The sequence below is a fragment of the Micromonospora sp. CP22 genome (genome assembly GCF_009712475.1).
Taxonomy (GTDB): Bacteria; Actinomycetota; Actinomycetes; order Mycobacteriales; family Micromonosporaceae; genus Micromonospora.
Genome location: NZ_VCJO01000008.1, coordinates 114,640 through 172,310, shown reverse-complemented (window position 1 = coordinate 172,310; position 57,671 = coordinate 114,640). Strand labels below are relative to the sequence as shown.

Here is a 57,671-nt window from a genome sequence, read left to right as displayed (position 1 = left end):
AGGGCAAGCCCGTCGAGGCGCACAACGGTGACTGGGCCGAGGGCGTCACCGACCCGAAGGTGGCGAAGGTCGAGGCCAAGACGGGCGACGCGGTGGCGGTGCTGCGCGAGCGGGCAGGACGGTTGCTGCGCCGATGACCGACTCCCCCACTCCCGGCGACCTGTCCGCCGCCAACCGCCGTCAGCTGCTCTACTGGCGACTGCTGGGCCGCATCTTCGACCCGGACGAGCAGCCCACCCTGGAATCGGCGAGCATGGCCGTGGTCGACGACCTGGGCCTGCCCGCCATCCTGCTGGACCCGACGGTGTCGGTGGACACCGTGATCCAGCGTTTCCCGCAGCTCGCCGACGAGCTACGCGGCCTGCTCGCCGACACCGAGGCCGCCACCGCCGACGAGGGTGGCGGGCCACACCAGCCCGGCGAGGCCGAGGTACGCCGGGCGGCGCTGGTGTCGAAGCTGCTGCTCAACGTCTTCGCCACCGGTTCGGGGTCGGTCAGCGCCGGCCAGTTGGCCCGGTGGCAGTCCGACGCGGGCTGGTTGGAGCAGGCGCTCGGGCACGCACCCGGCGAGCTGCGCCGGTCGGGCACCGGCCTGGGCCCCACCCTCGCCGGCATCGAGGGTGACCTGGTCAACCGGATGCACCTGCGGGAGGTGCTGGCGGATCCGGCGCTGGCCCGGCAGCTCACCCCCAGCATGTCGCTGATCGAGCAACTGCTGCGGGACAAGGCCAACCTGTCCGGGGTGGCGCTGGCCAACGCCAAGTCCCTGATCCGGCGCTTCGTCGACGAGGTCGCGGAGGTGCTGCGTACGCAGGTGGAGCAGACCACGGTCGGCGCTGTCGACCGGTCCGTGCCGCCGAAGCGGGTCTTCCGCAACCTCGACCTGGACCGCACCATCTGGCAGAACCTGACCAACTGGAGCCCGGAGGACGAACGGCTCTACGTCGACCGGCTCTACTACCGGCAGACGGCCCGTAAGACCACCCCGTCTCGGCTGATCGTGGTGGTGGACCAGTCCGGGTCGATGGTCGACTCCATGGTCAACTGCACCATCCTGGCGTCGATCTTCGCCGGCCTGCCCAAGGTCGACGTGCACCTGATCGCCTACGACACCCGGGCGCTGGACCTGACCCCGTGGGTGCACGACCCGTTCGAGGTGCTGCTGCGTACCAACCTCGGTGGCGGCAACGACGGGCCGCTGGCGATGGCGATGGCCCGCCCGAAGATCGTCGAACCGAGGAACACCGTGCTGGTGTGGATCTCGGACTTCTACGAGTTCGACAGGTCACAGCCGCTCTTCGACGGCATCGAGGCGGTGCACCGGTCGGGGGTGCGGTTCATCCCGGTCGGCTCGGTCAGCAGCTCCGGCCGGCAGAGCGTCAACCCCTGGTTCCGGCAACGTCTCAAGGATCTGGGCACCCCGGTCATCTCCGGCCACATCCGCAAACTCGTCTTCGAACTCAAGAGCTTCCTCACCTAGGAGAGACACCCCTCATGTCCGACATGCTGCGTGCCCCCGCAGAGGTCAAGTACGCCGACGAACTCGACTACCTGGAGTCGGTCGACACCGGCGCCAAGCCGTACTCGTGGCGGCTGAGCCCGCGGATGGTGCGGTTGTTCGTCCTGGGTTCGGAACGTGCCGACGGCCTCGACCGGGACATCCCGCAGAAGTGGTTCGGTGATCGCAGCTTCGTCGAGCGGAGCATCGTCACGCTGGCCTCGGATCGGGGTCTGCTGCTCATCGGTGACCCGGGCACCGGCAAGAGCTGGCTCGCCGAGCTGCTGTCCGCGGCGATCTGCCGCAACTCCACCCTCGTCGTGCAGGGCACCGCCGGGACCACCGAGGACCACATCAAGTACTCCTGGAACGTCTCCATGGTCATCGCCAAGGGGCAGTCCCGCGAGTCGATGATCCCCTCGCCGATCATGACGGCGATGGAGCAGGGTGTGCTCGGGCGCTTCGAGGAGTTGACCCGCTCCACCAGCGACGTGCAGGACGCCCTGATCTCCATCCTGTCGGAGAAGTACGTCTCCATCCCCGAACTCAACGACGACAACATCGTCTTCGCCAAGCCCGGATTCTCCATCATCGCCACCGCGAACAGCCGGGACCGGGGCGTCAACGACCTGTCCTCGGCGCTGAAGCGGCGGTTCAACTTCGTCCGGATCCCGGTGGTCACCAACAAGCGCAGCGAGGCGGAGATCGTCCGGTTCCGTACCGAGGAACTGCTCCGCCGCCACCACGTCGAGCTGGACGTGCCGCCGACCCTGCTGGACATCCTGTTGCAGAGCTTCGCCGACCTGCGGGCCGCCGCCGCCTCCGCCACCAGCGACGACGAGAAGTTGGAGTCGGCGCTGTCCACCGCCGAGCAGATCGGTGTGCTGGAGGACGCCATCCTGCACAGCCAGTTCTTCGGCGACCGCACCCTGCGGGCCTCGACGCTGGCCGGCTCGCTGGTGGGCTCGCTGGCCCGGCGCAGCCCGGAGGACCTGGCGATCCTCAACAAGTACCTGCACGCGGTGGTGGAGCCCCGGGCCAAGGAGGACGGCGGCGAGTGGAACGACTTCCTCGACGGTGGCCGCCAGACGATCGCCGCCCTGTCGTGACCGCGCCCGCCACCATCGGCGCCTTCGGCGCGCTGCGTGAGCAGCTCACCGAGGCCGCCGCCGCGTTCGCCGACGGGCCCGACGCGCTCGCCGACATCCTCACCGGTCTGGTCGACGACGTCGACCGGGCACTCGGCGAACGGCTGGAGATCTTCCCGGTGTGCCACCACTCACCGGCCTCCGCGCTGGCCATGGTGCGCCGGCTACGCGAGAAGCAGCCCCGGGTGATCTACCTGGAACTCTGCGAGGATCTCCAACCGGTCCTGACGGAGCTGCGCAACTGCCGGCTCCCGGTGGCGGTGCAGGCGTTCGCCTCGGAACTCGACGGCTTCCCCGCCGCGTGGGCTCCGCTGAGCGTGATCGCCCCGGTCACCGAGGCGTCGGCGGAATACCAGGCCATCGCGTACGCGCTGGAGACGCCGGGTGTGGAGCTGGTGCTGGTGGACCGCTCCACCGACCATGTCTTCCAGTGGACGCCGCGCGACGAGACTCCAGCGGCCGACGAGTCCACGCCCGAGCCGACCGGCGACGACTCGGAGGGCCAGGCCGCGCTGCACGGTGACGCGGTCGGTGTGGAGATCGGTGCGCTCCGGCCGGGCTTCGCCGAGCTGGAGGCGTACCTGCTGCACCACGGCAAGGTGCGGCACTGGTCGGAGTGGTGGGCCAGCTACGTCGAACGTCCGCTCGCCACCGCCGATCACGACACCTACCGCCAGGTGATGGTGCTCATCGGGAGTCTGTTCCGGCGGCTGCGTCCCTCCGCCGCGCAGCGCAACGACCGCGACGAGGACCGCGAGCGCTACATGTGGACCAGGATCCGGCAGCACCTGGCGGCCACCGGCGTGGACCCGGAGGAGTGTCTCTACGTCTGCGGGGCCTTCCACGCCGCCAGCCGGGTCGAACAGTTCGGCCTCGACTCCTGCGCCCCCGACTTCGACATCACCCCCCGCACCGCGACGAAGTGGCAGTACGGACTCATCCCGTCCAGCCACTCGGCGATCGAGGCCCAGTTCGGCCTCGCGCCCGGGTCGGTGTCGATCGCCGCCGCCACCTGGAACAAGGCGGTGAGCGCCTCCGGTGTAAAGCCGTACCGGCTGGGCGGTCAGCGGGGCTCGACCATCCGACGCGGACGTGTCAAGGCGGTCACCACGTCGGCCGGGCCGGTCGCCGATCGGCTCTCCGGCTTCCTCGCCACGGCGCCCACCCCCGACGGGCTCGACGAGGCGGAGCTGCGTGGCTGGTGCGTGGACATCGTCCGGTTGGCCCGTCGTAACGGGTACCTCGCCAGCACCGCCGACGCGATCGCGGTGTTCGAGACGTCGCTCCTGTTGGCCGGGCTGCGCAACCGGGCCCGCCCGACCCCGTACGATTTCGCCGACGCGGCGGTGACCTGCATCGAGAAGGACGTCGTACCGGGTCGGCGGGACGTACGGCGGCTCTGCGAGATCCTGCTCGGCGGAGACCGGGTCGGCCAGGTCGGCTACGACAGCCTGCCACCGCTTGCCCGTGACGTCCTCCACCGGCTCCAGCCGCTCGGCCTGGACCTGGAGAAGCGCACCGTGCAGCGGGCGCTGCTCGATCTGCACCGCGACCCGGAGCTGACCGGCTGCTCGGATCTGCTCTGGATGTTGCGACACCTGCTGCCACCGGGCGCGGTCCGGCCGATCATGGGTGAGCGTCGTCTCGGCCACCGGTCCGTCCAGGAGAGCTGGGACCTGGCGTTGGGCCGCCACCAACGCGCGCTGATCGAACTCGGCTACGAGGGCGTGACCATCGAGCAGGTGCTGGAACAGCGCCTGCGCCGAGCGGCGCACGGTCCCGACGCGACCGCCGTCAGCGCCCTCACGGCGGTCGAGGACGCCATCACGTTGCTGAACAGTCCCCGGTTGGTCGACGAGTTGGGCTCCCGGGCGGTGGAACTGCTCGCCGCCGAACGCACCGTCGACGACGCTCCCGAGGTGCTGCGCCGCATCCGCCGGCTGCTCGCCCACCACCAGGCCACGGCGTCGCGGCTGCCGGCCTGGTGCGCAGCGTTCGTGACCACCGGGTACGCCCACTACTGCACGCTGCTGCCGACCGCGGTCGTCGACGAGGACACCGGCGTACGGCAGGTCGGGGCGATGCTCGGCTTCCTGTTCAGCATGGAGAGCCTGGCGCTGTCGTTGGGTTGCGACCGGTCCCAACTCGAACTCGCGTTGGCCCAGTCCCATCCGCAGGCACCGCCCAAGGTGGCCCTGCTCTGGGCGGCCCACCACCAGCTCGGGTTGCTGTCCCTGGCCGAGTTGCGGACCCGCTGCCGGGAGCTGCTGACCAACCCGCTGGTGGTGCCCGCCTTCCCGCAGTACCTCTCCGGTTTCGTGCACGCGCTGGAGCCGGTGCCCGGGCTCGCGCCGTTCGTGGTGGAGACGATGTCCACCGCCTTCGCCCAACTGCCCGATCCGGTGCTGCTGCCCTGGCTACCCAACCTGGTCACCACGCTGCGCGCGCACGGGCCGGAACTGGTGCCGCTGCTGGTCCGGGAGGCGGCGCGTACCTTCCCGGGCACGCTGGCCGCACTGGACTCCTGGGTGCCGCCCTGGGCGGGTACCGCCGCCACGGTCACGCCGACCGTTCCCGAGCGACCCATCGGGCAGGTGCATGCCCTGCTGGCCGGGCACCGGGAGCCGGTGGACGCGGTCGCCGCGCTCCTCGGCGTCACCGGTGACTGGCAGGGCGGCGACGACGGTACGCCGAGGCTCACCGCGGCCGCCCTCGTGCGGGCGTACCCGGAGACCGCCGAGGCCGTGGCGACGGTGCTGGGCCTACCGAACCGCGACGGCGGCCCGACCTGACCCGGGCCGGGTCCGCCGGGGTACGAGCAGGAGCGCCACGGCCGCGTGTCGGACGGGTGAGACGACGGCGGCCCCGTGCGGTCAGCTCATCGCGCCGCCGCCTTCTCCGGCGCGGATGCGGGAGACGGTGCGGGTGCCGCGCCGAAGGGTACGGCCGATGCCGTTCGCCGCACGGGTGCGGGGTGTTGCCAGAGACCACGGCGGGACAGCTCCGGCAACACGCCCTCACCGAACCGGTACGCCTCCTCCAGGTGCGGGTAGCCGGAGAGCACGAACTCGCTGATGCCCGCCTCGACGTACTGCTCGATGAGGTCGGCGACCTGCTGATGGTCGCCGACGAGAGCGGTACCGGCACCGCCGCGCACCAGCCCGACGCCGGCCCACAGGTTGGGGTGGATCTCCAACCCGTCCTTGGTGCCGCCGTTGAGGGCGAGCATGCGGCGCTGGCCTTCGGACTCGCTGCGGCGCAGACCGGCCTGGACCTGACGGATCTGTTCCTCGGAGATGCCCGACAGCAGCCGGTCGGCCTCCGCCCAGGCCTCCTCGGCGCTGTCCCGGGCGATGGTGTGGACCCGCAGGCCGAAGGTGAGGGTGCGGCCCTGCCGCTCGGCGAGTTGGCGCACCCGACGCACCTTCTCGGCCACGGCGTCCGGCGGTTCACCCCAGGTGAGGTAGACGTCGACGTGTCGGGCCGCCACGTCCAGCGCCGCCGGTGACGATCCGCCGAAGTAGATCCTCGGGATCGGGTCGGGAAGCTGGCTCAGCACCGCCTCACTGAGTTGGAAGTGCGTGCCCTGCACGTCGACGGGTTTGCCCGACCACAGCGCCCGGATGATGTCCAGGAACTCGCCGGTGCGCTGGTAGCGGGCGTCCTTGTCGAGGAAGTCTCCGTACATCCGCTGCTCGTGGCTCTCACCTCCGGTGACCACGTTGAGCAGCAGCCGACCGCCGGAGAGGTTCTGGAAGGTGCCGGCCATCTGCGCCGCGAGGAACGGTGCGGTGAGGCCGGGGCGGAACGCGACGAGGAACTTCAGTCGCTCCGATACGCTGCTCAGCATCGCGGTGGTGATCCAGGCGTCCTCGCACCAGGCGCCGGTGGGAGTCAGGGCGGCCTCGAAGCCGAGCTGCTCGGCCGAGCGGGCGATCTGCCCGAGGTAGGCGACCGAGGCGGCTCGGGCACCCACGTCGGCCGGGGTGCCGTGCCCGCCGCCGACGATCTGTCGGCCGTCACCGCCGTTGGTCGGCAGGAACCAATGGAACGCGAGTTGGGTCATGAGCTCACCTGTCGTGGTTGTGGGTGGGGTGGGGTGCTGTCAGGCTGCGGCCGGTACGCCGAGCCGGTCGAGCAGGTGCCGGCGCAGCGCGCCGAAGCCGGGGTCGTCCGGCGCTCGCGGATGGGCCAGCGGCACCGCGATGTCGTCGACCACCCGACCGTCGGCCAGTACCAGCGCGCGGTCCGCGAGCAGCAGCGCCTCCTCCACGTCGTGGGTGACCAGCAGCGCGGCGAATCCGTGCTCGGCGCGGAGCCGACCGAACAGGGCCTGCATCCGCAGCCGGGTCAGCGCGTCCAGCGCGCCGAACGGCTCGTCGAGCAGCAGCAGGTCCGGCTCGCGCAGCAGGGCACGGGCCACCGCGACCCGCTGGGACTGGCCACCGGACAGCTCGGCCGGCCAGGCCCGCTCCCGGCCCGCCAGGCCGACCTCGGCCAGCGCCGCAGCGGTACGGTCCCGCACGTCGGGGCCGGTCACGCCGAGCGCCACGTTGTCGGCGACCCGCTTCCACGGCAGCAGCCGGTGCTCCTGGAAGACCACCGCCAGGCTGCCGTGCACCTGCCAGTCGCCGGTCGCGTCCCGGTCGAGCCCGGCGAGGATCCGCAGCAGGGTGGTCTTGCCCGAGCCGCTGCCACCGAGCAGCGCGACCACCTCACCGGAGCCGATCGTCAGGTCGACTCCGTCGAGGACCACCGTGTCCCCGAAGCCACGCCGCACCCCGGTGGCGGTGACTACGTCGCCTGTAGACCGCGTCGCCATGTCAGCGTCTTCCTTTCGACAACCCGCAGGATCAGATCTGACAGCAGGCCGAGCAGGGCGTAGACGAACAGGCCGACGAGGACCACGTTGGTCTGGCTGAACTCGCGGGCCTCCATCATCAGGAAACCGATGCCGCTGTGGGTGGCGACTGTCTCGCCGACCACCAGGCTCAGCCATGCGGCGCCGGTCGCCAGGCGCAGCCCCAGGAACAGTGACGGCAGCGTCCCGGGCAGCACGACGTGGCGGATGCGGGCCAGCGCCCCGAGCCCACAGGTGCGGGCGGCCTCGACCAGCCGCTCGTCGATGTCCCGGATGCCGGCGTAGAGGTTGAAGTACATCGGGAAGAACACGCCCAGGGCCACCAGGGTGATCTTCAGCGACTCACCGATGCCGACCCATATGATCAGCAGGGGCACCAGTGCGAGGTGGGGCAGCATCCGGGCCATCTGGACCGGTGGATCGACCAGGTCGTCGCCGACCCGCAGCAGGCCCGCGATCGAGCCGAGCACCAGCGCGAGTCCGACGCCGATGGCCAGGCCGACACCGGCCCGGGTCAGCGAGTCGAGCAGGTGCTCGACGAGCCGACCGTCCTCGGCCAGCCGCCAACCGGCGAGGAGCACGTCACTGATCGCGGGCAGCTTCTCCTCGGGGAGGACACCCATCCGCGAGGACGTCTCCCAGAGCGCGACGAGCACGACGGGGGTGGTCAGCCGCCGCCATCGCCATCGGTTGGCCCGTACGGCGGGGCGCGCGGTCCTCCGCGCGGTGGCCGCCGGTGGTCGGGTGGCCAGCTCCGTCATGTGAAGACCTCGTTGAAGGTGGTGTCGACGCGGGCCTTGATGTCGATCGGCTCGGGTATCAGCCCGAGGTCGGCGAAGCCGTCGGCGATCGCCTGCAACTCGTCGCCGATAGCCGACGTGACCGGGGCGAGCGGCTTGGCGCTGCGGTCCAGCGACCGTCTCGCCACGTCCTCGGGGATCTTGAGCTCGGGCGCGAGCACCCGTGCCCGTTCCTCCGGGTTCTCGGTGCCCCAGTCGGTGGTGGTGTCGAGCTTGGTCAGCAGGTCGCGGACCTGATCCGCCTTCTTCTCGACGGCATCGGGCGAGGCCAGGATGTACTGCCGGTTGCTGGCCAGCCCGGTCGCGTCGGCCAGGATCTTGACGCCGGGTTGTTCGGCGATGGCGAAGTACGGATCCCAGATGATCCACGCGTCGACCTGCCCGGCATCGAAGGCGGGCCGCCCTTCTGCGGGCTTGAGGTATCTGACGGTGATGTCCTCCAGGGTCATGTTGTTGGCTTCGAGCAGCTTGACGAGCAGCCAGTGCACGTTGGAGCCCTTGTTGAGCGCGATCGTCCGGCCCTTGAGGTCGGCGAAGGTCTGGAAGCCGCTGCTCTCCTTGACCAACACCGCCTCGCCCTGCGGCACCTCGTCCGAGGTCGCCACGATCTTGAAGGGGATCTTGCCGGCGGCGGCGAAGATGGGCGGGGCCTCGCCGGTCTCCCCGACGTCGATCGACCCGGCCTTGAGCGCCTCGGTGAGGGCCGGTCCACTCTCGAACAACGCCCAGGTCACGTTGGGCGCCTCCGAGCGGGCCTTGAGCAGGCTCAGGCTGCCGTAGCGCTGGTATCCCACCCGCAGCGGACCATCGCCGCCTCCACTTCCCTCAGCCTCACCGCAGGCGGTGAGTGCCCCGGCGGCTAACACGATTGCTCCGAATACGGCGAGTGCGCGGCAGCGCCAGAAGGACCTGTGCATGGCCAAAGTCTACTGAACCTATGGGAAAAATGGGAAGTGGCATTCACGTAGTTGTGTCTTCCCACGTCAACACCATTGCGGCAGGGCTGATCCGCCCTCACGACCGCCCCCGGGGGCGTGATCCCGGGCTGTCCGAACCCCCAGCGCCGCGCGGGTAAAGCCGTCCGCAGGCGTGGTCGACAGTGCGCCCGATCCGAGGCTCGACCCCATCGGCGGCCGTGACCGCCGGTTCCGGCACTCACCTGTCGGCTCTGAGCCACCGCGTCCGGCGTCGGCCGATCCGCAAGGTCCTACCCCTGGTGATCGGCGAGCGCGTGTTGGGAAGGCGCACCGTGAAGCGGGCCCCCCGACCCGGATGGCCCTCGGCCTCGATCGTGCCGTGATGGCTCGTGACGACCTCCTGGAGCAGGGCCAGTCCCAGCCCGAAGCGACGGTCTCCGGATCCCGCGCCACGGTGGAACCGGTCGAAGATCCGCTTGGCGTCCGCCGGGTCGAAACCTCTCCCGGTGTCGGCGATCACGAGTTCGGCCCAGTCACCGGCCTGCCGGAGTGTCACGTCGATGCGGCCTCCCGCCGGGGTGTGGACCAGCGCGTTGGACAGCAGTTCGCCGGCCACCCGGCACAGCGCCGACTCGACCCCCGGCACCGGAAACGGATCGTCGGGAATGTCCATGGTGAGCGTGATTCGGCGCTCGGCGGCGCGTTCGGTCTCGGCGGCGACCACCGTCGCGATCAGCGAGGTGAGGTCGACCGGCGGGTCCGGCTTGCGGTCGGCGGGAGCGGCGGCGAGTCGGGCCGAGAGCAACAGGTCGTCGACGACCTCACCGAGCCGCCGGGTGGTGCCGATCAGCCGTTCCAGGTCGTCCAGGTTCGTGGCGGCGCCGTCGTCGCGCGCCCGCCGAGCGATCAACTGGGCCCGGGTGTGCACCTGGGCGATCGGGGTGCGCAGTTCGTGGCTGGCGTCGGCGACGAAGCGGCGCTGCCGGGTCAGCGCCTCCGCGAGCGGTGCGACGGCTCGACGGCTGACGAGCACACCGGTCAGCATGGCGGCGAGCAGCCCGACCGCCGCCGCGAGGCTGAACGCGAGCAGGAGGTGCCGTCGGTCGGACAACTGGAAACGGGCGTCGAACACCGCCTGGATCACCGTGTCGCCGCGTGCCTCGGTACGCACGTGGTAGGTCGTGCCGTTGCGCGTGACCTTGGTGATCTCGGTGCTCCGGGTGGCCGCCACGGTGGTCAGCGCCCGGGTCAACGGGAAGCCCGGTGGCGGCGGGTTGGTGCCGGTCTGCACGGTGGTGCCGTCGTACTGGAAGATCCAACTACAGGCGGGCGGTCCGGCGATCGTGCCGTGCTCGGTGCCCCAGCTCAGCTCACGCCGGATCTGCGCCTCCTGGCTACGGACCAGGACCGCGTACGAGATGCCGCCGGCCAGCAGCAGCAGGGCACCGATGGTCAGGCCGACGAACAGGCCGATCCGCAGTCGGGTCCGTCGTACGATCGCCCGTTCGGCCGCCTCCATCAGAGCGTTCCGAGGCGGTAGCCGAGCCCGTGCACGGTGCGTACCACCGCACGGCCGAGTTTGCGCCGGAGGTAGTAGACGTAGGTGTCCACTATCGACGCGGCGCTGGCCTCCTCGAAGACCTTGCGGCGCAGCACGCCCCGTGGGTGTACGGCGTTCGGTCGGGCCGCCAGCACCCGCAGCAGCTCGAACTCGCGGGCGGACAGCGCCACCCGGGTGCCGTCGGCCAGCACCGCGTCGCGCGCCGTCAGGTCGAGTAGCCCGTTGCCGATGCGCAGCACGTCGGTCGACTGGGACGTACGCCGACACAACGCCCGGACCCGGGCGCTCAGTTCGTCGATGTCGAAGGGTTTGACCAGGTAGTCGTCGGCGCCCGCGTCCAGCCCGGCGATCCGGTCGTCGACCGTGCCACGGGCGGTGAGCATCAGGGTCCGGGCCGGTATCGACCGGGCGCGTAGCCGGGTGACCAGGTCGAGGCCGTCGAGTGCCGGCAGCATGCGGTCGATGACCATCACGTCGTAGGTACGGGTCAGTCCGAGATGCAGTCCACGTTGGCCGTCGGAGGCGCGGTCGACGAGGTAACCTTCGTGAGCCAGCGTCTCGGTGAGTAACTCGGACAGATCTGCGTCATCCTCGACCAGCAGCAGCCGGTTCGATCCTCCGCCCCGCATGCGCCAACAATCTCATAGATAGAGGTCGATGTAATCAGTGATATTTGCCTCTTCAACTATTTGAAACCACCAGCGCGGGCGAGCGTGCGGCGTCGGGCCGTCGAGCCTCCCGGCGCTCGATCCAACTCAACGTCGGCGTCGTCATCAGCGTGGTGACCAGCGCGACCAGCACCAACACGGTGAACAGGGACGAGTTCACGATGCCCGCCTCCAGCCCGACGTTCAGGGCGATCAGCTGCATCAACCCGCGAGCGTTCATCAACGCGCCCACCCGCAGCGCGACACCCGACGGCTCCCCACGCAGCCGGGCCGCCACCCAGCAGGCACCGAACTTGCCGACGATCGCCGCCGTCACGCAGGCCAGCGCGAAGAGCAGCACCGGCATGGAACCGAGCAGTCCGAACTCCGTCCGCAACCCCGAGTAGGTGAAGAACAACGGCAGGAAAAGGGTCGCGGCGACCGGAGTCAGGGTGTCCACCACCTTGTCGGTGTTGTCGGTACGAGGCATCACCACGCCCATCGCGAACGCGCCGAAGACCGCGTACAACCCGATCTCGTCGGTGTACCAGGCGACCAGGAAGAGCAGGGCGACCGTGCCGAGCAGCCGGGTGCGGTCGGTGAGGCCACGACGGGTCATCAACGCGGTGGTGATCCCACGCCCGCCGAACCAGAGCACCAGTCCGAAGAGAACCGTCCCGCCGACGGTGACGATCGCCGGACCGGCCTGGCCGGAGGCGAAGGCCAGGACGGCGGCCAGCAGGATCCAGGCGGCCATGTCGTCGATCGCGCCGCTGGCCAGGGAGAGGGTGCCGTGCCGGGTGCCGGCGTGCCCGTGCTCGGTGATGATCCGGGCCAACATCGGAAACGCGGTGATGGCCAGCGCGACACCGACGAACGCGGCGGAGACCCCGAGCGACGTCCCGTCGGCCCTGATCGGCACCGCACCGGCGGTCACCAGGACCAGCAGCACCCCCAGCAGCAGCGGCGCGGTCACCCCGGCCAGTGAGATCACTCCGGCGGTGCCGGCGAGCCCGGTGACCCGATGGGAGCTGAACGCGTACCCGGCATGGAACATGAACAGCACCAGTCCGACCTGACCCACGATGTAGAGCACCGGCAGCAGCGGGGCGGGGAACAGGGCGTTCTGCACGTCCGGCAGGAGCAGCCCGAGCAGCGACGGCCCGAGCAGGACACCGGCGAGCATCTCGCTGACCACTGCCGGCTGGCCGACCTTGCCGAGCAGCCAGGCGACCCCCTTGCAGAAGATCAGGATCACCGTGACCGCGATGAAGAACCGTGGTGCCAACTCCGTGGGAGTCATCGGACCGCCTTCTCGAAGTAGCTGGAACACAACCGCTGCCGCCGGGCATCGAGCACCATCCAGGTGCCGAGCACCAGTTGCCGGACACTGCGACCCACGTCGGCCCACCGGTCCCGCAGCCGCATCGCGGCCAGTCGTAGCCGTCCCGGGCCGGCACACCCGGCGGGGGTCAGATAGGCCGGGCCCCGGCTGGGCAGTGACCGGGTGTGTGAGACGGAGGAGGCCAGGACGAATCGGCGCAGCACCTCACGGGTCGCCGCGCGCATCATCACCGGCGCGACGCCACGGGCCGGACAGGCCCGGTTCGCGGGCACACCGTACGGGATGAAGTGCACGTCACCACGGGAGAGCGTGCGCCACCGGTCCGGGTCGAACCGGCTGTCACCAGCGGCTCCCCCTCGGTGGAACGCCGGATAGTTGAACAGCAGCACCGACCCGGTCGGCAGGGACACCCCCGTGGGCAGCGTGATCGGCGCCGAGGTGATCCGGTGCGCGACGCCGAAGAGTGGATACAACCGGAGCGTCTCGTCGATGACCCGGTCCAGCGCGGCGTCGTCGTCGAGCTCCCGCTGTGCGTCGGGATGTGTGGCGAGGGCCAGCAGCACGTGCGCCATCGCCTCGGACATCTGCACGACCGCCGTGTTGAAGAAGGCACCTTGCAGGTACCAGGCCGTTTCCTGCGCGGTGAACGGTGGCGGCAGCGTCACCGGGCAGGTTCCCGCCTCGATCCGCCCGAGCAGGTATTCGGTCAACCGGTCACGTCGATCCATGTGCCGCAACCCGACGCACTTCAGCGCGGTGACCACGTCGTCCGCGTTGGCCACGATCAACGTACGGGCGGTGGGTGACGCCACCTCACCGAAGACCAACTCGTGGTAGACCTCGGCCCACACCGGCATCATCAGGTCACGCAGCCGGACATGGCTGGTCCGATCGGCGGGCAACTCGTCCAACACCCGCCGGGTGGCAGCGGTCGCGAGCGCGTCGGCGCGCTCGCGTCGGACCGCCAGCACCCGCCTGGTCGTGGCGGCCACCGTCCGGTAGCGCTCACCCGGCTCCAGATGCTCCTGGTGCATGTGCGGCCCAGGGGCCAGCCAGTACCAGAACAGGTCCGACAACCCGGCCCCCCGGCTACGCCCGTCGGCCGCCGGATCCGCGTACACCCGCTCGAAGTGCTCCATGCCGACGGTGGGGCCCGGCACCGGGATGCCCTCCTCGCCGTTGACCCGGGCGAAGACCCGCTCCCGCAGCCGGACGACGGCCGACGGCAGCCAGGACGGGACGGTCCAGACCACGCCGCACACCGCCAGGACGATCAGCACGCCCACGGCGCTCATCCGCATCCCCCCACGAGGTCACGGCTCAGGTCACCCGGCCCGGCGGCACCGGCCAGCGCCAACGCCCGGTCCAGGTCGGCACGCAGCAGGTCGAGCACGTGCCGCACCCCGGCGACACCACCCACCGCCAGCCCCCACAGCACCGGACGCCCGACCAGCACCGCGCTCGCGCCGAGCGCCAACGCCACCAACACGTCCGTGCCCCGCCGGACGCCACCGTCGAGCAGCACCGGCAGTCGGCCCTCGACGGCCGCCACGATCCCGGGCAACGCGTCCAGGGTGGCGACCGCACCGTCGAGCTGCCGTCCCCCGTGGTTGGAGACCACCACCCCGTCGACGCCGTGCGCCACCGCCAGTCGGGCATCGGCGGGGTGCAGTACGCCCTTGAGCAGGATCGGCAGCGTGGTCAGCTCACGCAGCCAGTCGATGCGTGCCCAGTCCAGCCCGGCGTCCATCTCGATGTCGCGGACCCGGCCACTCGGGTCACGCATGTTCTCGCAGACCAGTCCGGGCGGCAGATCGACGAAGCCGTGTCGCAGGTCGCGTTCCCGTCGGCCGAACACGGGCGAGTCGACCGTGACGACCAGGGCGCGGCAGCCCGCGGCCTCGACCCGCCGGACCAGCGCCGTGGTGAACGCGAGATCCGACTGCGGATACAGTTGGAACCAGAGCGGCCCGCCGGCGGCGGCGATCTCCTCGATCGGCTGGGTCGCCGCCATGCTGACCACCATCACCGTGCCCGCCTCGGCGGCGGCGCGGGCGGTGGCCGCCTCTCCCCCGGGATGCGCCAGCCGGTGGAAGGCGGTCGGCGCGATCAGCACCGGCATCGCGAGGCGACTGCCGAGTAGCGAGATCCGCAGGTCGCGCTCGCGCGCCCCACGCAGGACCCGGGGCACGAGCCACCGTCTGGTGAACGCCTCCTCGTTGGCGCGCAGCGTCCGCTCGTCCCCGGCCCCGCCCGCGAAGAAGTCCCAGTACACCGGGTCCAGGCGACGCCGCGCACCGTCGGCCACCTCGGCGAGGTTCAGCTCCGTGCCGTCCAGAGCGAGCATCTCAGCCCTCGACACCGCTCAGGCAGTCGCCGACGAACGCGATCAGCGGCGCGACGTGGACGTCGGGCCGGTCCCACTGGTTCTCCAGGTTCTCCGCCAGGTGGTGGGTGGCGACGACCCGCCCCGCCCGGTGGTAGCGGACGACCGGGTGCAGGTAGGCGGCGTCGTGGGCCTGACCGACGACGTTCTGCGCCACCCGGCTGACCGTGACGTCGAACGGATCCACCTGGTCGTGCTCGGGGCCGTACTCCAGGGTCACCACGAAGGCGTGCCGGTAGTCGTGGTCGTCGCTGCGCAGGCCGATGTGGGTGAAGTAGTCGATCGGCACCTCGTCGTGGTAGCGGGCGTCCGACCCGGCCACGGTGACCACGTCGCCGAGGACGCCGAACTGCTGCCACAGGGCGGAGGTGCGGTTGACCCGGGCGATGATCGCGTCGGCGATCGACTCCGCCGTGGCGTCCAGCTTCTCCGACGGCCACGGCGTGTCGTCGTACCGGCGCTCCAGGATCTTGTGCAGGGCCCGTACGCCGTACCGGAAGCCGTGGATGAAGCCACTGGTCGAGCGCTTGAAGTCGCGTTCCTGGGAGAGCGTGCCGGCGAAGTACAGACCGGCTACGTTCACCGACTCCCACTGCGGGGTCTGGGCCGGGAAGCGGTCCTTGATGGCGAGCGCCGGACGGCAACTGTCGTCGAAGATCGACGCGTCGAAGCCGAATCCGGTGCAGGCGAGCACCCGGTCGTACCAGAGTTCCTTGACCACCTCGTCGGCCCGGGAGAACGCGAACGTGACCTTGAAACCGGTGCCGTCGCGCTCGATCCGTCTGATGTGGCCGTCCAGGATCGCGTTGGCCGACTTCAGCTGGTAGGTGTCCAGGAAGTTGTTGTTGACCGCGCGCAGATGCCCGACGTAATGGGTCCGCCAGGCCATCCGGATCGAACTCGGACCGGCGAGGTGGATCAGCGTGGTGGTCTCCATCAGGTTCTCCGCGGTCTCGAACGCGGAGTTCCCCTTGCCGATGATCAGCACCTTCTGGTCGAGATAGTCGCGCGGATCGACGGACATGTCCGCGTACTGCTCCGCCAGCTCCATGCCCGGGATCTGCGGGACGTACGGCCGGGAGACGCCGGTGGCGACGACCAGCCGCCGCGCCCGGAAGGTCTGCCCGGCCTGGACCTCGAAGATCCCGTCGACCTTGCTGACCGACGTCACCCGGGAGTTGTACCGGACCTTGACCCCCGTCTTCGCGGCGAAGTCCGCCAGGTAGCGGACCATCACGTCGGCGTCCGGGAAGTACCGCTCCGTGTACCCGGTGAACCGCAGCGTCGGATCGTCGCTGAGCAGCGAGTTCCAGTCCAGTCGTAGGTTCAGCTCCGGATCGTCCGAGCCGGTGTGCGGCTTGTTGATGGAGATCAGTTGCCGGTGGCGGGGAAAGCGGGCGAAGAACGCGCCCGGGATGTCCGCGCCCTCCAGCACCAGGTAGTCGCGTTTGCCGTCGGCTTCCAACAGGGCGCCGAGCTGGAGTCCGGCCGGCCCGGCACCGATGATCAGATAGTCAAGCGTCACAGCTGCCACTCCACGGAAGAGATCGGAGGAAGGTCGACATTCGCGATGACATCGGCGGCACGCCGAACGTCACCGTCCAACGGCCGGTCCGGGTCGACCGGTGGTATGGCCTCGGCCAGCGCGGCCAGCACCTCGGCGCAGCCTGGTGCGGTCGGCGGACGCGCACCGACGTACGCCGCCTGACGCAACCCCAGCGCGAGCGACCCGACGACCAGGTGCAGCAGCCGGGCCTGGTCCAACGCCCGCAGCGCGGCCTGGGTGCCCAGCGGGATGACATCCTGGTTGTGCAGGTTGGTCGGCAGGCTCTGCATGCTCGCCGGAACCGCGTCGCGGCGGATCTCGGTGACCAGCGCGGTCGACGCCAACTGCACGCCCTGTAGGCCGTGCTGCTGCCCCGGCCCGGCGGCCAGCATCGGTGGCAGGCCGCCGTTGCGGTTCGGGTCCACCAACAGGTCGAGTTGACGTTCGGCGAGGTTGCCGACCTGCGCCACGACCATCGACAGCACGTCGGCGGCGAACGCGGCCGGCTGGCCGAAGAAGTTGCCGCCGTGCACGACGAGGTCCTCGTCGGGAAAGAACAGCGGATTGTCGCTGACGGCGTCCAGGTCGGCCCGGACGACGGAGTCGACGTAGCGTAGGGCGTCCTCGGCCGCGCCGAGCAGTTGCGGCGCACAGCGGATGCTGTACGGCTCCTGAAGTGGACGCTTGCCGGACGGCACGAGCCCGGCGCTGACCCGGCGCATGTACGCGCCCACGTCGATGGCGCCCGGATGGCCGAACGCCCGCAGCAGCCGGGCGTCGAGGAACTGCGGATCGCTGCCGAGCAGATCGGCGAGCAGGCAGGTGAGCACCTGGACCGCCCGGTGCGAGGCGCGCACCGAGTCCACCGCGAGCGCCGTCGCCGCGGTGGTCAGCGAGGTGCCGTTGACCAGTGCCAGGGCATCCCGACCGTCCAGTGGCAGCGGTTCGAGACCCGCCTTCTCCAACGCCTCGGCCGCGGGCAGCCGTACCCCGTCGAGGTAGGCGTACCCGCGACCACGTAGTGCCTGGGCCGCCGCGCCGAGCGGGATCAGGTCGCCGCTGGCCCCCACCGAGCCCAACCGGGGTATCACGGGGACGAACGTGGTCGCCAGCATCGCCGTGAGCGCGTCGATGACGTGCGGGGACACCCCTGAGACCCCCCGGGCCAGCGACCAGGCCCGGATCAGCATGGTCGCGCGGACGACCTCCGGTGCGAGGTCCGGGCCCTGCCCCGCACCGAGGTGAGCGAGCGTGTTGTCGGCCTGGTCGCGCAGATCGGCCCGGCCCTGGTACCCCACCAGGGCACCGAAGCCGGTGGTGGCGCCGTACACCGTGCGGTCGTCGCCGAGCACGTCGGACAGGAACGCGCGGGTGGTCGCGACCCGTTCCCGGACCTCCGCCCCGACCACGACCTTGACCGGGTCACGAGCAGCGGTCAGGTCGGCGATCCGCAGCGGTACCGCGAGATCTACCTCTCTCGTCATGCGAACGCACCCTAGAGACGGAATCTCAGAACGCTCTGAAATCGGGGCGTTACGTTGCGCCACATGACGCTCGATTACCTGATCATCGGAGCTGGGCCGGCCGGACTCCAGCTCGCCGCCCTGCTGCAGCGCGACGATCGTGAGTATCTGGTGCTGGAGGCAGGCCCCACACCGGGCACCTTCTTCACCACCTATCCCCGGCACCGGCAACTCATCTCGATCAACAAGATCTGGACCGGTTCCGAGGACCCGGAGTTCAACCTGCGGGCGGACTGGAACTCACTGCTCACCGACGACCCGGCGCTGCTGTTCAAGAACTACAGTCGGCGCTACTTCCCCGACGCCGCCGACCTGGTGCGATACCTCGCCGACTTCGCCCGTGGCCTGCGGGTGCGGTACGACACCCGGGTCACCCGCGTCGCACGTGACGGGGACCTGTTCACCGTCGCCACCGGCGACGACACCCTGACCGCCCGCCGGGTCGTGGTCGCCACCGGGGTCTCCCAGCTGTACGTCCCACCGATCGAGGGCGCCGAACTCGCCGAGCGGTACGACACGGTCAGCGTCGACCCGGACGACTTCACCAACCAGCGGGTGCTCATCATCGGCAAGGGCAACTCGGCCTTCGAGACCGCCGACGCACTGATCGAGACGGCCGCCGTCATCCACGTCGCCGGTCCACACTCGATCAAGATGGCCTGGCAGTCCCACTATGTCGGGCACCTCCGCGCGGTGAACAACAACTTCCTGGACACCTACCAGCTCAAGTCGCAGAACGCGGTGCTCGACGGCACCGTCGAACGGATCGTCCGGCGCGACGACGGCGGCTACCGGATCGACTTCCGGTACGCCCGCACCGTCGAGTCGATCCGGCAGATCGACTACGACCGGGTCATCCTCTGCACCGGGTTCCGGTTCGACGCGAGCATCTTCGACCCGTCGGCCGCGCCGCGCCTGGTGATCAACGACCGTTTCCCGGAGCAGACGTCGGCGTACGAGTCGGTCGACGTCCCCGGCCTGTACTTCGCCGGCACCCTCACCCAGCAGCGCGACTTCAAGCGCTCGACCAGCGGATTCATCCACGGTTTCCGGTACGGCGTACGTGCCCTGCACCGGATTCTCAACGCCCGCCACCACGACTCGCCGTGGCCGTCCACACCACTGGACAACACTCCGGAGGCGATCGCCGACGCGTTCCTCGCCCGGCTCAACCGGACGTCGGCGTTGTGGCAGCAGTTCGCGGTCCTCGGTGACGTCGTCACCATCTCCGGCGACACCGCGCTCTACCAGGAGGAGGTGCCGGTCGCTTACCTGCACGACGGCGGCCTGGGCCCCGAGCCGTTCGCGTTCGTGGCCACCCTGGAGTACGGGCCGGACCACGACCAGGTCGACCCCTTCGACATCACGGTCCCCCGGATCGCCGAGAACGACGCCGAGCACGCACACGACGCCAGCTATCTGCACCCGGTCATTCGGGTCCACCGTGGAGGCCGGGTCGTCGCGGAGCACCACCTCGCGGAGAACCTCGAGAACCACTGGAACCTTCCCGGCGTACACCACCAGCCACTCGTGCTCTTCATCAAGGGTGTCCTCTCCGATGCGGGCTGAGATCTGGCCACAGCCCGTGTTGGACCTGCTCGCCACCGGAGGTGACCGGCCGGTCTTCTGCGACGGCGACCGGACGGTCACCGCGGCGCAGATGTCCCGGCTGGTCCGCCGGATCGCCGCCGGGCTGCGCACCGCCGGGGCCGGGCCGGGCGTCGGGGTCGCCCTGCGGCTCGGTGTCAATGCCGAGGCGTTCGCCGCGATCATCGCGGCCTTCGCGGTCGGCGCCCGGGTCTCCGGAATCCGACCCGACCTGCCCCCGGCGCAACTCGCCCACCAACTCGACGGCACCGCGCTACTCGTCGACGACGTCCGCGTCGCCGAACTGGTGGCGACGTCCGACGAGGAGACCACCCTGGTCGCCGCCGGCCGCCCGAGCGATGTCGCCCGGATCACCTGGACCAGCGGCAGCACCGGCAACCCGAAAGGCTGCGCACAGACGTACGCGGCGATGAGCGCGGCCTGGGCGCCCTACCCGGACCGCTGGCCCCCGGCGGTCGCCGACCTCGCCACCCGGTTGCAGCGCTATCTCGTCTTCGGCTCGTTGAGCAGCCAGGTCATGCTGGAGTACGCGGTGCTCACCCTGACCGCCGGCGGCACCCTGGTCGCGGAACGGTCCCCGGGATTTCCGGAGATGATCAGCCGGCACCGGGCGACCGCGAGTGTGATCACCGTCGGCAAGCTGCACCAACTCGTCCAGGCCCAGCGCACCTCTCCGACCGACCTGAGCAGCCTGCGGGCGCTGCTGGTCTCCGGCTCCCCGCTCGCGCCGGGCCGGCTCGCCGAGGCGCTCGACGTACTCGGCCCGGTGGTCTTCCACGGCTACGGGCAGACCGAGACCGGCATGATCACAATGGCGACACCGGCCGAGATGCTGGCGTCACCGGCGGTGCTCGCCTCGGTCGGCCGACCGCCGCCGGTCACCGAACTGTCCATCCGCGACGCCGACGGCCGTCCCGCCACCGAGGGGGAACTCTTCGTCCGGACACCCGCGCAGGCCCACGCCTACTGGACGGATCCGGCCGAGACCGCCGAGGTGTTCGTCGACGGCTGGGTCCGCACCCGCGACCTGGCCCGGCTGGACAGCGACGGCTACCTGCACCTGCTCGGCCGGGCCCGGGACGTCATCATCGTGCACGCCAACCTGGTGTACGCGGGCCCGATCGAGCGGGTCCTCGCCACCGACCCCACGGTCGCCGAGGCGTACGTCATCGGCCTGCCCGACGACGTCACCGGCGAGGCGGTGCACGCCTTTCTGGTACCGGCCACCGGTCGCGTACCGGATGTCGACCGGCTGCGCGCCCTGGTGGCGCAGACCCTGGGGGCACCGTCCGCCCCTAAGACGATCGAGTTGATCGACCGGGTGCCGGTGGCTCCGAGCGGTAAACCGGACAAGCGTGCCCTGGCCCGCACGACGATCAGGTGATCCCGGTCACCCGGGTGCGCTCGTACCGGCGGCTCAGGCGCTCGTGTCGTTGACCTGAAGTCACGTTGAGCTTCGATAGTGGGGGTCGATCGAGAGAACGGAGTCACCCGGATGATCGACCCCACGGCGGCAATCCGCATCGCTCGCCCCAGCGGAGACCTGGCGGCTGCGGAACGGTTCTACGTCGAAGGGCTCGGGCTGCACGTGCTGTACCGCGCGGCTGCCGAGTCTCCCGACGAGCACCACCTGGTCATGCTCGGTTGGCCCCAGGCCACCTGGCATCTCGAACTTCTCGGCGGACCCAACCTGAAGGTTGCCCCGACGCCGACATCCGAGGACCTGCTCGTGCTGTACCTGTCCGCGCCGGTCGAGGAGTCCACGATCGCCCGGCTCGAAGCAGCCGGTGGCCGTCGGGTCGCCCAGGGCACGTACTGGGATCGATGGGGTGTGACCGTCGAGGACCCCGACAGATACCGGCTGGTGCTGTCCAGCCGTGCCTGGTCCAACGCGACGTAGTCGGCAACTCCCGGGCCACGCGGTGCTCAGGGCGCCCGCAACCAGCGGGCGTGGATGTCCTGGTAGTGAAGCGGGTCGACGGCGGCCGGGTCGTCCAGGAGTTCGACGAGGAGAGCGCCGTTGGGAAGGTGGCGTGTCCGCTCGGCGATGTCGGGCAGCGGAGCCGGTGGTAGCCGGCGATCGGGGCCGAGGTAGGTCCACCAGCCGAGTTCGGCCGGCCAACCTCCGACGGGATGACTGGCGTCGTGGACGTCGAGATGCCAGATCTGCTCGGTCGACCACTCGTCCAGGATCCGACCGAAGTCGGCGTGCAGTCGTACGGCGGCGTCGAGCCACATGTCGGTCAGGCGGGCGTGCAACCGCCGGAACTCGTCGGCTTCCGGTGACGGGCGGCGGTGACCGTACGCCGCGTCCAACGCCCAGACGAGCTTCCCCGCCTGCCAGTCCACGAACATGTCGACGTCGTCGTTCGACCAGAGCTGGCCGGCCGCGCAACCTGTCGCTATGGCGTCGAGTGCGGTGTGCAGATCCTCGACCGTGCGCGCGTCGCAGTCCGGCTTGGTGAGCAGGTTGATCAGCCCGTCGGGGCGGCGCAGACTCAGACCACGCTCGGTCGCCAGGGCGTACAGCTCGGGCACAACCGACTCCGTCACCGGTACCCGCAGCTCCCACGACCAGTCCGAACCCACCGCGGCATCATGACCATCGGTCTCCGGTGACGGCAAGCCGACCACGGACGGTGACCTCGGACGGACGTGGGCCCACCACGCCAGGCCGCGCGGTGGGCGGCCCCGCGCCGAGGTGGTCAGCTGGTGGTACGGGTCAGGGTGCCGTTGACGTAGAGCCCTTCCTGACAGGTGCGCGGCGCGGACGCGCCGACCGGGTTACCCGGTTGCCGACAGGAGACGGTCAGGACCACCCGGGCGCCCGCCGGCACCCGGATCGGGGTGACCGAGTGGTAGTCCTGGTTGCGGAAGTTCTCCAGAGCGTAGGTGACCACCCGCACGTCGTCGGCGGTGATGGTCAGGGTCCCGGTGTCCCCCTGCGGGTTGTCGACCAGGAAGTCCGTGATCAGGAGCACCCGATTGCGGGGCACGGTGTAGCTGCTCGACGCCGTGCTGCCGGGGTTCGCCCGCACCGACAGCGCGGTGGCGAACTGCCCGCCCCGGCCGCTGCCCGTGCTGCCGCCGGTGGCCGTCGGTGACGGCGACGGGGGTGGTGGGGCTGCGGCGCGTTCCTGTTCGACGGCGTCCCGGGCCGCCTCACCGGCGGCCACACTCGCGACCTCCCTCGCCTCCGTCGCCACCTGCTCGGCCCGCTCGTCGGCCGCCTCCCGGGCCGCCGACTGCACCGCCGGCCGCAGCAGCCCGAACCAGGCGGCGAGCAGGAGCAGCAGCAACGCCAACAGCAACGCCAACAACCTGAGCAGCCGGGCGGAGAACACCGGCTGCTGCACCAGCGTCCCGTCCAGGGTGACGGCCCCGCCCGCAGAATCGGTCAGCAGAGCCCGGAACGGCAGGTGACGAGGGGTGCCCTGCCAGAGCAGCCGCCGCGCCCGGACACCGAGTACGGCCGGGTACGACTCTCCGGCGGCCAGGGTCACCGTGCCCGGCCGGGGCGAGCAGCGCAACTGTTCGTTCTCGTCGGCGGCGCTGATGGTCAGGGTCTCTGGGACGTTGCCGCCGTTGACCCCGGTGAGGCGGTAGCGCGCACCGAGCCACGCCCGACGCACCAGCGGACGCAGTTCGGCGGTGACCTCGTGGAAGGGCGCGATGGTCAGCACGCCCTCCTCGACCGTGGCGGCCTCCGGCGTCTCGGACGGGACCACCCGCACGCCGTACGGCAGTTCCCCGGCCCGGACCTCGCTGGATCGGGGTGGCCGGACGGTCAGCGTGACGGTCTGGCTGGCACCCGGATAGAGGGAGACCTGCGGCGGGTCGAACGTCGCCCACGTGGCGGGTATGCCGATGATCTCGAAGGCGTACGCCTCGACGACGTCGCCCGCGTTGCGGACCGTCACGGGAATGTCGACGCTCTCTCCGGGCACGACCACCGGCGCCGTGTCCACCAGACCCAACGAGATGCTCATGTCCGCCGACGATAGGCGCGGCGGCTCCCCGGTAAACGGTCCGTCGGGGAACCGGCACGGGCAGAGTTCTTGCCCGTTAGGTCCACGTTAGGTGCGCGCGAAGTGCCCTGGGGCACCCTCTGCCGTAGCGCCCCGAGTGCCGCCGGTGCGGCAGCTCCGTACCGGAGGCCGGACACCGGGCGCCGACCTGTGGGGAGGCTGAAATGCATCGTGTCACGGTGAGCGTTCACGCGGACGACCCGATCTCCCGGGTGGGGGTGGAGAGCCAACTTCGCGCCCGACCGGACCTGTGGGTGGTCGACCCGGACCGGGAGCCGCCGAGCACCGTCGCGTTGGTGGTCGTCGACACGCTCGACGAGGCGACGACCGAGCTCCTGCGTCGGCTGCACCGCGCCGGAACGGTCAAACTGGTGCTGGTGCCGACCAGGATCGACGACGCCGGGCTGTCGCTGGCGGTGGAACACGGCGTGGTGGGTGTGGTCCGCCGTGACCAGGCGAGCGCGGAACGGCTCAGCCACATCGTGCTGGCCGTCGCCCGGGGCGAGGGCGCGCTCCCCGCCGACCTGCTGGGTCGACTGATGGCCCAGATGGGTCGGCTGCAACGGCAGGTACTCGAACCGCGCGGCCTGTCCCTGCTCGGGTTGTCCGCCCGGGAGGCCGACGTGCTTCGCCTGGTCGCCGACGGCTTCGACACCCGGGAGATCGCCAGCAAGCTGTCCTATTCAGAGCGCACGGTGAAGAACATCCTGCACGGCATCACCAGCCGCCTTCAGCTGCGCAACCGGGCACACGCCGTGGCGTACGCCCTCCGCAACGGGCTGATCTGAGAGCGGACCACCCCCCACGCGGGGTTGCCCTGACGGGCCAGCAGCGCTGCCCCCGCTGGTGCCCTCCGGTCCGTCGAGACCGGCCGACATCCGCCGCAGGATGACTTCCGAAGCTCGCCCATCGCACGCCTGTCGAGGTCCACTTGCGACGCATGATCGGATTGCCCGCCGTACTGGCCGTGCTGCTCCTCGCCGTACCCACGCCGACCGCCGGGTGGGTCGGCCCGATCCGGGCCGCGCCCGCGCCGGACCGGGCGGCGGCGCCCGCAGCGGCAGTCAACCCGGACGTGAGCCAGCGGATCGCGTACGCCGGCACCGGGCACCGCAGCATCGGCGTCATCCGGGGCGAGGGGTCGGCCGCGACCGCGGCGCCGTGGTTCGACGGCGGACCCGATCATTTCGACGATGAGGTGTCGGCCCGTGGGTCGGCCGTGACCTGGGTGAGCCGACGCGACGAGCGCACCACCGAGGTGTACCTGCGGCGCGGCACCGGGCCGGTGCTGCGGGTCACCCGCAACTCGACGGACGAGTCCCGGCCGGTGCTCTCCCCCGACGGCGTCCGGATCGCCTACAGCTCGGCCGCCGGTCGTGACGACGGCGGGCACGACATCTTCGTCGTCGACGGCGACGGGAACACCCGGCGGGTCACCGACGGCACCGGTCACCACACCTGGCCGACCTGGTCGCCGGACGGCACCATGCTGGCCTTCGCCGGTCGGCGTGGCGACGACACCGTCCCGCAGGTCTATCGACTGCCCGTCACCGGCGGTACGGTCACCCGGATCACCGACGAGCCTGGCGGGGCCGGTGAGCCCGCCTGGGATCCGAACCCGGAACACCAGCGGATCGCCTACACGATCGCCCCGGACGGTCCGGAACCCGAGGTGTGGCTGATCGCCCCGGACGGCACCGGCCGGGCCCGGATGCTGCCGCCCGGCTGGCAGGCCCGGCAGGCGGCCTGGACCGCCGACGGGACGACCGTGGCGTTCGTCAGTCGTACCCTGCCCGGCGGCGACACGACCGGAGACGTCGACCGGGTCTACTCCGTGGTGGTCCGCGACAACGTGTGCGAGTGCGTGATGGTGCAACGGCTCGCCGAGGACCGCGACGTCAGCCACCCCACCTGGTTGGCCGCTGCGGACGCCGACGCCGAAACCCTGCTCGTCGCCCGGACCAGCGCACCCGACCGGACCACCGCCACGGTGCAGGACATCCGGCCGGACGGGGTGGACCCCCGTGACCTGCGCCTACCGGTGTTGCGGGAGGACCCGGGGGCGATTATCGACTCACGGCTGCTCTGGGAGCCGGTCGACGGTGATCCGTGGTTCGAACGGCAGGCGTACTCCCCCGACGGGCAACGGATCGCGGTCAGCCGGTTCGAGACGGTCGACGGTGTCCGGACCGAACGGATCTGGATCGCCGACGCCGACGGTGGTCGGCCGCGCCTGCTGCCGATCGCCGGGCGGGGTCGCGGCGACCGGGAGACCGATCCGGCCTGGTCACCCGACGGCACCCGGCTCGCCCTGGTCCGCAGCTCGCCGGGCGACGGGCCGGATGCACCGCGCTCGCCGTCCCGGATCGAGGTGGTCGACGCCGACACCGGACGGCTCCAGCTGGAACTGCCGGTGCCGGACGCCTTGGCCGCGCTCGACGACACCCAACCGGCTTGGTCGCCCGACGGCACCCGGCTCGCCTTCACCCGGGGCACCTACCAGGGCGACGCGATGACACACATCTGGACCGCCGACGCCGGCGACGGGCTGGACCAGATCGACCTGACCGAGACGATCTGCGGCGGCGGATGCGCCGTCGTCGACGACAGCGCCGCGTTCTCACCGGACGGCACCCGGCTCGTGGTCAACCGGGAGGCCGACGGTCTGCTCCTGGTCGACCTGGACGGCGGTAACTGTCGGCTGCTGCTACCGGCCGGTGGAGGGTCCTGCGCCGGACCGGTGCCGGACCGTGACGACGGCCCACACCAGCCGAGGGACGTGGCCTGGTCGCCGGAGGGCGGGCGGCTGGTCTTCTCGGCCCGCCGGGCGGAGGACAACAACTCCCCCGAGGCGCTGTGGATCTACCACCTCGCCGACGACACGGTTCGGCCGCTCACCGCCCACCTGCCGGGACGGCAGAAGGAGCCGACCTGGCAACGCCGCTTCGACGTCGCCGCCGCCGTGTCCGTGCCCGCGCCGGAAACCACGGTGGGCGGCCGGACCTCGCTGCGGCTCGCCGTCACCGACCAGGGGCCGGCCCCCGCCGACGACGTGCAGGGCATCCTCCGCGTCCCGGAAGGACTGTCGGTGACCGGCATCGACACACCGGTCGGCGACTGCTCCCTCGACACCCTGCGCTGTGCGTTGGGGCGGCTTGAGGTGGGGCGTACCGTCGAGATCGCGGTCGAGCTGGTGGGCACCGCGCCCGGCAGCTTCGAGCTGGACTGGTCGGTGGAGGCCAGCCCGCTGGACACCGATCCGTCGGACAACCGCGCGACCACCACGGTACGCGTCGTCGCCGCACCGCCGGACAGCCCGGCCGACCCGGCGCTGAGCGTCACGGTCGGCCCCCGCCCGGCGTACGTCGGCGGCACCGTCACGGTGACCTACACGGTCCGCAACGCGGGCGCGACGACCGCGACCGGCCTGCGGCTGCGGCCCGGCCTTCCCGGAGGCGTACCGGTCGGCGGGGTGCTCGCCACCTGCCCGGCCGACGGCTGTCCGGTGCCGGACCTGGCACCGGGTGCCGCTGCCACCGTCACCGGTTCCCTCACGCCGACCGCAGCGCTCAACACGACCGTCGTGGGCACCATCGAGACCACCGGCGGCAACGCCGATGTGGACAACGACACCGCGAGCACGCCGCTGCGGGTACTCGCCCCCCGGATCGTGGCGATGCCGGAGATCGGGCCGCCCGGCTTCGTCACCGCGATCCGGGGGGTGGACTTCCCACCTGACCGGCCGGTGCGGCTCACCTGGGACGTCGGCATCACCGCCGACGCCGCGCCGGTACGCCCGGCGGCCGACGGCACCTTCACCGCCCAACTGCTGGTGCTGCCGAAGGACCGGTTGGGCAACCGGACGGCGGTGGCCACCGGCACCGGGTTCAGCCCGGTGAGCACGCCGTTCCTGGTGGTGCTGCCGGCCCAGCAACCACCCGGACTGCTGCACCGCCGCTGGTGACGACGATGGGGGCGCACACGTGATACACGAGGTTGACGAGGGCCTGCGGGGGTTGGTCACCGAGGAGGCGCTGGCCGGCACCGGAGTGGACGTGTCCTTCGAGGCACCCACCCGGGACTGGGCGGCGCGACGTAACTCGCCGACGGTGAACCTGTTCCTCTACGACATCCGCGAGGACCGGTCCCGGCACTTCCAGGGCCGGGTCGCCGAACGCGACGCGACCGGACGCACGGTCGCCTGGCACGACGCGCCGCACTTCTTCGCGTTGTCCTATCTGGTCACCGCGTGGACCAAACGCCCCACTGACGAGCACCGGCTGCTCGCCGCGCTGCTCGCCGGGCTGGTCCGGCACGACGAGCTGCCAGCCGACCGGCTGACCGGTTCGCTCGCCGCGCTGCGCCTGGCGGTGCCGATGGTCGTGGCCGCGCCACCCGGCGAGGGACGTGCCCTGGCCGACGTGTGGACCGCGCTCGGTGGCGAACTGAAACCCTCGCTGGACCTGGTGGTGATCGCGCCGGTGTCGACCCGACGGACGCCAGCCGCGCCGCCGGTGCTGGAACGGACGGTCCGGGTCACCGACGCCTCCGTAGCGTCAGCGGGCCGTCGTACCGGCACCACCGTGACCCGCCGCCACGACGACGCCGACCGGGCCGGGTCCACGTCACGCCCCGGGGCGGAGCGTCGGCGACGGTCGGCCCGGCCGGAGGGGGACCGATGACCAGCCCGCCGGGGATCGCCCACCTGCTGGGCCGGCTGGGGCTGGTCGCGGCACGGATACACCGGCTGGTCGCCGAACGTCGCCGCGACGACCCCGACCCCGACGACCCCTTTCGAGGGCTGTACGTGTCGCCCGCCGACGCCGAACGGCTGGCGACCGTACCGGCTCGCACTACCACGCCGGGTGAACCGGACGTGGCAGCCCAGACCCAGGCGCTGGAGGCGTTGGCGGACCAGGCCGTCTCGGACGGGGCCGAGCTGCGGCTGCGCCGGCTGGCGCACGAGTTCCGGCTCACCCCGATGGACGTGGAGTTCCTGCTCGTCGCGCTGCTGCCCGACGTCGAGGCCCGGTACGAGCGGCTCTACGGCTACCTCAACGACGATGTCAGTCGGCGTCGGGCGACCATCGGACTGGCTCTGGAGTTGTGCGGGATCCCCGCGTCGGCGATCGCCGGACGGGCCCGGTTCACCGGCACCGCGCCCCTGGTCGGCGGTGGTCTGCTGCTGGTGGAGCAGCCGGACCTGCCGTACCTGTCCCGGTCGTTGCGGGTGCCGGACCGGGTGGCCGCGTACCTGCTCGGCGACGATGTCGCCGACGCCCGACTGGCCGGGGTGGCCTGGCCGGTCGACGCCGACGGCGGTGACCTCGCGTCCCGGCAGGACGATCTGACGGACCGGCTCGGTACGGCGCTCCGTGCCGGGGTACGTCTGAGCTACCTGCGGGAGCATCCCGGCGCCGACGCCGACGACCTGGCCACCGCGGCGCTGGTCCGGGCCGGCCGGTCGGTGCTCCGGCTCGACCTGGAGGCGTTGGCCGGCGACCCGGCCCCCACCGACCTGCTCGCCGTGGCGGTACGCGAGGCCCGGCTGCGTGGTGCGGGTCTGCTCGCCGGTCCGGTCCAGGCGCTCGACCCGGTCACCCGGCCGGAGCACGCCCGGCTGCTGCGCCGGGTCGCCGACCAGCCGGTGCCGGTCCTGCTCACCGGCACCGTCGAGTGGGATCCGCACTGGAGCCGACAGGCACCACTGCTGGTGACCGCCGACCCGCTGGACGAGCAGGACCGGGCCCGGCTGTGGCGCACGGCCAGCGGGATGCGGCCCGGGGCCCGGCCGCCCGGTTGGCTCGACGGGCTGGACCCGGCGCGCGAGTTGGCGCCGTACCTGCTCGGCCCGGACCAGGTGCGGCGGGCCGCGCAGGCCGCCGAGCAGCTGGCGGTCTTCGTCGGCGCGGAGCGCGTCGACGCCGGTCACCTGCGGGCCGGGGTACGCGGACAGAACGCCGGTGGCCTGGCTCGGCTGGCCCGGCGGATCGAGCCCGGGGTGGGCTGGTCCGACCTGGTGCTTCCCGATCCGGTCCGCGACCAGCTCCGGGAACTGGCCCTGCGGGTCCGGTACCGGGACCGGGTGCTGGGCCGGTGGCGGATGCGCCCCGGCGGTGGCCGGGGTCGGGGGGTGTTGGCGTTGTTCGCCGGTGACTCGGGCACCGGCAAGACGATGTCGGCGGAGGTGGTCGCCGCCGACCTCGGCCTGGACCTGTACGTGGTGGACCTCTCCACGGTGGTGGACAAGTACGTCGGCCAGACCGAGAAGAACCTGGAGCGGATCTTCACCGAGGCGGCCGGGGTCAACGGCCTGCTGCTCTTCGACGAGGCCGACGCGATCTTCGGTAAGCGGTCGGAGGTGAAGGACGCCCACGACCGGTACGCCAACATGGAGAGCGCCTACCTGCTGCAGCGGATGGAGTCCTTCGACGGCGTCGCGGTGCTGACCACGAACCTGCGAGCCAACCTGGACGAGGCGTTCACCCGGCGACTCGACCTGATCGTCGACTTCGCGATGCCGGACGTCGCGCAGCGGCGGGCGTTGTGGGACCGCTGCCTCGGCACCGAGTTGCCCCGCGCCGACGACCTCGACCTGGACTTCTGCGCCCGTAACTTCGAGCTGGCCGGCGGCAGCATCCGGGCCTGCGTGGTGACCGCCGCGTACCTGGCCGCGCAGGCCGACCGGCCGGTGGGCATGGCCGACCTGATCGGCGCGGTGCAACGGGAGTACCGCAAGCTCGGCCGACTGCTGCTGGAAAGCGAGTTCGGCACGCACCAACCGCGCGGGGAGCCCGCCCGGGTCCACTGACGGCAGGAGGACCGCCCATGCGAGCGCACGATCCGTCCGATCGTGACGTCCCGGCCCATCCGGCCCGGTCGAGCCGGTCCGGAACCGACCCCGCCGCGCCGCACGCGACGGTGTCCGCATTGCTGGCTCTGCACGGCCGAGCCGGCAACGCCGCGGTGAGCCGGGAGATCCAGCGGCAGCGCTCCGGCCACGACATCTGCGAGGGGCACGCCCGCCACGAACACGGCGGTGGGCATCGACCCGGATCGGCCTCGGGCCTCCCGACGGTCCAGCGGATGACCGACGACGAGTTGCACCGGGAGCCGCCCGGCCCGTCGGTGCAGGTCCGTGGTCCCCGCCGATCGTTCTCCAGCAGGCGCGCCAGCGCTCAGGTGGACCGGCAGACCTGGGAGCAGCTCAGCGCCGCCTACCAGGCGGCCACCGGGCGGACGCCGGTCAAGGAGCGGATCAGCCTCGACACCGATCTGACCTCCCTGAGCGAGATGAGCCCGCCCGTGGCCGGCCACCAACTCGGCACCGCGTTGACCAACGTGGCCCAACAGGTGGGTATCTCGCTGGTGGGCGGTGCCACCGGTGCCCGCAGCAACGCCGAGATGATGGAGGAACTGGGTCGCCGGGATCCGGTGTCCCGCCCGTACTGGGAGGCCCAGGACGCGCGGGACCAGCGGCTGGCCAACGACGCGGTGACCCGGGCCGCGCGGTACCAGCAGGAGTCCGGCACCGAGAACGCGCAGGCCCGCCGGGACGCGACGGCCGGGATGCTGCGGGGCATCCCGATGCCCGCGGCCGACGCGACGGACATGCTCCTGCTGGCCAATGACGGTCTCGTCATCGGCGGGCCTCACCACGCGGAACCGTTCTTCGCCTGGGCCACCGACCACATGGCGCGGCTGCGCCAGAACGGGGTTCGGACCCTCTACCTGGAGGCGATCCGGGACGACGTACACCAGGACATGGTCGACTCGTACCTGAGCACCGGGGTGATGAGCCCGGAACTGGCCAACTTCTGCAACACCTACCAGCGCGGGCACGCCGTCAACCTCGCCGAGTTCCTGGAGACGGCCCACGAGACGGGCATGCGGGTCAAGGGCACCGGTGGCCGACCGGCGCGCCGCTTCGGTACGAACATGCACCGCCGCGCGGTCATGCAGAACACCTACGGCGAGCAGGTGGTCCGGCGGGATCGCGCACAGTCGGTCGCCCAGGGCGAGGACCCCGGCAAGTACCTGCTGCAGGCAGGTGAGGCGCATGCCCGTACGCACGACAACACCCAGCCGACCCCGAGCGTGGTGGGCGGGGTGGCCCTGCCCGACCAGTTCCCCGGCATCAACGAGTTGCTCGACGTCCCCGCCGTACGCCTCGAGGACAACCTCGACGGCAGCAAGCGGCTCCGCCCCGTCTGACCCTCGGCCTCAGGAGGACCACCCGTGCGTGCACATGATCCGCCAGAGCGTGACGTTCCGAACCGGCAAACCCAGCCGACCCGACCGGGGACCGGCACCGCACCGCTGACCAGTTCGATGGCCGCGATACTGACCCTGCAACGCCGGGCCGGCAACGCCGCGGTGACCCGGGCGGTGCAGCGGCAGCGCTCCGATCACCGGCACTCCCACCACGAACACGACGAAGGGCTCCGACCCGAAGCACAGCCGGTGCAACGGTCGACCGTGCACGAGGTGCTGCGCTCGGCCGGCACCCCGCTCGCCGAGCCGGTACGCCGGGACATGGAGACCCGACTGGGTGCCGACTTCTCCGACGTACGCCTGCACACCGGCGCCCTCGCCCAACGCTCGGCGGCCGAGATCGGCGCGCGGGCGTACACCTCGGGCAGCCACGTGGTGATCGGCCAGGGGGGCGGCGACCGACACACCCTGGCCCACGAACTCACCCACGTCATCCAGCAACGCTCCGGCCCGGTCTCCGGCACCGACGGGGGCCACGGCCTACGGGTCTCCGACCCGGGCGACGCGTTCGAACGCGCGGCGGAGGCGAACGCCACCCGAGCACTCGCCGCATCACGCCCGGAAACCCCACCCCAGACCACGGATGGCAGCGAAAAGCCCGTGCAACGCGCGCCGGGAACGCAAAGCACAGCCCAGTCCGACACGGAGGAGTCTCTGCCCATCCAACGCTGGGCATGGATCGGCGGAAACAGGATTCAACCGGATGATTCCCTCATCGGTGACAACGAAACGATGAGGGACTGGGCAAGCGACGACAAGGTACGCATCTACCTGAGCGAGGAAGAGTTCCGACAACACGTAGCCAACCAGACCGACTACATCGGCAACCTGCCGGACGGCACACCCAGTGCAGGCACCTGGGTTCGATTCCAGCCGCCCGGCACTACGAATGTCATAGGCGAGGCACACTCCCATGTCACCCTGAGAGAGGTGTTGACGGCTGTCGGTTCGGACAGCTTCACCTACGAACCGTTCATACTGGACGACCTGTCCGGCCAAGAAGCGAATGCAGCGTACGAAACCGAAAGTCAGGTTGAATTCGATCGGTTCGGGATCTCCGATGTCACCGACAAGCAGCAGTTCGGCGCCGAGTCACTGTTCCCGAAGCTGGGTGAGGCGATAGCGGACCTGCTGGGCCGCCTTTCCGGTTCCGGATCAGGCACCATAGCGGGCCTCACGTCCGGTCCTCGCGCATACGACGGGAAGCCGGCTCAGCGTTATCTCAGAATCGCCTGGGCGCACGGCAAGGACATCGAGAAGAAGATGTCGAACCGCAGCCAACTCCAAAGAGCAAAGCGGATATTCTCCAAAAAGGAGGAGGCAAACAGCAATCTGGCGAAGGTCGTCAGGCAGACACGGACGACGCTCGACACGTTCATCACCTCCCTCACACCCGGCGGCTTCCTGGGCGACGCGCTCGTCGCCCCAGCCAATGCGATCGTCCTGCGTCCACTGGAGGAATTCAGCCAGGCATTTGTCGCCGCGATGCTCGTCCATACCGACAAAACCCTGACCGACGAGGAGCAGAAAAAACTAGCAGGTATGCCTACGCAAGACGCCGACGATCAAGGGGAATTCTTCAGAAAGTGGCGCAACCTTCGCTTCCTGCACGGCGTAGCGGACGCGGCGAAGAGAGGTGTCCGCTACGCCGGAATGGGCCAGGACCATCTCGACTACCTGCTTCGCCACAGGGAGCTACTGCCGAAGAACATCGCCGGGTATTTGATGGACATGGGCAGCAGGGGCAAGGACCTGGAGTTCTTCGAGAAGAGGACCGAGCAGCGGAAGGACGAGGTACGGCGGCAGGAGACTGCCGCATCGGAGACGTCGGATACCTCGACAATCGGTTGACGGGAGGGGGCACCGGCGAGGACCGCGGCGGGCCGCAGGCCGGTCAGGCCACCCGCAGCGCCCGTTTCAGGAAGGTGATCGCCTGATTGATGGCCGCCTCGGCCGCTTCGGTGCCGCGCAACGCGTCGAGCATCACGAAGTCGTGGACGACCCCCTGGTACCGGGCGGCCGAGACCGGCACTCCGGCCGCCCGCAGCCGGTGGGCGTACGCCTCGCCCTCGTCCCGCACCACGTCGGCCTCGGCGGTGATGACCAGGGCCGGTGGCAGCCCGGAGAGCTGCCCGAGATCCGCCCGCAGCGGCGAGGCGGTGATCTCGGACCGGGCGGCCTGCTGGGGCGCGTACTGGTCCCAGTACCAGCGCATCGTGTCCCCGCGCAGGTAGAAGCCCTCGGCGAACAGCTGGTAGGAGGCGGTGTCGAACCGGGCGTCGGTGACCGGGTAGAAGAGCACCTGCGCGGCCGGGCGCGTGGCGGCGTGCCGTTTCGCCAGCAGCGTCACCGCCGCGACCAGGTTGGCCCCCGTCGAGTCACCGGCCATCGCGATCCGCCCACCGTCCAGGTCGGCCGCGCCGTGCCCGGCGAGCCAGCACAGCACCGCGTAGCACTCCTCGATCGCCACCGGATAACGCGCCTCGGGTGAGCGGCTGTAGTGCGGGAAGACCACGGCGGCGCCGGTGCCCACGGCCAGTTCCCGGACCAGTCGGTCGTGGGTGTGGCCGCCGCCGAAGACCCAGCCGGCGCCGTGCAGGTAGAGGACCACCGGCAGGCGGCCGATGGCACCCGCCGGCCGGACGATCCGCAGCCGTACCTCGCGGCCCGAGGCGACGAGCACGGTCCGGTCCTGCACATCGGCCTCCGGCCGGGCGACGTTGCCGGACTGGAGCGTGTCGAGGAGGAGCCGCCCCCGCTGCGGTCCCAGCTGGTGCAGGTACGGAGGGTCCACGGTCGCCTCGGCGAACCGTCGGGCGGCCGGTTCCAACACGATCTCGGCGCCATTTCGCTGCCTGGGCATGGTTATCCGACCACTCCGGGATCCGGGCCGCGAACGCGGCGGTGACGGTTGAGGTGTCCCTCGGGTACGCGGAGCCTGCCGCCCGGTGGCGGGACAGACATCCGCCATTTGACGCACCCGTGCACGACTGCCTCTTCGGGTAGCCGCGGCTTCCCGGGTGCCCGCCCGTCGGGTCATGGTCGCCGTTCTGCCGCCGACCCAGACTTCTCTCTACGGATCACCGTCCTGTTCGAGGGAGTTCTGTCATGCCGTCGTACCTGTCACCCGGGGTGTACGTGGAGGAGGTGCCGAGCGGCTCACGCCCGATCGAGGGGGTGGGTACCGCGGTGGCCGCCTTCGTGGGCTTCGCCGCCCGGGGGCCGTCACACACCCCGACCCTGGTGACCAACTGGAGCCAGTTCGTCCAGACGTTCGGCGAGATGGTCGAGGACGCCTACCTGGCGCAGGCGGTGTACGGCTACTTCGCCAACGGCGGTGGAGCCTGCTACGTCGTCCGGGTCGGCGCCGCGCAGAGCCCGGCCGGCGGGGACGCGGCCGGTCGGGCGGTTGCCGGGCCGCCGGTGCCACTCGGCACCTTCACCGTCGCCGCGCTGCCCGCCGCCGGTGACGTCGGTGAGATCACCGTGGAGGTGGCCGATGTCGAGGGCGACGGCGTGCCGGAGGACCGGTTCCGGCTGGTGGTCCGGCACAACGGTGTCCAGCGGGAGACGTTCGAGGTCTCCGCGAAGCGGAACACCAAGGCGTACGTGGTCAACCAGGTGCGGGAGCGGTCCAAGCTGATCGCGATCGAGGAGGCGGCACCGGCGAACGCGCTGGCCCGACCGGCGAAGCAGTCGGTGAACGTACCGCTGGCACCGGCCGACGACGCCGGCCTGCCCGCCCGGGTCTCCGCCGACGACTACGTCGGCGACGCCGACGCCCGTACCGGTTTCGGCGGCCTGGAGGCGATCGACGAGATCACCATGGTCGCGGTGCCCGACCTGATGAGCGCGTACCAGCAGGGGCGGATCGGTCTCGACGACGTCAAGGCGGTCCAACTGGCGGTCATCTCGCACTGCGAACAGATGGGCGACCGAATGGCGCTGCTCGACCCGCCGCCGGAGCTGACCGCCCGGCAGGTGCTCTCCTGGCGGCAGGACGAGGCGGGTTACGACTCCCGGTTCGCCGCCCTCTACTACCCCTGGATCAAGGTGTTCGACCCGGCGACCGGGCTGCACCGGTTCATGCCGCCGAGCGGGCACGTCGCGGGGCTGTGGTCGCGCACCGACGCCGAACGCGGGGTCCACAAGGCACCGGCGAACGACGTGCTGCGCGGCGTCATCGAGGTGCAGAACACCGTGACGAAGGGCGAACAGGACCTGCTCAACCCGGCGGGGGTGAACTGCATCCGCGCCTTCCCCGGCCGGGGCATCCGGGTCTGGGGCGCCCGGACGCTCTCCTCGGACCCCGCCTGGCGCTACGTCAACGTCCGTCGGCTGTTCAACTACCTGGAGGAGTCGATCCTGCTCGGCACCCAGTGGGCGGTCTTCGAACCGAACGACGAACGGTTGTGGGGCACCATCCGGCGCAACATCGCCGCGTTCCTCACCGAGCAGTGGCGCGGCGGGGCACTGTTCGGCAGCACCGCCGCCGAGGCCTTCTACGTCAAGTGCGACCGGGAGACCAATCCGCCGGAGTCGATCGACCAGGGCCGGGTGGTCTGCGAGGTCGGGGTCAGCCCGGTGAAGCCGGCCGAGTTCGTCGTCTTCCGGCTGTCCCAGTACTCCGACAGCACCAGCCTCGTCTCGGAATGACCCGCCGACGATCCGCAGTGGACGTCGAGGTGGCGACGACAACGAAAGGACGGTAGCCAGCGATGGCGGACACCGGCGACACCTTCGTGACCCACCGGTTCCAGGTGGAACTGGGCAAGACCCGCGTCGAGTCGGTGCAGGAGGTCAGCGGCCTCACCGTGGAACTCGACGCGATCGAGGTCACCCAGGTCACCCCGACCGGGGAGTACATCCTGCGCAAGATCCCCGGGGCGCGCAAAGGCGGCGAGGTAACCATCACCCGCGGCCTGGACAAGAGCAGCGCGTTCACCGAGTGGATCAAGGACACCTACGAGAAGGGTGCGATCAACGCGGCCCGGCAGAACATCAGCGTCATCGTCGTGAACTCGGAGAACACCGAACAGCGTCGGTGGGATCTCAGCAACGCCTGGGTGAGCAGGTGGGAGGGCCCGAGCCTGAAGGCCGGTGACACCTCCCCGGCCACCGAGAAGATCACGATCGTCTTCGAGGAGATCAAGAGTTCCTGACGTCCGCAGCGGCTGGTGACGCCGTTGCTCCAGCACACCTGACCCGTGGAAGGGGGAAGCGGTGTCGCGCCGGTCGGCGCGGCACCGCGAGACCGATGAGGCGACGTACGGTTTCGCACACCGCCCTGGACGAGCTGCCGGAGAGCCCGGAGCCGGCCGTCGGGGCCGCACCGGCCGGTCGGGGCGTCCCGTCCGGGCCGCCGAGGCTGCAGACCGAGTTCTCCTTCGAACTTCCCCGGGGGTACGTCGACGAGACGGGCACCCTGCACCGGGACGGCAGCATGCGGCTGGCCACCGCCCGCGACGAACTCGCGCCGCTGATCGACCTGCGGGTCAAGGACAACCCCGCCTACCTGTCGGTGGTGCTGCTCAGCATGGTCATCACCCGGCTCGGCACGATCACCGACGTACGGGTCGAGCAGGTGGAGCGGCTCTTCGCCTCGGACCTGGCGTTCCTCCAGGACTTCTACCGACGGATCAACGCGGAGGGACACAGCCGCGCGTCGGTCACCTGCCCGCACTGCGATACGGCCTTCGAGGTGGATCTCGCCGGTGGTCGCCTGGGGGAATCGTGACGTACGCGGCCGACCGACTCTACGAGGAGGTCGCGTACGTCGCCTACCACTTCCACTGGTCCCAGGACGAGATCCTCGACCTGCGCCACGACGAACGGCGGCGCTACGTAGCGGAGATCGCCGCCATCAACACCCGCGTCAACGAGGGCCGGTGATCGGCGATGGGCGTACGCGACCTGCTCCGACGGTGGCGTGGTGCGGACAGGTCGGCCGGTGCGGCTCCGGGTCCGGCAGACGAGCCGCGTCGACCGAGCGCCGAGCCGGGCTGGCGACGGGTGCCGCCGATGACGCCGCTGCTCGCCGGAGCCGACGTGTCGATCAGCGACCCGCTCGGGTTCCCGAGCCGACTGGCCACCCGGCAGGACCCCGCCCTCCGGCGACCGTTGGGGCATCTGGTCAGCCCCGACGCGCCCGGCGGCACGGCGTACGACCTGCTCCGGCCGGTCTCCCCGCCGCAGGCGGCACCGACCCGGCGCGACCTGCCGGTGCAACGCCGCGCCGTCCCGTCGACCGACCCGGACTCGGCGGCCTTCCCGCCTGGACCGTCCGGCACCGACACCGTGACACCGACCGGAGCCGCAACCGCAGGCGGACCGCCGACCGGAGGCGAATGGGCAACCGGGAGCGAATCAGCGAGCGCAACCGGACCGGCGAGCGGAGGTGGACCGGCGAGTAGCGGCAGGTCGGCGCCCCGGGGTGGGCCGTCCGTCGCCAGCCGCGCCACGCCGACGGCGGCCGGTGGCGCGCCCCGAGCGGTACGCCCCTCCCCCGCCCGTCGCGCCGGTACCCCGCTGACTCTCGCCCGGGTCGCCGTACCGCCGCGCCGACTGCCCGCCCGGCCGCCCGCGCCCACCGCCACCCGGATGCCGGTCCCTACCATCCAGACCAGCCCGGTCGCCGGTGCCCGCAGTGCCGAGAAGGCTCCCGCCTCCCCCGCCGCCGCGCCGACGGCCGAACCCGCCACGGCCGTCCCCTCCCTGGTCACCCCACCCCCGGCCGGGCCGACCCAGCACGGTCCGACGCCCGGCGCCGACACAGCACCCCCGGTCAGACCAGCGGCACCGGCGCGGCGACGCGCCGCTGCCCCGCCACGGCTCGGTCTCGGCGAGCCCATCGTGATGCCCGCCCCCGAACCGGAAGCCCCGGCGGCGGTCCCGTCCGGACATCGGCCGACCCCCAAACCTCCGCCGCCCCGGACCGCACCGGCGGGGCCCGCCGCCGGGCTGCCCGGCACCGGCGGCGAGACCCGGGCGGTGGTGCAACGCTCCACGTCGGCCCAGCACCGGGTCTCGTCGCCCACGGGCACCCCGGCATCGCACGCATCGGCACCCGGTGACACCGCACCCACGCGTACGCCGGCCCACCCACGGACGCCGGACGCCGCACCGGTGGACAGGCCCCCTTCCGGCGCACCGGCGAAGCCGGACGGCCCGTCGCCGCACCGCCCCGCCGTGCGGCCCGGTCTCGGGGCACCACTCGATCCGGACGTCGCGCCGCGTACGGTGGCCCGGCCCCGGCCGACTGCCACCCCTGGCCCCGCCCCGACCCCGGCCCCTGCCCCGACCCCGGCCGCTGCCCCGACGATCCAACGGCACCCGGCCACCGATCCGTCGCCCCGCTCCGGCGGCATCGCCGACCGACCCGGCCCACCGGCGGATGCACCCAGCGGCACGGCCGCGACCCGCCCGGACGGCACCGCCAACCGCACCGGCGGCACGGCCGCGACTCACCCGGGCGGCACCACCACCCACACCGGGGGCACGGTCACCGACTCCACCCGGTCCAGCGCTACGGACCCGGCAACCCGTCCGGTGCAACGCGCCGTCGCACCGCACACCGGCACCGCGCCACCGGAGATGCCGGTCGCTCGACCACAACCTCCCGTACCGCCGCCGTCGGCGACGGTGCCACCACGGCCGACGGCGGCCGAGCCGGACCCGACACGAACGGACCGGGCCGCCCGAACGCCGGACGCCACCGCGACCGAACCAGCCAAACGACCGGGCCGGGTGCCGCTGCTCGGCGAGCGACCTGTGACCCCGATCCTGCAACGGGTCAGCACCGCGACGACGGCACCGACCCCCCGGGCGACGGGACCACAGCACGCCGTCCCTGGAGCGACGGCGGCCGACGGCCGCGCGGCGACGGTGCCGATCCGCTGGATCCGGTCGCCCGGCGGCGAATCCTCGCCGCCGACCACCACGACGAACCCGACCCTGGCCAACGCCAACGAGGTGTCCAGTATGACCAGACCCCCAGCAGCTGCCCCCGGCCCGCCGAACCGGCCGACCCCTCACCGCCGGGCCCAGCCACGCCCCCCGCAGGTCTCCGGAGCGCTCCAGCTGGCACCGGCCACCACCGGACCGGTGTCCGCCGTCAAGTCGGTGCCCGCCGCTGGGCCGTCGCCCGCCGCCGCCGGGCCGAGGTCGGTCGCCGCCGGGCCGGTGTCGGTCGCCGCCAGTTCGGCGTCCGCCGCCGCCGGGTTGGTGTCGGCGCCCCCGGCGGCGCGACCTCCGCAACCGGCGGCGCGGGTGCACCCGCCACTGACCAGCGTCACCCGGTCCGCCGCCACGAATCACATCCGGACGGCCACCCCCGAGCGGGCCGGACTGCCGGTCCAGCGCACCTCGACCGGCCGACCCGGCACCACCACGACGGTGCCACCGACGAACCCAGGGCCCGCCCGCCAGGTGCAGCGGTCGTCGGTCGGCGCGACGACCACCACCCGCAGCGCCGGCGCCGCCTCGACCTCCGGCGGTGCGGACCGCCCCACCGGCCCGGAGCACCGGTCCGGACGCGAGGACCGGGCCAGTGCGGAACAGTTCCACCACCTCGACCGCCGCGCCCTGGACGAACTCGCGCACCGCCTGGTCGAACCGATCTCCCGGCTGCTGCGCGCCGAGCTGCGGACCGGGCGCGAACGCAGCGGCCGATGGCTGGACGGTCGGCGATGACCGGCCCCGACCCCGGCACCAGCGTCCACTTCCGACTTCAGGTCGACGGAATCAACCTCGGTGACTGGAACTCGTGTGACGGACTCGGCTGCGAGGTCGAGGTGGAGCAACACCAGGAGGGCGGCAGCAACGGCTTCGTCTGGCAGCTGCCGTCGCGAGTGCGCTACACCAACGTCACGCTGACCCGGCCGCTGATCCCGGACACGGCGAAGGTGGCCCGGCTGCTCACCGCGCTTCCGCAGGGCATCAAGCGGGGCACCGCCCAGATCGCGGCGCTGCGGCCCGACCGGGCCGTCCTCGTGCAGTGGGGCCTCGCCGACGTCGTACTCGTCCGCTGGACCGGCCCGTCCTTCGACCCCACCCAGTCGCAGGTGGCGACGGAGAGCATCGAACTGGCGTACCACGGTTTCCTGGAGGTGGGTTGAGTGTCCAGGCCGACCGGCAAGGTCTCCGCGTTCCTCCAGCGCTACCACCCGCCGCCGAACGGCGGAAACCGCCCCGGCGGTCCACTCGGCGGCCCGATCGAGTTCATGTTCAACCCGAGCCAGCTCACGCTGACCAAGTCGGCCTCCTGGATCCCCCACGTGGTACGCGGCGCGGAACAGGTCGGGATCGCGGAGTTCAGCGGGTCGGAGCCGCGCACCCTCGCGCTGACCGTGTTCCTCGACGTGACCGACACGCACAGCCGCACTGTGCAGCAGCGGGTCGAGACGTTGTTGACCTGCTGCACTCCCACGACGACCAGCATCGCGGCCGACGCGCCGTCACCACCGTGGGTGAAGTTCACCTGGGGCCAGTTCCAGACCGTCTCGTTCTACTCCTACGTCAGCCAGGTCACCGCCACGTACACGCTGTTCGACAGCTCCGGCACCCCGTTGCGGGCGACCTGCGAGCTGAACCTGACCGAGGTCGGCGGCACCAAACCCCGGCAGAACCCCACCTCCGGCGGGCACCGCACCCGACGGGTCCACCGGGTGGTCGACGGCGACTCGCTGCCGCTGCTGGCCCACCGGGAGTACGGCGACCCGACCGTGTGGCGGGCCATCGCCGAGGTCAACGACATCGACGACCCGACCCGGCTGCCACCCGGCACCGAACTGCTGCTGCCCGCCCCCGACGAGTTCCCGACCGAGGCGTACCCGGGCCCCGCGACGTCCGACCGGGTCGGCTCCCCAGGCGACCGGAGGTAGCCGGATGTCCACGGGAAACCTCACCAACCTGCTCAAGGTCGGCGTACCGGCGACACTCCCCGACCCGTGGCCGGACGAGCTGGTGTACGGCTGCGTGGAGGACGGCACCGAACACCCGGCGGTGGCCACCCTGCGCTACCGCGACCCTGGCGCGCTGATGCTGGAGAAGACCGGGATCACGATCGGCCGGACGCTGACCGTGGCGGTACGCGCCGGTGACCGCAACGGCGAGACGAGGCTGTTCACCGGAGAGGTGGTCACCGTCGAGTCGGAGTTCGACGGCACCGGCACCTACACCATCATCCGGGCGATGGACCTGTCGCACCGGATGCGGCGCGGACGGCGGGTCGTCAGCTACCGCAACCAGACCGCCGCCGACATCGCCCGCCGACTCGCCACCGAGGCGGGCCTGCCGCTGGGCCGGTTGGACCCCACCACCGTGGTCTACGAGATGGTGTCGCAACCCAACGTCAGCGACTGGGAGTTCCTCCGGATGCTCGCCGCCGACAACGACGTCGAACTGGCGATGGTCGACGGCAAGTTCGAGTTCCGCCGCCCCGTCCACGCCGCCGCCGCGCCCGGCCCGCAGGCGAGCGCCGAACGGGACGACTTCGTGGCCGAGGTGGACGGGAACGTCCTCTCCATGCGCGCCACGGTCACCTCGGTCGGCCAGGTCACCGACGTGGAGGTACGGGGCTGGGACCGCCGTACCTGCCAACCAGTGGTGGGCCGCACCCCGGTACGCGACAGCCCCGAGGTGCAGCTTCCGGGGGTGACCGCCGGCGAGCTGGCCGCCGGGTTCGGCAAGTCCACGATGCTGGTCGCCGACGTGCCGTACGAGACCCAGGCCGAGGTCGACACGGTGTCGCGGGCCCTGGCCGCCCAGGTGGCGGTCGGCTTCGCCGAACTCGAGGTGGCGGTGCGGGGCAACCCCCGGCTGCGGGCCGGTGTGCCGTTCGCGCTCACCGGGGTAGGGCGACCGTTCGCCGGGAAGTACACCGTGACCGCCAGCCGTCACGTGTTCGGCCCGGCCCGCTTCTACGAGACCTGGCTGACCGTCAGCGGCGGCCAGGACCGCTCGCTGACCGGGCTGGCCGCCGGTGCCCCGGCCCCGGCCCGGTCGGCCCGGATGCCGGGGCTGGCCATCGGTGTGGTCACCAACGTCAAGGCCGGGCTGGACCGCGAGCACCCGGAACGGCTGGACCGGGCCTGGGTCAAACTCCGGTTCCCGTGGCTGGACCTCGACTACGAGACCGACTGGGTCCGCACGGTGCAGGTGGGCAGCGGCCAGGGCGGCGGCGTCGTCTGCCCGGAGGCCGGCGACGAGGTGCTGGTCGGGTTCGAGCAGGGCCTGCTGGACCGGCCGTACGTGATCGGCGGCCTGTACAACGGCGTCGCCAAGCCGTCGGAGCACGACGGCCCGCTGGTCGACCCGACGAGCGGTTCGGTGAACCGGCTGTCGTTCGCCTCCCGCCAACGTCGGACCGGTCGCGGCAGCACCGGCAACTGGGTCGAGTTGCTCGACGGGCCCACCACCAGCGCCACCCAGGGGGTACGGCTGCGTACCGAGAAGGGTGCCGAGAAGTTGCTGCTGCACCTCGACCGCGCCGGCACCTCGGTGCTGGTCCGCAGCGACGGAAGCGTGGTGATCGAGGCGAAGACCGAGGTCACCGTCCAGGGGGCCGACGGTGTCTCGGTCGAGTCACGCGGGCCCGTCTCGGTCACGGGCAGGGGCGTTTCCGTGGACGCCGGACTCGGCGAGCTGAACCTCACCGGCGCCAGCGTGGCGATCTCCGGCAAGGTCGTCCGGATCAACTGAGCAGGAAGGACAGAGGCAATGCCACCAGCAGCCCGGATCGGGGACAGGGTCGGTCACGGCGCGCCCACCGGCACCGTCGGCCCGCCGGGCGTCGTCCCGGCGACACCCGGCGGTGGTCCGACGCTCGGCGTCGGCAGCGTGCTCATCGGTGGCCGACCGGCCGCCGTCGTCGGCACCGTCTGCACCTGCCCGGTCCCACCGGCGCACCTGGCGCTCGGGCCGGGGAACGTCGTGCTGCCCGGCCCGCCACCACCGTCGGGGCAGGTGCTGATCGGTGGTTTCCCCGCCGCCCGGGTGGGTGACCGGACGACCTGCTCGGCGACGATCCTCACCGGGGCCGTCAACGTCCTCATCGGGGGCTGACCCCGATGGCGGAGCAGTTCATCGGCGCGGGCTGGGCGTTCCCGCTGCGGGTCGACGCCCGTGGCGGCATCGCCCTGGTCAGCCGGGAGCGCGAGATCGTCGAGGCGATCCGGCTGATCCTCGGAACCGCACCCGGCGAACGGCCGATGCGCCCCGAGTTCGGCTGTGCGGTGCACGACTACGTCTTCGCACCGGCGGACGAGAACACCGCTGGGCAGATCGCCTTCGAGGTGCGGGCCGCGCTGGACCGCTGGGAGCCCCGCATCGAGGTCACCGACGTGCTCGTGGGCTTCGACGCGGAAGCCGAGGGCACCCTCTACATCGACATCCGCTACCTCATCCGGGGCACCAACGATCCCCGCAACCTGGTGTTCCCGTTCTACGTGATCCCGTCGCACGACGGCCCCGAAGCGGAGATCGACTGATGGCCCTACCCGCGCCCAACCTCGACGACCGCCGCTTCCAGCAGCTCGTCGACGACGCCAAACGCTTCATCCAGCAACGCTGCCCGGAGTGGACCGACCACAACGTCTCCGACCCGGGGGTCACCCTGATCGAGGCGTTCGCCCAGATGACCGACGAGCTGCTGTACCGGCTGAACCGGGTGCCGGAGAAGAACTACCTCGCCTTTCTCGACCTGATCGGCGTCCGGCTCTACCCGCCGACCGCCGCCCGGGTCGACCTCACCTTCTGGCTCGCCGCTCCGCAGCCCGAGACGGTACTGCTGCGCGCCGGCACCGAAGCCGGCACCGTCCGTACCGAAACCGAGGAGGCCATCGTCTTCGGCACCGTCAGCGACCTGGCGATCGTGCCGTGCGAACTGACTCACCTGCGGGTCCACCCCGCCGACGGCCCGGGAGCCGACCGCACCGACCAGCTGCTCAACGGCCGGGACGTGCCCTGTTTCACCACCCCGCCCACGGTCGGCGACGCCCTGCTGCTCGGCCTGGACACGGCGGTGCCGTCCTGTGCGGTGGTGCTGCGGCTGGAGAGCCGGGTGGAGGGCATCGGCGTCGACCCACGGCAGCCGCCGCTGCGCTGGGAGGCGTGGGACGGCGCCGACTGGGTCGCGTGCGAGGTCGACAGCGACTCCACCGGCGGACTCAACCGACCCGGCGACGTCGTGCTGCACGTACCGTCCGGACACACCGACTCGGTCATCGGCGGTCAGCGGGCGGGCTGGCTGCGGTGCCGGCTGGTGGCCGCGGAAGCGGGCCAACCGTTCTACTCCGCGTCACCGACGATCCGGGCCGCCTCCGCCTTCACCCTCGGCGGCACGGTCACCGCCGTGCACGCCGAGACGGTGACCGAGGAGTTCCTCGGCGAGTCCGAGGGGGTGTCCGGCCAACGCTTCCGGGTGGCCCGACCACCGGTGATCCCCGACGACGAGCCGTTCGTGGTCGAGGTCTCCGACGGCACCGGCTGGCAGGAGTGGACCGAAGTGGACGCGTTCGGTGCCACCGGCCCGGACGACCGGTGTGTGACGGTGGACCGCAGCACCGGCGAGGTGGCGTTCGGGCCCGCGGTCCGCGAGCCTGACGGTTCGCTGCGCCGGTACGGCGCGGTGCCGCCGAACGGTGCCCGGATGCGGGTACGCCGGTACCGCACCGGAGGCGGGCGACGCGGCAACGTGGCCCGAGGAGCGATCTCCACCCTGCGCAGCTCGGTGCCGTACGTCAGCCGGGTGGAGAACCGGGAGGCCGCCGCCGGCGGGGTGGACGGCGAGTCGGTGCAGAGCGCCCGGCAGCGCGGCCCGGTGCAGTTGCGGGCCCAGGACCGGGCGGTGACCGCCCGCGACTACGAACTCATCGCCGGGCAGGCGGTGCCGGCGGCGGCCCGGATCCGGTGCCTGGCCGCCGGAGACGGCGCCGAGGCGGGCGGCGTACGCGTCCTCGTCGTGCCCGAGGCGGTCGCGGACAGCGGCGAACGGCTCCGCTTCGAGCAGCTGATCCCACCCGACGACATGCTCGCCACCGTCGCCGAGCACCTGGACGCCCGCCGACCCATCGGGGTACGGCTGGTCGTGGAACCGCCCTTCTACCAGGGGGTCACCGTGGCCGCCCGGCTGACCGCCCGGCCCGGCGCATCCGCCGAGCGGCTGCGTACCGCCGCCCTCGAGGCGCTGTACGGCTACCTCAACCCGCTGCGCGGCGGCCCGGACGGGTCGGGTTGGCCGTTCGGCCGACCGGTGCAGTCCGGGGAACTCTTCGGGGTGCTCCAGCGGTTGACCGGCGTCGCGTTGGTCGAGGAGGTGCTGCTGTTTCCCGCCGACCCGATCACCGGGCAACGCGGCGCGGCGGCATCACGGGTCGAACTGGACCGGCATGCGCTGGTCTTCTCCTACGAGCACCAGGTCCGGGTCGAGGAACGCTGACGCGGACGGAGAAGGGAGCGTCTGATGCGTGGCGCGTTGGCGGGCCTCGGCACACCACAGCCGTTCGGTCGGCGGCTACCGGCGATCTACGGCACGGACGAGTTGACCGGCCGGCTGCTCGCCGCGTTCGACGAGGTGTTGGCCCCGGTGCACGCGACGCTGGACAACCTCGCCGCCTACCTGGATCCGCGGCTGGCGCCGGCCGACTTCGTCGACTGGCTCGCCAGCTGGGTGGCGGCCGAGACCGCGCCGGGCTGGACGCTGGAGCAGCGTCGCACGGCGGTCGCCAACGCGGTGGCGCTGCACCGGATGCGCGGCACCGCACGGGGCCTCGCCGAGCAGGTGCGGACGGTCTTCGGGGTGTGGCCGGAGATCACCGAAAGCGGCGGAGCCGCCTGGTCGTCGACGCCGGGCGGAGCACTTCCCGGCTCGGCGGTGCCCGCCCTGACGGTGACGGTGCGGGTTCCCGATGCCGGGCTGATTCCGACGGCGCGGTTACGAGAACTGGTGGAGGCGAACCGGCCGGCGCACGTGCCCTGCGTGCTTCGGGTGGTCGTCGAGGGTGACGAGAAGCCGGAGGGCGACGACGATGCAGCGCTGTGAGCGGTGTGCCCCGGCCGAGCCGGGCGGTGCCTTCTGCGCGGTCTGCGGGTCGTTCCTCGGCTGGGAACAGCCCGGGGACGACGCCGCCGCACCGGTCCGCTCCGTCGAGCCCGCAGCGGCGACCCCGGTCCACTCCGAGTCACCGCCGCCGACGGAACCCGCGATGGACGTACCGGCGGCCGGACGGGACCCGGTGCCCGTCGACGCGCCGGAGGCGACGATCAGCGCGGTCCAGCCGGCCCGCCCACGGGAGCGCCGACCCCTGGTACGGCAGCAGCCCCTCGGGTCGCAGGACGGCTCCGGTGATGTCGTCTGCCCGTCCTGTGCGACCGGCAACCCGCCGCAGCGGCGATTCTGCCGACGGTGTGGCACGGCGCTCGGCAGCGCGGCAGCACCCCCGGTCCGGCTCTCCTGGTGGCGTCGGTTCTGCCGCTTCCTGCTGCGGGCGGCACGCTGGCTGTTCCGGCCCCGGCCGGGCGGGTGGGGCCTGCTCCGCCGCGTCGGTGCCGTGCTGCTCGCCGCCGCCCTGCTCGCCGGTCTCGGCTACGGCGCGGTGCGGCTCGGCAGCCGGGCCAGCGACGCGATTCGGGACCGGCTCGCCGATCCACAGCCGGTGAGCCCGGTGTCGGTGAGCGCGTCGAGTCACGCGGCCGACCACCCACCCGAACTCGTCGCGGACGGGATCAGCAACAGTCACTGGGCTCCCGCCACGGGCGGCGCGGGACGCGACGAGTACGTCGAACTCACCTTCGCCGACCCGTTCCGGCTACTCGACCTGATCATCCATCCGGGGGTGTCGGCGCAACGTGACGAGTTCCTCCGGCAGGCCCGGCCGGCGGAACTGGAACTGACCGCCTGGACCAGTCGGGGTTCGGAGAGCACGACGCTGCGGCTCACCGACCAGGCCGGTCCGCAGACCTTCCACTGGGTCGTCGAGGACGTGGTGCGGCTACGGCTGACCGTCCGGAACAGCTACGGCAACGCGCCCGGCCGCCGTACGGCGATCGGCGAGGTGGAGGTCTTCCGGCGTCCCTGAGCGCGCGTGTGAGGGGCCGCGCCTCCTCACCCACGCGCTGAGCGCGCTCACGCCGCCCGCGCCGGACCGGGCACCCCGAGCGTCCGCAACACCTGGTCGTACGCGCTACAGACGCGTGCTGCCGCCGCCACGTCACCGGAACGCTGATGCGCCTCGGCCAGCACCCGCCAGGCGTCGTCCCGGAATCCGTCGATCTCCAGTCCGCGCCGAGCCGCCATGACCGCCGCGGCGGGTCGCTCCGCCTCCAGTTCGAGCGCGGCCAACGTCGCCGCCGACTCGGCGGCCAGCGTGCGATAGCGGTCGCGCTCGGCGACGATCCACTCGGCTGGTCCCTCCTCCGGCAACAGGTCACCGGTGTACTGGGCGAGGGCTTCCCGAAGGGCGGCAACCGCAGCGCCGCGCTGCCCCGTACCGGCGGTGCGACGCCAGGCGGTGATCGCCTCGTCGAACGAACGCACATCGCAGTACGCGGTGGGCGGCAGCGCCAGCAGGTACGACTCGCCGTCGCGCCGCACCAACCGGGACGCACCGCGCCGCACACCCGGTTCCAGGAAGGCCCGCAGCGTCGAGATACCGACGTGCAGGTTACGGATGCCGGAGCGGACCGGCAGTTCGGGCCAGAGCGCCGCCAGGATCACTTCCCGGTGCACCGGCCGACCGCCGTGGACGGCCAGGAAGCGCAGCAGGGCGCGGACCCGTGGCCGTACGTTCGTCCAGTCCAACCGTCGCCCCGGGATGTGCAGCTGGAACCCGCCGAAGCAGCGCACCGTGAACGGCTGACCGACGTACGCCGCCTCCGGTCCCGTCGGCCCGGACGCCCGTACCCGGATCGGCTCGTGGTTGGCTTGGATCATCACCTGAACTCCTCCGTCCCCCCATGGACGACATCCTGCGGAACATGGTGGACCCGCCGGTCCTGACGGACATCGGTCAGTTGACGCGGAAGATCCGATTCCGGGCCCCGGATCTCCTACCGACGGTCACCACCACCGCCCCGGGCTGCACGACCTGCCCCCGGAATCCGGCCTGCTGCGGCCCTTCACCGCCCGTACGCCCCGGGCAGGACGCGTGGTCGAGACGCCTTCGCCGACTCCGCTACGTCACCTGGCCGATGTCCACCGCGCCGCGCGATTCCGCCACCCGGTCGGTGAGGGTCAGGATCCCGCGCCGGACACCGCCTCGCGGCGCAACGCCTCACGGGCGATCTCCACCCGACTCCGTACGCCGAGCTTGCCGAGCACGTGCGAGATATGGGTCTGCACGGTACGGCGGGAGAGGTACATCTCCCGGGCGATGTCCGGTGTCGAGCGACCCTGCGCCACCAGCGCGGCCACCCGGGTCTCCGTCGGGGTGAGGGCCTCCCAGCCGACCTGTGCCCGAGTGGGTCGGGGGCCACGGACGCCGCGACGGACGCCGTGACGCCGCAGCCGTCCCTCGGCGCGACGGATGTCCCACACCGCGCCGAGGGCGTCGTACCGGTCGACCGCCTCGCCGAGAAGCGTCCTCGCCTCGGTCTGCTCGCCGGTCAGGGCGAGCACCGCCGCCAGGTCTTCGAGCGTGCCGGTCAGCTCGACCGGCGCGCCGACCGACCGGTAGTACCCGACCGCCTCGTGCAGCGGCGCCGGGTCGCCGTCGAGCAGGCCCTGACACCGGCGTGCCGCGGCGGTGGCCCGGCCTTCCCGGGACTCCGCCGCCGCCTCGGCCTGGCAGGCACGCTGGGCCGCTCGGGCCGCCGACTGGTCGTCCACCGCCAGGGCGAGTCGCACCAGTTCCGGCGCCCACTGGTGGAGCAGGGTCATCTCGCCGGATCGGCGGTCGAGGACCTCCGACAGCAGTGCCAACGCCCGCGCCGGCTCGCCCTCCTGCTCGGCGGCCAGCGCCCGGGCGGCAAACAGGAAGTCACGGTTCTCCCGGTCGGCGACGGTCCGGACCGGAAGCGCCAGACCCGCCCGAAGGTGGTCGGTCATGGTGCCGCTGTCGCAACGGTGCGCGGCGATCAGGGCGGCGACGCCGTGCCGGAGCAGCGCCGGTCCCCGTTCCCGGAGCCCGGAGTACGTCAGGCCGGTGGTGTCCCGGTCGACGGCCGCCAACTCGGCCAGGGCGTCGTCCCAGCGACCGAGCCAGTACAGCAACACGGCAGCGGTGAGCGCCGAGGTGCCCTGGCCCGTCCCGCCGGCTCGTTGGCCCAGCTCACGCGCCCGGCGCAGGGTCGCCTCCGCCTCCGGCCACCGGTCCAGGTTCTGCAGGGTGAAGATCCGGCCGTCGAAGGCGAAGGCCCGCAGGTCGCTGTGCTCCGGCGCGTCGCCCAGCACGGTCAAGGCCCGATCGACGTACGCGAGGGCGGCGTCGTGGTCGCGTCGCACCGAGTGGGTCAACCACAGGTCGGTCAACGCGTACGCGATGGCGAAGGCGTCCCCGGCCTCCTCCCCTACCCGCAGCGCCTGACGCGCGGTGCTGTCGGCGGACTCCAGGTCGCCGGTGCTGGCCCGCTCGAACATCGACAGTGAGGCCAGCAGGCAGGCCCGCCACACCGCTGGCACGTCGGGGCTGCCGAGGGCGCCGCGCACGACCTCCACGGCTTCCTCGTTACGACCCTGGCTGAACAGGGCACGGGCCCGGATCGAGGACATCTCGGCCCGATGCTCGGGGCGGGTGGCCAGGGCGAGCGCCTGCCGGGCACGGTCGGCGGCCTCCGGGTGCCGACCCGCGCCGAGCAGCACCCGGGCCAGTTCGACGGTCAGCACGGCCCGGTCGGCCCGGTCGGGGTGACTCGCTTCCAGTTCGCGTTGCAGCAGCTCGATCGCGATGTCCGGGGCCCGGGTGGTCAGCGCCGGTGCCGCCTCGACCACCCAGCTGCGGCTCCACTCGTCACCGGGGCGACCGGCCGCCAGCAACTGCTGCGCCACCCGCAGTGGTTCGGCACCGGCGGCAGCCAGCGTCTTCGCCGCCTCGCAGTGCAACGCCGCGCGCAGCGCCGCCGGGACGCTGTCGTAGAGAGCCTGGCGGATCAGCGGGTGCCGGAAGGCGAGCTGGTCGCCGACGCCGACGACGAGACCGGCCGCGACCGCGTCCTGAAGACCCTCGGCCAGGTCGGAGGCCGTCTGGCGCAGCAGCGCGGCCAGGTCGGCCACGGCGAACTCACCGCCGAGCAGGGACGCGGTCCGCAGCATCTGGGCGGTGGGGGCCGACACCACGCTGAGCCGGTCACTGAGGGCAGCCGCGAAGGAGGCGGGAACCCGGTCGAACGCGTCGTCGGAGATATCCCCGCCGGTCAGCGCCGCGCCGACCGCCTGCTCCCGGGTCACCGCGTCGAGCAGCTCCCGCAGGTACAGCGGGTTGCCCATGGCACGCCCGAGGAGACGGACGAGGGTGGGCCCGGGCGGCACCCCGAGCGTTCCGGCCACCACCGTACGCACGTCCTCCGCGCTGAGCGCGCCGAGCGGAAGCAGGACGCCACCGCGACGCAGAGTGGCCGCCCGCAACGTCTGTACGTCCTGGCGGGCGGGTACCGGACGGGTGGCGCTGACCAGCAGCAGCGGAAGTTCGTCGACGGCCAGGGCGAGGCGGTGCCACAGCATCAGCGATGCCTCGTCGGCCCATTGCAGGTCGTCGAGAATCAACACCGTGGGCGCCTCGGTGCACAATTCGTCGACCAGCGACACGAGCATCTCGGTGGCGGTGTAGGTGATGTCGTCCCCGGCGAACAGCCCCGGTCGCCGGTCCCGTAGGAATTCGGCGACTCGCGCCCGACGGGGGTCGGGAGAACGCGCCCGCACCTGGAGACAGTCCAGCATCACCCGCAGCGGAAAACGGTGGGACAGCTGATCCGCGGTGCCCCACAACACCTTGTGCGGCCCGTCCCTGCCCTCGTCGAGCGCGGCGGCGACGAGCGACGACTTGCCGATGCCGGCCTCGCCCTCCACCCAGACCACCGCGCCACGGCCCTGGCCGGTGGCTTCGACGGCCCTACGCAGCACGGACAGTTCCTTCTCCCGCCCGGCCAGAACAGGTGGCAGCTCAACGGGAAACATGCTGACGGCACAGAAGCGGAATGGCAGGACGGGCGACATTCACCGGTGCATATTAGCCGACGCATCGTGGCGGCCCGGAAGCCCCCGCATCACGAAATGTTTTCCTCTTCTTTGCGGAGCCCACGTGAGCAAATCCCACCGGCGATAGACGACGTAGGAGGTTGTCGACACCACCATTGTGGTAATCGCGAATGTAGCCGTGTGCGCGCGGCACGGCAGCGCAACGACCGGCCGTCGGTGTGCGGACGGCCGGTCGCGGCGGCGGCCTACGGTTTACGGGCGAGCAGTCCGACGAACGTGTGGTAGGTGTCCGTCTGCTTCGGCTCGTCCGCGCCCGGATCCGGACGCCACTCGGGCAGTGGCACCAGCCCCGGCTCCACCAACGTCAGCCCGTCGGCGAAGGAGAGGATCTCCTCGTCGGTACGCCAGCGGCCGGTGCCCAGCGACTCGTTGAAGACCCGCTCGACCTCACGGGCCTTACGGGAGCCCTCCGGATCCCGCTCCCCCGGATCACGGAAGTGCGAGATCGCCACGTAACTGCCCGACGGCAGCGCGTCGATCAGCTTCGCCGCCACCGTGCCCGGCTCCTCGTCGTCGCCGAGGTGGTGCAGGATCGCGAAGAGCAACAGACCGATCGGCCGGTCGAAGTCGAGGAACTGGCGGACGTCCGGGTCGTCGAGGATCTCCTGCGGTCGCCGGATGTCGGCCTGGATCACCGTCGCGGTGCCCTCGGCGGAGAGCAGCGCCCGCCCGTGCGCCAGCACGATCGGATCGTTGTCCACATACACCACCCGGGCGTTCGGGTTGTGCTCGGCGGCGACCTCGTGCACGTTGCCCTGGGTGGGCAGCCCTGACCCGATGTCAAGGAACTGGTCGATGCCGGACTCGGTGACGAGGTGGCGGATCACCCGGCGCAGGAAGGCGCGGTTCGCCTGGCCGGCGGCCGGCCCGTCCGGGGTGATCCGGATGGCGTGCTCGGCGACCTTCCGGTCGGCCTCGAAGTTGTCCTTACCGCCCAGGAAGTAGTCGTAGACCCGGGCCACGCTGGGAATGGTGGGGTCGATTCCGGGGGGTGCGGCCTTGTCGCGGGTCAATGGCATCTCCATCCGATTTCGATCGCGCACCGGGCTGGGTGGGTAGTCCCGAACCTGCCCGTGAGTGTAGCGATCGGACGGTCTAGATTGTGGACCCGTTGGTAGCGCTCCCGGCGGAGCGCCCCTGGCGACGAAGGAAGCACGACAGCAGGCGCCGGAACTCGTGCGGATGTTCGACCGCCGGCACGTGCCCGCACCTGCCGAACACGTGCAGCCGGACGTCGGCCAGATGCTCGATCAACGGCTGGACAGCCGTCCCCAGTGGAGTGAGCAGGTCCTCGGCGCCGTGCACGAGCAGCACGGGCGCGCGAATCGCCGCCAGCGTCTGCGCCGAGAGGGCGAGCCCGGCGGCCCATCGCGCCCTGGGCGGCGGAAACAGCGAGGCGTACGCGGTCGCTCCCGCCCGCATCGCGGCGGCACGGGCCTCGACGGCCGCGTCGGTCACCAGCGTCTGGTCGAAGACGAGGCGACTCAGCATGTCCCGTGCCCCGTGCAGGTCGGGCGGGGCGGCCCAGACCGCGTCGAGTGCGGCGGACAGCGGCGCCCCGGGAGCACCCATCGTCGAGACCGCCACGACCTCGGTGACCTGGTGGGGACGCGCGGCCGCCAACGCCAACGCCACGGCACCGCCCATGGAGTGACCCACCACCGCGTAGGAGTCGACACCGAGGGCGTCCATCAGGCCAGCGGCCTGCTCAGACCAGAGCCGGAGCCCGCCCCGGGAGCCCGCCGGGATCGGCGTACGGCCGAAACCGGCTTGGTCAGGAGCCACCAGCCGCCAGGAGGTGCCCAGTGCCCGCGCCGTCGTCGCCCAGGCTCCGGACCCGGTCGTGCCGGGCCCGGAGCCGTGCAGCATCAGCACCGCAGGCCCGGTGCCGCACTCGAAGACGTGGACGGGGGAACCGTCGACGGTGATGGTCCGGTGTGTGGTCACCGGGCCAGGGGTGCTCACGCGGGTTTGACGGACTTCGTGAAGAGATCCATCATCGCCCGGCCGAACTGCGGCATGTCCGGCCAGCCCCGGCAGGAGACGAGGTTGCCGTCCACCACGTCGGGCGCGTCGATGACCGTCGCGCCCGCGTTCTCCATGTCACCGGTGATCGGCGGGAAGCACGCGGTCTTCCGACCCTTCAGCAGCCCGTACACCGCCGGCACCTGAGCGCCGTGGCAGACCAGGGCGACGGGGAGGTTACGCGCGAAGAAGTGCTCGGTGATGCGCCGGACGTCGGGGTCGACCCGGATCCATTCGGGAGCACGCCCGCCGGGGATGATGAGGGCGTCGTAGCGCTCGACGTCGACCTCGGCCCAGGTCACGTCGACCGGCAACTTCCGGCCGTTCTTCTCCACGTAGGCGTCGGAGTTGGGGTCGAACTCGTGGATGACCAGTTGCACGTCACGCGTCGTCCGTGACGAGACGTCGACCTCCCAGCCGCCCTCCTGCACGCGGTAGTAGGGATACATGGTGTCGAGTTCCTCGGCGGCGTCGCCGGTCAGGAGCAGCGCTCTGGGCACCTGCTTCTCCTCGCATTGGGGGACGGGTGAAGTAGATCAAAAATCCAATACGATCCGATTGGGGTTAGCATTCCTCGACCCGGCCCGCCCGTCAACCCTCCCCCGCCACCGCGTCCGCGTCCGTGACCTCGAACAACCGTCGGAAACGCTCACCGGAGCGCAGGATGTGCCGACGCATCGCGTAGGCGGCGGCGTCGGGGTCACGTGCGGCGATGGCGGCCACGATCTCCTCGTGCTCGGCCATGGCCTGGTGGGTGACCTGGGCGTCGTGGTGCAGCCGGAAGAGGTGCACGTGGCTGTGCAGGCGCGCGAGCGCCTCCCGGATGACCTGGTTCTCCGCGCTACAGGCCACCAGATCGTGGAAGGCGGCGTCGCGCAGCCCGAACGCGCCGTAGGCCGCAGGCCCGCTGCCTCCTTCCAGTTCCGCCATCTCCTCCAACATCCCGCGCAGCCCGGCCACCTGCTCCGGAGAGGCCCGTTCGGCCGATCTGCGCGCCGCCGCCGGTTCGAGGAGCAGGCGGACCTCCAGCATGTCCTCGAACCGGTGGCGGGTGATCTGGGGTGGGATTCGGTAGCCGGCGTGGGGCACGCGTACGACCAGGCCCTCGGCCTCCATCCGGTTGAGCGCGTCCCGGATCGGCGTCTGCGACACCCCCAGCTCCCGCGCCAGGACGTCGATCGTGACGCGGGAGCCGGGCTCGATCCGCAGCGACATCAGCTGTCCGAGCAGCGTGTCGTACACCTCGTCGGCGAGCCGGCCGCCGGATCGCCCCGACGCCGTTGCGCCCGTCACGGCCCGACGGCCCCGCACGATCTTTCCTTCGTCGCCCATCGTGACGTGAGGTCCCTTCTTGCGCCTTCGCGTACCTGTTGACATCAGTCACAACTCTGCGACATGCTGACGCCCCAACCGGATCGTATAGGAAATGTAGCGGTGGCTCGCCGTCCTGCAACGTCGCGGAGCCGGCCCGCGATCGCTTTCCTTCGATCGCCTGGAGCTCCCACGAGCGTGCGGCGACGCCCTGCTCGGTCCGGCCCCGGGCCACAGACAGGCCGACGGACTTCGACGACAAGATCCAGTAAAGCGCGGCGTACGCGGGACACCGGGCCGCGACCCGGCCCGCACGACACGCCCCGAACAACCAGCACCTGGTCGGCGAAGCACATAGCGAGGTCCCAGAACTCCCCACCGGCAGAAAGCAGGCGAGAAGATGCGGCATCCGAAGCGAACAGGACGATTGTCCGGTCCCGGCCGAAAGGTGCAGCTGGCGACCGCAGCCATGCTGCTGGTGGCCACGACCATGGCGGCCTGCGGTGACGGCAAGGACGACGGTGCCACGACGAGCGCCCCCGCCGCGCCGGCGACCATCCCGGAGCTCACCACGGACCCGCTGACCCTCAGCTTCATCTGGTTCGAATGGCCGCCAGCCCAGGCGCTGGAAGCCTTCGCGAACGAGGAGTACAAGAAGGAACGGCCGAACGTCACCATCAAGGTCAACACCGTGCCGAACGCGAACTGGCACGACGCGATGTTCACCCAGTTCGCCGCGCGGAAGACCGACTTCGACATCGCGATCCTCGACTCGCAGCACATCGGCGAGGCCGTGACGAACGGCAACATCCTCGACATCACCGAGTTCGTCAAGAACAACATCGAGGTCGACGCCTACAACCCGTACCTCCTGGCCGCCTACGGCCAGTTCCCCCAGGCGGAGACCGGCCAGCGCGACGAGAACGCCAGCCTGTACGGGCTGCCGCTGCTCGGCGACACCTGGACGATGATCTACCGCAAGGATCTGATCGGCGACGAGCCACCCAAGACCTGGGACGAGATGATCTCAGTCGCCGAGAAGTGCCAGGCGGACAACCCCGGCGTCAGCGGGCTGGCCTTCCACCAGGCCAACGGCTCCGACGCCGCGGCCGTCACCTACAACACGGTCAACGGCGTCTACGGCGGTAACCTCTGGGACGCCAAGAACCGCAAGATCGAGGGCGTCCTGAACGACGCCGCCGGCCAGGAGGCGATGGACGTCCTGGTCAACAAGATGAAGCCGCTGACCGCCAAGGGCTCCGGAAACTGGTTCATCGACGAGGTAAACGCGGCGGTCGCCCAGGGCAAGGCTTGCATCGCGTTCAACTGGATCGCCGCCAGCGGCGGCCTGCTCGATCCGAAGGAGTCGACCCTCGGCAGCACCCGGGAGCAGATCCTCGACAAGCTCGGTTTCGCCACCCTGCCCAGCCAGAAGACCGACCTGGTCCCGCTCGGCGGTATGGGGATGCACGTGTCGGCCTACTCCGCCAAGGACAACCAGGCTGAGGCCCTGAACTTCATGAAGTGGTTCGAGCGCGCCGACATCCAGAAGAAGTGGGCCGCCGCCGGTGGTGTGCCGTCGCGTACCGACGCCCTGGAATCACCCGAGTTCCTCAACGCCGGGCCGTTCAACCAGGTGTACGCCGACTCGGTGCCGCGCATGCGGGACATGTGGAACGTGCCCGAGTACGCCCGCCTCGTCGACATCGAGAACACCAACGTGAACGCGGCCCTCAACGGTGCGAAGAGCCCGCAGCAGGCGCTCGACGACATCGCCAAGGAGCAGCAGGCCGTGCTCGACTCCAGCAACCGCAAGGGCGGCGGCGGACTGTGAGTGACCCCGTACCTGTGACGGCCGAGGACCCCGGGCAGGTGGTGTCCACGACGCCGCCTGCCCGGGGGCGGTTCCGCCGGTTGAGCGACCGTGGGCTCGCCGTCGCCTTCATCTCCCCCGCGCTGCTGCTGTTGCTCGCCATGTCGGTGTTCCCACTGCTGTGGGCGTTGT

At 71.4% G+C, this 57,671-nt stretch carries 48 protein-coding genes (2 of these 48 only partly in view); 28 read left to right on the top strand and 20 right to left on the bottom strand.

The features are described 5' to 3' along the window. The 4 genes in view from FF096_RS16075 to FF096_RS16060 are tightly spaced (at most 14 nt apart) and all read left to right on the top strand, a layout consistent with a single transcriptional unit that may run on beyond the window. A protein-coding gene (locus FF096_RS16075) for a hypothetical protein (protein ID WP_155218908.1) crosses the window boundary here: on the top strand, window positions 1–137 show its 3' portion. It extends 1,261 nt beyond the left edge of the window; only the last 137 of its 1,398 coding nucleotides appear in the window; its start codon lies beyond the left edge, outside the window; it ends in the stop codon at window positions 135–137. After that, on the top strand, window positions 134–1,480 hold the full coding sequence (locus FF096_RS16070) for a VWA domain-containing protein (protein ID WP_155218906.1): 1,347 nt from the start codon (window positions 134–136) through the stop codon (window positions 1,478–1,480). Before FF096_RS16075 ends, FF096_RS16070 begins: the two co-directional genes overlap by 4 nt. 14 nt (window positions 1,481–1,494) lie before the next feature. Further along, window positions 1,495–2,607: an AAA family ATPase gene (locus tag FF096_RS16065; RefSeq protein WP_155218904.1), complete on the top strand. Its 1,113-nt coding sequence runs from the start codon at window positions 1,495–1,497 to the stop codon at window positions 2,605–2,607. Further along, window positions 2,604–5,438 carry a hypothetical protein gene (locus FF096_RS16060; protein ID WP_309223383.1) on the top strand — a complete coding sequence of 945 codons (2,835 nt, stop codon included), beginning with the start codon at window positions 2,604–2,606 and terminating at the stop codon, window positions 5,436–5,438. Before FF096_RS16065 ends, FF096_RS16060 begins: the two co-directional genes overlap by 4 nt. An 86-nt stretch (window positions 5,439–5,524) precedes the next feature. Here the strand turns inward: FF096_RS16060 and FF096_RS16055 are convergent, their stop codons facing one another. The 11 genes from FF096_RS16055 to FF096_RS16005 all read right to left on the bottom strand — a co-directional run bounded on the left by FF096_RS16055 (window position 5,525) and on the right by FF096_RS16005 (window position 18,193). After that, window positions 5,525–6,712: an LLM class flavin-dependent oxidoreductase gene (locus FF096_RS16055; protein ID WP_155218902.1), complete on the bottom strand. Its 1,188-nt coding sequence runs from the start codon at window positions 6,710–6,712 to the stop codon at window positions 5,525–5,527. Between the two features lie 39 nt (window positions 6,713–6,751). Beyond that, window positions 6,752–7,468, bottom strand: a complete 717-nt coding sequence (locus tag FF096_RS16050) for an ABC transporter ATP-binding protein (RefSeq protein WP_155218900.1) — start codon at window positions 7,466–7,468, stop codon at window positions 6,752–6,754. Next, window positions 7,441–8,268 carry an ABC transporter permease gene (locus tag FF096_RS16045; RefSeq protein WP_155218898.1) on the bottom strand — a complete coding sequence of 276 codons (828 nt, stop codon included), beginning with the start codon at window positions 8,266–8,268 and terminating at the stop codon, window positions 7,441–7,443. The genes FF096_RS16050 and FF096_RS16045 overlap by 28 nt, the downstream gene beginning before the upstream one ends. Beyond that, a complete protein-coding gene (locus tag FF096_RS16040; RefSeq protein ID WP_309223382.1) occupies window positions 8,265–9,101 on the bottom strand; it encodes an aliphatic sulfonate ABC transporter substrate-binding protein in 837 nt (278 codons plus the stop codon). Before FF096_RS16040 ends, FF096_RS16045 begins: the two co-directional genes overlap by 4 nt. A 361-nt stretch (window positions 9,102–9,462) precedes the next feature. Then, on the bottom strand, window positions 9,463–10,743 hold the full coding sequence (locus FF096_RS16035; RefSeq protein WP_155218894.1) for a HAMP domain-containing sensor histidine kinase: 1,281 nt from the start codon (window positions 10,741–10,743) through the stop codon (window positions 9,463–9,465). Continuing rightward, window positions 10,743–11,414: a response regulator transcription factor gene (locus FF096_RS16030; RefSeq protein ID WP_155218892.1), complete on the bottom strand. Its 672-nt coding sequence runs from the start codon at window positions 11,412–11,414 to the stop codon at window positions 10,743–10,745. The genes FF096_RS16035 and FF096_RS16030 overlap by 1 nt, the downstream gene beginning before the upstream one ends. Before the next feature lie 52 nt (window positions 11,415–11,466). Continuing rightward, a complete protein-coding gene (locus FF096_RS16025; protein ID WP_155218890.1) occupies window positions 11,467–12,735 on the bottom strand; it encodes a cation:proton antiporter in 1,269 nt (422 codons plus the stop codon). Beyond that, window positions 12,732–14,072 (bottom strand): cytochrome P450, encoded by a 1,341-nt coding sequence (locus FF096_RS16020; protein ID WP_155218888.1) that lies wholly within the window; start codon window positions 14,070–14,072, stop codon window positions 12,732–12,734. Before FF096_RS16020 ends, FF096_RS16025 begins: the two co-directional genes overlap by 4 nt. Further along, window positions 14,069–15,124: an alpha-hydroxy acid oxidase gene (locus FF096_RS16015; protein WP_155218886.1), complete on the bottom strand. Its 1,056-nt coding sequence runs from the start codon at window positions 15,122–15,124 to the stop codon at window positions 14,069–14,071. Before FF096_RS16015 ends, FF096_RS16020 begins: the two co-directional genes overlap by 4 nt. 1 nt (window position 15,125) lies before the next feature. Next, window positions 15,126–16,688, bottom strand: coding sequence for an NAD(P)-binding domain-containing protein (locus tag FF096_RS16010; protein WP_309223381.1), 1,563 nt, complete (start codon window positions 16,686–16,688; stop codon window positions 15,126–15,128). After that, window positions 16,685–18,193 (bottom strand): aromatic amino acid ammonia-lyase, encoded by a 1,509-nt coding sequence (locus FF096_RS16005; RefSeq protein ID WP_155218884.1) that lies wholly within the window; start codon window positions 18,191–18,193, stop codon window positions 16,685–16,687. Before FF096_RS16005 ends, FF096_RS16010 begins: the two co-directional genes overlap by 4 nt. Window positions 18,194–18,256: 63 nt before the next feature. Here FF096_RS16005 and FF096_RS16000 point away from each other — a divergent pair, with 63 nt between their 5' ends. The 3 genes from FF096_RS16000 to FF096_RS15990 all read left to right on the top strand — a co-directional run bounded on the left by FF096_RS16000 (window position 18,257) and on the right by FF096_RS15990 (window position 21,740). Beyond that, the gene (locus FF096_RS16000) at window positions 18,257–19,801 is read left to right on the top strand and encodes an NAD(P)-binding domain-containing protein (RefSeq protein ID WP_155218882.1); all 1,545 of its coding nucleotides are present in this window, start codon (window positions 18,257–18,259) and stop codon (window positions 19,799–19,801) included. Beyond that, window positions 19,791–21,224 carry a class I adenylate-forming enzyme family protein gene (locus FF096_RS15995; protein WP_155218880.1) on the top strand — a complete coding sequence of 478 codons (1,434 nt, stop codon included), beginning with the start codon at window positions 19,791–19,793 and terminating at the stop codon, window positions 21,222–21,224. The genes FF096_RS16000 and FF096_RS15995 overlap by 11 nt, the downstream gene beginning before the upstream one ends. 111 nt (window positions 21,225–21,335) lie before the next feature. After that, window positions 21,336–21,740 (top strand): VOC family protein, encoded by a 405-nt coding sequence (locus tag FF096_RS15990; RefSeq protein WP_155218878.1) that lies wholly within the window; start codon window positions 21,336–21,338, stop codon window positions 21,738–21,740. 26 nt (window positions 21,741–21,766) lie between these two features. On the opposite strand, the gene FF096_RS15985 is transcribed toward FF096_RS15990, so the two are convergent. Both FF096_RS15985 and FF096_RS15980 read right to left on the bottom strand, forming a co-directional pair. After that, window positions 21,767–22,429 carry a hypothetical protein gene (locus tag FF096_RS15985; RefSeq protein ID WP_155218876.1) on the bottom strand — a complete coding sequence of 221 codons (663 nt, stop codon included), beginning with the start codon at window positions 22,427–22,429 and terminating at the stop codon, window positions 21,767–21,769. A gap of 116 nt (window positions 22,430–22,545) precedes the next feature. Further along, window positions 22,546–23,829, bottom strand: a complete 1,284-nt coding sequence (locus FF096_RS15980) for a hydrolytic protein (protein ID WP_155218874.1) — start codon at window positions 23,827–23,829, stop codon at window positions 22,546–22,548. 218 nt (window positions 23,830–24,047) lie between these two features. On the opposite strand from FF096_RS15980, the gene FF096_RS15975 reads away from it, so the two are divergent. The 6 genes from FF096_RS15975 to FF096_RS15950 all read left to right on the top strand — a co-directional run bounded on the left by FF096_RS15975 (window position 24,048) and on the right by FF096_RS15950 (window position 33,993). Further along, a complete protein-coding gene (locus FF096_RS15975; protein ID WP_375335349.1) occupies window positions 24,048–24,656 on the top strand; it encodes a LuxR C-terminal-related transcriptional regulator in 609 nt (202 codons plus the stop codon). 152 nt (window positions 24,657–24,808) lie between these two features. Further along, window positions 24,809–27,832, top strand: a complete 3,024-nt coding sequence (locus FF096_RS15970; protein ID WP_155218870.1) for a DUF11 domain-containing protein — start codon at window positions 24,809–24,811, stop codon at window positions 27,830–27,832. Between the two features lie 19 nt (window positions 27,833–27,851). Beyond that, window positions 27,852–28,550 (top strand): DUF4255 domain-containing protein, encoded by a 699-nt coding sequence (locus FF096_RS15965; protein WP_309223380.1) that lies wholly within the window; start codon window positions 27,852–27,854, stop codon window positions 28,548–28,550. Next, window positions 28,547–30,679, top strand: coding sequence for an ATP-binding protein (locus FF096_RS15960; RefSeq protein ID WP_155218868.1), 2,133 nt, complete (start codon window positions 28,547–28,549; stop codon window positions 30,677–30,679). Before FF096_RS15965 ends, FF096_RS15960 begins: the two co-directional genes overlap by 4 nt. A 17-nt stretch (window positions 30,680–30,696) precedes the next feature. Beyond that, entirely contained in the window at window positions 30,697–32,082 is a 1,386-nt protein-coding gene (locus FF096_RS15955; RefSeq protein ID WP_155218866.1) for a hypothetical protein, read from the top strand. Window positions 32,083–32,106: 24 nt separating this feature from the next. Beyond that, on the top strand, window positions 32,107–33,993 hold the full coding sequence (locus tag FF096_RS15950; protein ID WP_309223379.1) for a DUF4157 domain-containing protein: 1,887 nt from the start codon (window positions 32,107–32,109) through the stop codon (window positions 33,991–33,993). Between the two features lie 43 nt (window positions 33,994–34,036). Here the strand turns inward: FF096_RS15950 and FF096_RS15945 are convergent, their stop codons facing one another. Continuing rightward, window positions 34,037–35,005: an alpha/beta hydrolase gene (locus tag FF096_RS15945; protein ID WP_155218864.1), complete on the bottom strand. Its 969-nt coding sequence runs from the start codon at window positions 35,003–35,005 to the stop codon at window positions 34,037–34,039. 245 nt (window positions 35,006–35,250) lie between these two features. Between FF096_RS15945 and FF096_RS15940 the strand changes: the two genes are divergently transcribed. From FF096_RS15940 to FF096_RS15880, 13 genes are all read left to right on the top strand, one after another. Then, window positions 35,251–36,798: a phage tail sheath subtilisin-like domain-containing protein gene (locus FF096_RS15940; protein ID WP_155218862.1), complete on the top strand. Its 1,548-nt coding sequence runs from the start codon at window positions 35,251–35,253 to the stop codon at window positions 36,796–36,798. Window positions 36,799–36,860: 62 nt separating this feature from the next. Then, entirely contained in the window at window positions 36,861–37,304 is a 444-nt protein-coding gene (locus tag FF096_RS15935) for a phage tail protein (protein ID WP_155218860.1), read from the top strand. Window positions 37,305–37,399: 95 nt separating this feature from the next. Beyond that, a complete protein-coding gene (locus tag FF096_RS15930; RefSeq protein ID WP_155218858.1) occupies window positions 37,400–37,879 on the top strand; it encodes a hypothetical protein in 480 nt (159 codons plus the stop codon). Then, complete coding sequence (locus FF096_RS15925) at window positions 37,876–38,034, top strand: DUF6760 family protein (protein ID WP_230462654.1); 159 nt, start codon at window positions 37,876–37,878, stop codon at window positions 38,032–38,034. Before FF096_RS15930 ends, FF096_RS15925 begins: the two co-directional genes overlap by 4 nt. Window positions 38,035–38,040: 6 nt before the next feature. Beyond that, window positions 38,041–40,833, top strand: a complete 2,793-nt coding sequence (locus FF096_RS15920) for a hypothetical protein (RefSeq protein ID WP_155218856.1) — start codon at window positions 38,041–38,043, stop codon at window positions 40,831–40,833. Then, window positions 40,812–41,258 carry a phage tail protein gene (locus FF096_RS15915; protein ID WP_230462653.1) on the top strand — a complete coding sequence of 149 codons (447 nt, stop codon included), beginning with the start codon at window positions 40,812–40,814 and terminating at the stop codon, window positions 41,256–41,258. Before FF096_RS15920 ends, FF096_RS15915 begins: the two co-directional genes overlap by 22 nt. Next, entirely contained in the window at window positions 41,259–42,023 is a 765-nt protein-coding gene (locus FF096_RS15910; protein ID WP_309223378.1) for a LysM peptidoglycan-binding domain-containing protein, read from the top strand. Window positions 42,024–42,027: 4 nt separating this feature from the next. Next, window positions 42,028–43,842 carry a VgrG-related protein gene (locus FF096_RS15905; protein ID WP_155218854.1) on the top strand — a complete coding sequence of 605 codons (1,815 nt, stop codon included), beginning with the start codon at window positions 42,028–42,030 and terminating at the stop codon, window positions 43,840–43,842. Window positions 43,843–43,860: 18 nt separating this feature from the next. Next, window positions 43,861–44,205, top strand: a complete 345-nt coding sequence (locus FF096_RS15900) for a PAAR domain-containing protein (protein ID WP_155218853.1) — start codon at window positions 43,861–43,863, stop codon at window positions 44,203–44,205. 5 nt (window positions 44,206–44,210) lie between these two features. Then, window positions 44,211–44,630: a GPW/gp25 family protein gene (locus FF096_RS15895; RefSeq protein ID WP_155218851.1), complete on the top strand. Its 420-nt coding sequence runs from the start codon at window positions 44,211–44,213 to the stop codon at window positions 44,628–44,630. Beyond that, on the top strand, window positions 44,630–46,579 hold the full coding sequence (locus FF096_RS15890; protein WP_155218849.1) for a putative baseplate assembly protein: 1,950 nt from the start codon (window positions 44,630–44,632) through the stop codon (window positions 46,577–46,579). The genes FF096_RS15895 and FF096_RS15890 overlap by 1 nt, the downstream gene beginning before the upstream one ends. Before the next feature lie 24 nt (window positions 46,580–46,603). Next, complete coding sequence (locus FF096_RS15885; RefSeq protein ID WP_155218847.1) at window positions 46,604–47,182, top strand: phage tail protein; 579 nt, start codon at window positions 46,604–46,606, stop codon at window positions 47,180–47,182. Further along, complete coding sequence (locus FF096_RS15880) at window positions 47,169–48,218, top strand: zinc ribbon domain-containing protein (protein WP_155218845.1); 1,050 nt, start codon at window positions 47,169–47,171, stop codon at window positions 48,216–48,218. The genes FF096_RS15885 and FF096_RS15880 overlap by 14 nt, the downstream gene beginning before the upstream one ends. A gap of 47 nt (window positions 48,219–48,265) precedes the next feature. On the opposite strand, the gene FF096_RS15875 is transcribed toward FF096_RS15880, so the two are convergent. The 6 genes from FF096_RS15875 to FF096_RS15850 form a co-directional block, all read right to left on the bottom strand. Further along, a complete protein-coding gene (locus FF096_RS15875; RefSeq protein WP_155218843.1) occupies window positions 48,266–49,072 on the bottom strand; it encodes a BTAD domain-containing putative transcriptional regulator in 807 nt (268 codons plus the stop codon). 300 nt (window positions 49,073–49,372) lie between these two features. After that, the gene (locus tag FF096_RS15870) at window positions 49,373–52,249 is read right to left on the bottom strand and encodes an AAA family ATPase (protein WP_196222548.1); all 2,877 of its coding nucleotides are present in this window, start codon (window positions 52,247–52,249) and stop codon (window positions 49,373–49,375) included. 266 nt (window positions 52,250–52,515) lie between these two features. After that, a complete protein-coding gene (locus FF096_RS15865) occupies window positions 52,516–53,355 on the bottom strand; it encodes an SAM-dependent methyltransferase (RefSeq protein ID WP_230462652.1) in 840 nt (279 codons plus the stop codon). 70 nt (window positions 53,356–53,425) lie between these two features. After that, entirely contained in the window at window positions 53,426–54,277 is an 852-nt protein-coding gene (locus FF096_RS15860) for an alpha/beta hydrolase (protein ID WP_309223377.1), read from the bottom strand. 14 nt (window positions 54,278–54,291) lie between these two features. Further along, window positions 54,292–54,855, bottom strand: coding sequence for a DJ-1/PfpI family protein (locus FF096_RS15855; RefSeq protein WP_309223376.1), 564 nt, complete (start codon window positions 54,853–54,855; stop codon window positions 54,292–54,294). 91 nt (window positions 54,856–54,946) lie between these two features. Further along, window positions 54,947–55,687 (bottom strand): GntR family transcriptional regulator, encoded by a 741-nt coding sequence (locus FF096_RS15850; protein WP_155218838.1) that lies wholly within the window; start codon window positions 55,685–55,687, stop codon window positions 54,947–54,949. Between the two features lie 427 nt (window positions 55,688–56,114). On the opposite strand from FF096_RS15850, the gene FF096_RS15845 reads away from it, so the two are divergent. Both FF096_RS15845 and FF096_RS15840 read left to right on the top strand, forming a co-directional pair. Then, window positions 56,115–57,500: an extracellular solute-binding protein gene (locus FF096_RS15845; RefSeq protein WP_309223375.1), complete on the top strand. Its 1,386-nt coding sequence runs from the start codon at window positions 56,115–56,117 to the stop codon at window positions 57,498–57,500. A 14-nt stretch (window positions 57,501–57,514) separates the two neighbouring features. After that, window positions 57,515–57,671, top strand: the 5' portion of a protein-coding gene (locus FF096_RS15840) for a sugar ABC transporter permease (protein WP_309223374.1). The gene runs 776 nt beyond the window's last position; only the first 157 of its 933 coding nucleotides appear in the window; the start codon lies at window positions 57,515–57,517; its stop codon lies beyond the right edge, outside the window.

Bases quoted from the DNA above. Each gene is read 5' to 3' on its own strand.
- FF096_RS15880 (WP_155218845.1), top strand. From the start codon at position 47,169: ATGCAGCGCTGTGAGCGGTGTGCCCCGGCCGAGCCGGGCGGTGCCTTC.
- FF096_RS15915 (WP_230462653.1), top strand. From the start codon at position 40,812: ATGGCTGGACGGTCGGCGATGACCGGCCCCGACCCCGGCACCAGCGTC.
- FF096_RS16025 (WP_155218890.1), bottom strand. From the start codon at position 12,735: ATGACTCCCACGGAGTTGGCACCACGGTTCTTCATCGCGGTCACGGTG.
- FF096_RS15995 (WP_155218880.1), top strand. From the start codon at position 19,791: ATGCGGGCTGAGATCTGGCCACAGCCCGTGTTGGACCTGCTCGCCACC.
- FF096_RS16030 (WP_155218892.1), bottom strand. From the start codon at position 11,414: ATGCGGGGCGGAGGATCGAACCGGCTGCTGCTGGTCGAGGATGACGCA.
- FF096_RS16050 (WP_155218900.1), bottom strand. From the start codon at position 7,468: ATGGCGACGCGGTCTACAGGCGACGTAGTCACCGCCACCGGGGTGCGG.
- FF096_RS15885 (WP_155218847.1), top strand. From the start codon at position 46,604: ATGCGTGGCGCGTTGGCGGGCCTCGGCACACCACAGCCGTTCGGTCGG.
- FF096_RS15920 (WP_155218856.1), top strand. From the start codon at position 38,041: ATGGGCGTACGCGACCTGCTCCGACGGTGGCGTGGTGCGGACAGGTCG.
- FF096_RS15945 (WP_155218864.1), bottom strand. From the start codon at position 35,005: ATGCCCAGGCAGCGAAATGGCGCCGAGATCGTGTTGGAACCGGCCGCC.
- FF096_RS15955 (WP_155218866.1), top strand. From the start codon at position 30,697: ATGCGAGCGCACGATCCGTCCGATCGTGACGTCCCGGCCCATCCGGCC.
- FF096_RS15990 (WP_155218878.1), top strand. From the start codon at position 21,336: ATGATCGACCCCACGGCGGCAATCCGCATCGCTCGCCCCAGCGGAGAC.
- FF096_RS15865 (WP_230462652.1), bottom strand. From the start codon at position 53,355: ATGGAGATGCCATTGACCCGCGACAAGGCCGCACCCCCCGGAATCGAC.
- FF096_RS15960 (WP_155218868.1), top strand. From the start codon at position 28,547: ATGACCAGCCCGCCGGGGATCGCCCACCTGCTGGGCCGGCTGGGGCTG.
- FF096_RS15890 (WP_155218849.1), top strand. From the start codon at position 44,630: ATGGCCCTACCCGCGCCCAACCTCGACGACCGCCGCTTCCAGCAGCTC.
- FF096_RS15970 (WP_155218870.1), top strand. From the start codon at position 24,809: ATGATCGGATTGCCCGCCGTACTGGCCGTGCTGCTCCTCGCCGTACCC.
- FF096_RS15940 (WP_155218862.1), top strand. From the start codon at position 35,251: ATGCCGTCGTACCTGTCACCCGGGGTGTACGTGGAGGAGGTGCCGAGC.
- FF096_RS16070 (WP_155218906.1), top strand. From the start codon at position 134: ATGACCGACTCCCCCACTCCCGGCGACCTGTCCGCCGCCAACCGCCGT.
- FF096_RS16000 (WP_155218882.1), top strand. From the start codon at position 18,257: ATGACGCTCGATTACCTGATCATCGGAGCTGGGCCGGCCGGACTCCAG.
- FF096_RS15870 (WP_196222548.1), bottom strand. From the start codon at position 52,249: ATGTTTCCCGTTGAGCTGCCACCTGTTCTGGCCGGGCGGGAGAAGGAA.
- FF096_RS16015 (WP_155218886.1), bottom strand. From the start codon at position 15,124: ATGCTCGCTCTGGACGGCACGGAGCTGAACCTCGCCGAGGTGGCCGAC.
- FF096_RS15930 (WP_155218858.1), top strand. From the start codon at position 37,400: ATGAGGCGACGTACGGTTTCGCACACCGCCCTGGACGAGCTGCCGGAG.
- FF096_RS16055 (WP_155218902.1), bottom strand. From the start codon at position 6,712: ATGACCCAACTCGCGTTCCATTGGTTCCTGCCGACCAACGGCGGTGAC.
- FF096_RS15895 (WP_155218851.1), top strand. From the start codon at position 44,211: ATGGCGGAGCAGTTCATCGGCGCGGGCTGGGCGTTCCCGCTGCGGGTC.
- FF096_RS15875 (WP_155218843.1), bottom strand. From the start codon at position 49,072: ATGATCCAAGCCAACCACGAGCCGATCCGGGTACGGGCGTCCGGGCCG.
- FF096_RS15850 (WP_155218838.1), bottom strand. From the start codon at position 55,687: ATGGGCGACGAAGGAAAGATCGTGCGGGGCCGTCGGGCCGTGACGGGC.
- FF096_RS15980 (WP_155218874.1), bottom strand. From the start codon at position 23,829: ATGAGCATCTCGTTGGGTCTGGTGGACACGGCGCCGGTGGTCGTGCCC.
- FF096_RS15935 (WP_155218860.1), top strand. From the start codon at position 36,861: ATGGCGGACACCGGCGACACCTTCGTGACCCACCGGTTCCAGGTGGAA.
- FF096_RS16045 (WP_155218898.1), bottom strand. From the start codon at position 8,268: ATGACGGAGCTGGCCACCCGACCACCGGCGGCCACCGCGCGGAGGACC.
- FF096_RS16020 (WP_155218888.1), bottom strand. From the start codon at position 14,072: ATGAGCGCCGTGGGCGTGCTGATCGTCCTGGCGGTGTGCGGCGTGGTC.
- FF096_RS16005 (WP_155218884.1), bottom strand. From the start codon at position 18,193: ATGACGAGAGAGGTAGATCTCGCGGTACCGCTGCGGATCGCCGACCTG.
- FF096_RS16065 (WP_155218904.1), top strand. From the start codon at position 1,495: ATGTCCGACATGCTGCGTGCCCCCGCAGAGGTCAAGTACGCCGACGAA.
- FF096_RS16035 (WP_155218894.1), bottom strand. From the start codon at position 10,743: ATGGAGGCGGCCGAACGGGCGATCGTACGACGGACCCGACTGCGGATC.
- FF096_RS15900 (WP_155218853.1), top strand. From the start codon at position 43,861: ATGCCACCAGCAGCCCGGATCGGGGACAGGGTCGGTCACGGCGCGCCC.
- FF096_RS15905 (WP_155218854.1), top strand. From the start codon at position 42,028: ATGTCCACGGGAAACCTCACCAACCTGCTCAAGGTCGGCGTACCGGCG.